Below are 56,525 nucleotides of genomic sequence, written 5' to 3' on the forward strand. Positions count from 1 at the left end.
GCATTGGCACTCGCCACCGCCGTCATATTGATGATCCGCCGCACGGTCGCCGCCGGCGTCAGAATATGCACCGGCTTCGCAGCGCCCAGCAGGTCAAGCGACGAAAGCGTACGAATGGCCTTGGACTTCAGGGTCTGCTACGCAGCTATCAAAAGGTCTGCAAATCTCTTATCGTCTTCGAACGAAACGACTCTCGCCGCCTCCGAAAGCACAGTTGCTGCTCGACCGAATTCATCTGCCGACGCCCCTTGCTCCATAACGACAACTCGATTATGAACAGCTTGCGCCGTAGCTTTTTTCAGATCGGCAAGCTTACCGTAACTTTGATAGATATAGCCCCAATCAACACGTCTATCGTCAGATACGCCAATCGGCTGCACTACGCGTATCCCCCTGTCGTTGGGAAGAACTACGCCAAGGGGAAACTCTATCTGATGCCCACTGACTCCGGTGAGGCGAGGTTTGCTCAGCACAGACCCGGGCGGCAGCTTCTCCCGAAGAGTGCGGGCCACTTGCGCCGCAAATCGTTCGTGCCTTGTCTTGGGAAGCCAATTCACTTCGTTATCGGAAATGGCGACCGCGAGTCGCAAAGCATCCCATAACGCGTACCTAAGGTCTGCTGTTGTACCGGCCGCGGTGATCTCACCATCCTTGCTCAAGGTTGCGAATCTCGCACCGGGGGTCGACGCAACCTTTTCTAGGCGAGCAGGAGATGGTTTAGCGCCATGATCAATCGCATGCAGAATCGTGCTATGGCCATCCGTCAAATAGAAGTGACCCGGCGCATCTTCCATTACATAGAAGCTGGCAAGCTGGCCGTCATTTCCTAGCGATATCGGGGCATGAACATGTAGGGTATTGCACCCCACCGGAGCGCAAACCCAGTTCGTTGCTTCAACTAGATCGGTGCAGTTCATAGTAACGTCCCTGTCTCGCCCTTGAGCGGATGTTCAATATTCCCTTGAAAAATCAGATTGCATTCTACGGCAAATGTATTGAGAAGCTCCACGACATCAGAGAGCGGTGGGTCAACAGGTTCAGCGTACCCATATTCGCCAACCCAAACATGCCGGTGAGTGGGATTTAGAAGTGTCTTACCATAGAAGGGACGCCCGACGCCAACGCGGTTAGGATGGGCCTGGTGCGGATTCGTGTCGAGCGCCGCGACTCGATTGTTTTCGACGAACAGGGCACACGAGAAGCTTTCGGGCAAAGGGGAAGATGCAACGCCCTTTTCAATGAGCTTCGGGCCGCGAAACCTAGCCCGAACTACGACACCCTCTAGAACCTCTGAGCCAGCCTGTACGCCGCTTTCGAACATGCTCGTTTTCGGCACATGGCCATTGACCTCTATCGACCAGATGAACGGTCTGACAACGACTTTCCCCGGCATGGCCAATAATTTTTGTACTTCTTCTTCAGTCACCAGTTCGTCCCTTCGCGCTGGAATTCAATGCTATCGTACTGCCAACCAAATAAAGCAGATGGCACCGTGATACGACGGCCCACGCACTGATTGGTTCATCCTAATAAAACCTGCACGACTGCGCCATCGTCCGTTGCTCCCACAGGTCCCGAGCGAGGGTCGACCTGCGCGCATGACTACTTGGATGGCCGTTGTCGTTTCCAGACTGGGCCGCGATAGGAACTGGGGCAAACGGCCAGCTCATCGTCGCTAGACTGCAGAAAACGGCGACCCATCCCCCGGATCGCCGTCCCTGATTCACCCACCTACCGCTTACTTCCCGTTAGCCAACCCGGCATTGGCACTCGCCACCGCCGTCATATTGATGATCCGCCGCACGGTCGCCGCCGGCGTCAGAATATGCACCGGCTTCGCAGCGCCCAGCAGGAACGGCCCGACCGTCACGCCCTCGCCGCTCACCATCTTGAGCAGGTTGTATGTGATATTCGCCGCTTCCACGTTCGGCATGATCAGCAGATTGGCCTCGCCATTCAGCGTCGTTCCCGGGAAGGCCGCCTTGCGCACGGTCTCCGACAAAGCCGCATCGCCGTGCATTTCACCGTCCACTTCCAGATTCGGCGCGCGTTCCGCCAGCAGCTTGCGCGCTTCCGCCATGCGCTTGCTCGATGCGCTCGGCACGCTGCCGAAGTTCGAGTTCGGCACCAGCGCCACCTTCGGCTGAATGCCGAATCGCTCGATTTCGCGCGCCGCGAGAATCGTCATGTCGGCGAGTTGCTCGGGCGTCGGCGTTTCGTTGACGTACGTATCGCTGATGAACAGATTGCGACCTTGCAGCATCAGCAGATTCATCGCCGCGAAGTTGTTCGCGCCTTCCGCCTTGCCCAGCACCTGCTCGACGAACTTCAGATGATCCTGATACGTGTCGATGAGACCGCAAATCATGCCGTCCGCATCGCCCGTATGGATCAGGATCGCGCCGATCAGCGTGTTGAACTTGCGCAGCGCGGCCTTCGCGCTCTCCGGCGTCACGCCCTCGCGCGCCGCGATCTCGTGATACGCCTGCCAGCTCTTCTGATAACGCGGGTCGTCTTCCGGATTCACGATCTCGAAATCGACGCCCGGCTTCAGCTTCGAACCCATCTTCTGCAGACGCATTTCAACCACCGCCGGCCGGCCGATGATGATCGGCTTCGCGATCTTCTCCAGCAGCACGAACTGCGCGGCGCGCAGCACGCGCTCGTCCTCGCCTTCCGCGAACGCGATGCGCGCCGGAGCCGCCTTCGCCGCCGCGAACACCGGACGCATCACCATGCCCGTGCGATAAACGGTAGCGCCGAGCGTCTCGCGATACGCGTCCATGTCCTTGATCGGACGCGTCGCGACGCCCGAATCCATCGCCGCTTGCGCGACAGCGGGCGCGATCTTGATGATGAGACGCGGATCGAACGGCTTCGGAATCAGATACTCCGGACCGAATTCGAGCGAATGACCTTCGTAGGCTTTCGCGACTTCATCGCCCTGATCGGTTTCCTCGGCGAGTTCGGCAATCGCGCGCACGCACGCGAGCTTCATTTCTTCGGTGATGGTCGTCGCGCCGACATCCAGCGCGCCGCGGAAGATGAACGGGAAGCACAGCACGTTGTTGACCTGGTTCGGATAGTCCGAACGGCCCGTCGCGATGATGCAGTCCGGCCGCACCTTCTTCGCTTCTTCCGGGCGGATTTCCGGCTCCGGATTCGCCAGCGCGAGAATCAGCGGCTTGTCGGCCATGGTCGCGACCATCTCCGGCTTCAGCACGCCCGCGCTCGAACAGCCGAGGAACACGTCGCAGCCGTGCATCGCGTCGCCGAGCGTGCGCGCGTCGGTGCTCGCCTGATAGCGCTCCTTCGACGCGTCCAGGTTGCCGCGTCCTTCGTAGATCACGCCCTTCGAATCGGTCACGAGCGTGTTCGACTTCTTGAGGCCCAGATGCACGAGCAGGTCCAGACACGCAATCGCCGCCGCGCCCGCGCCCGAGCACACGAGCTTCACTTCGTCGAGCTTCTTGCCGACCACTTTCAGGCCGTTGAGAATCGCCGCCGACGCGATGATCGCCGTGCCGTGCTGATCGTCATGGAAAACGGGAATCTTCATGCGCTCGCGCAGCTTCTTTTCGATATAGAAGCATTCCGGCGCCTTGATGTCTTCGAGGTTGATGCCGCCGAGCGTGGGTTCGAGCATCGCGATGGCGTCGACGAGCTTGTCGGGATCGGTTTCATCGAGCTCGATATCGAAGACGTCGATGCCCGCGAACTTCTTGAAGAGACAGCCCTTGCCTTCCATCACCGGCTTGGCCGCGAGCGGACCGATGTTGCCGAGACCCAGCACGGCCGTGCCGTTCGTCACGACGCCGACGAGATTCGCACGCGACGTGTACTTCTGCGCGTCGAGGGGTTCATCGAAGATCGCCATGCACGCGGCGGCGACGCCCGGCGAATACGCGAGCGAGAGATCGAGCTGATTGGATAGCGGCTTGGTCGGCGTGACCGAGATCTTGCCGGGACGGGGATTCTGGTGATACGCGAGAGCGCTTTGCTTCAGTTGTTCGTCCATGATTGACCTGATTATCCAGAGACGTTTGGGAATTTATTGGACAGGGTTCACAGCCTGCGACCGCTCTAACGATGAGTGGACGGTGTGAATCGATGGACCCATGTTGTCAGTCGCCCGGTGCGTCGGATAGACACGGCGTCGCGCGCCGCTGGGATGTAGCGGGCGGACGGAGGCTTGTTATTTTTTAGGACGTTCAGTGTACACCGCGCCTCTGAAATGACGCGCAGCAGCATTGCATTCCGCGAAAGCTGCCGCGCGCCGGAACGCCGCGTGTCAGGGCGTCGCGCGGGCTACCACGCGTAGCGCGCGCCGAGCCGCACGCCGTATTGCGAATAGTCGTGCGCGCCCCATTGCCCCGAGAGATCGCTCCATGCCGACCAGCCTTTCGCGAACGTGGCGTTCAGGCCGAGCCGCAGTTCGTAGCGATCGGTCGGATACATCTGCGGCAACGAGACATCGTTGAATGCGATCGCGAGATTCGACCGGTCGTGCCACCAGTTGAACGCGACATGCGGCATGAAGCGCTTGCCGCTGCCGGCATCGATTTCACGCGACACGCGCACGCCCACGCGCGTGATGACATTGCTCGACGCGCCGTTCGAAATCGCCGTGCCGTTCGGCTCCGTCAAGTCGACGCCGAGCTGACGCAGCCACACGGCCTGTACTTGCGGCTCGAATCGCCACGACGCGCCGAGCGGTAACGCCCAGCCGCCTTCGATCGAAGCCGCCCACGCTTTCGTGTGATACGCGACGTCCGGAAGGTCGTCGCCGCGCACGCCCTTGTCCATCCATCCGAACTGCAGCCACGAATCGACGTACGGGCCCAAGCGCGACCGCGCGTTCGCGAACCACGTCGCGTACATGCCGACGCTGTAGCCATTGACCGTGCCGGTTGCGTGCGCGGTGTTGTCGGCGGCGGAGGCGTCGGTGTGGAAATAGCCGTAGCCGGCCATCGCGCCGATCTGGAAACGATCGTCGTCGGTGAAGAGCCGGCCGCGCGCGAGATCGCCGCCGCCTTGCAGGAGCACGCTGTTCGTTCGCGCGCTGTATTCGTTCTCCGATGCGGCGCTTGCGGTCGTGCGGCCGACGAGACGCAGCCATGCGCCGTTGTCGCGTTCCTGCGCGCCGGACGCGGCATCGGCGGAAAGCGAGTTCATGCGATCGCCGAGGCTGTGCAGGAACAGCAATCGCGGCGCAGCCGCGTTGGCCAGATACGCGGGCACTTCGGGACGGTATTCCGGCGTGGGCGTCGGAGTGGGCGCGGGCGGTGTTGGCGTCGGCGGACTCGGTGGCGTTGGCGGCGTCGGATCCGGCGGCGTCGGATCCGGCGGCGTTGGTGTCGGCGGTTCGGGAGGCGTAGGTGGAGAAGGCGGCGTCGGCGGCAACGGCGGCTTCGGCGGTCGTTGCGAGCGCAAGTACCAGTCGCCGTCGTCAGGATCGGTCACGCTTCCCCGAAACAGACGATATTCATAAGGCCCCGCCACCGCCCGCCCGCTCAGCGTGAACGCCGTCGCCGGCGCGATGCCGCCGTCGATCGCCTCGATCACGCGAATGCCGTTGAACGTCAGCGCGCCTCGTCCACCCGCATTCGCGATGCGCACGCTGGTCACGCCGGTCGCCGCGCCGCCGTCGATCACGAGCCGGTCCGTCGCCGACCGATCCCCGCCGAGCGTCGTGTTGAGCACGAGCGTCGCCGCGTCGCCGTGATACTGCCGCACCGTCAGCGTGTGGAACGCGCCATCCGGCGAGCGCGCAAAACCAACGACGCTGCCCGCGCTCACGAGGCTCGTGAGCGTCGAATCGCCGTTGATCCACCACGCCGAGCCGTTCACGAGCATCGCGCGAAGAATCGCATCCGCCGACGCCGGCCCGCGCGAAAGCGACGCGCCGTAAAGCGTCGCGCCGTTCGCCGTCAGATCGACCTCGCTCGCCCGCGCGATGCTGTCCACGGCGAGCAACGCCGGCCCCGCCGCGCCGCCGCCGGTGAGCGACACGCGCGCCGATCCGTCGATAACGCCGATCGCCGCGCCCTGGCTGCTCGCGAGCGTCGTTGCGTCGAACACCGCCGACATCGGCGCGGACGATGCCCCGCCGTTCACGCTCAACGCGTTCGCCCCGGCGCCCAACGCGCTCACAGCGCCGTTGCGCATCGCGATGCCGCCGCCGTCCAGCAACACGATGCCGTTCGCCAGCGCGCCGCTGGTCGCGACCTGCACGCCGTCGGCGTCGATCTGCGTGCCCGCGCCGCTCGCGACCAGTCCATGCGACGCCACGCCCGATGTCGTCACCGCGCCGCCGTTCATCGTGAGACTGCCCGAACCGGCGGCCAGCGCGCCGATTGCGCCGTCGCCGAGCGTCGTCACCGTCGTGCGGGTCGTGTCGATGATCGCGTCCGCGACCGCCGCATACAGCCCCGGCGACACCGCGCCCTCGGTCCGGACATCGACGCCGCGCAGCACCATCGAGCCGGGCGACGCGACGAACGCGCCCGGCGAGCCCGCGCCCGTCGTGAGCACCGACGTGCGGCCGTCCAATGCATCGACCAGAATGCTCGATCCGCCCGACGTCTGCCCGAGCGCGCCCGAGTTGTCGCCGGCCGTCATCACCGAACTCGGGCCGAACAACTCGAACGAGCCGGTCGCGACGGTCACGCCGCCCGCCTCCCGCCCGTACGAGACGATGGTCGAATCGTGGAGCCGCATCGCGCCGCCATAGTCGATGAACACGGCATGCGACCGCTCGCCGTACGTCGTCAGGCTGACGCGCCCGGTGATGATCTGCCCGTGGAACACGTGGACGCCGTTCGAATGCACGCCTTCTGTCGTGATGCTGGAGTTGGTGTCGCCGAAATCGATGCGGCCGTCGCCGTCGACATACGCGCCCGTCGATTCGTCGCCGCTCGAGAACAGCACGACGGGCGCGGTGACCGTGATCGATCCACCGTTGGTGGCGTGGAAAACGGCGGCATAGCTGGCGGCGCCGGTATTGAACGTGCCGCCGGCGACGGTTCCGTCGCAGCCGTCGGCGAGATAGGAAGTCGCGGACGATGATGGCGGCGCACACGTCGCGGCTTGCGCGGCCGGTACGTGCATTGCCATCGAGAGCAGGAGCAAGAAGAACCTGACGATCCGCGCGCTGGCGTTGTCCGCCTTGTCACGCAACATGCAATTTTCCTTGTAATACGATGATCGTGCTGACCGGCTCGCGCGTTTGCGCGCCCTCGTTTGTGTCCGGTCAGTCTATGAGCCGGCGCGCCCCGCCGCCGCTATGTATCCTTCAATAACCGGGGAGCGGATGCGAAACAACGGATGCGAAACAACGGCGCCCGCTCGCCCCGGCGCGCGGGCTCGGGTAAAATCGCCGGTTAGCCGTGCAGGGGATGAAGGGCGCGTTCCGCGTCGAAAGCCCCGTCGACACGCGCGCCGGGAAACGCGAGACAGTCCATCGGAAGACGGCTCGTTTCGCGTCCAGACCGTGCGCCAAGGGCCTCGCGCCGCCTCCTCGCTTCTCTAAGCGCCACACCAGTCCAAGGATTCGCCCATGACAGGCTTCGATCGCCAGACGATCTCCGACACCACCGCCAAGATGCTGCTCGAAGTTCAGGCGGTGCATTTCAACGCGGAAAAACCGTTCATCTTCACGTCCGGCTGGGCGAGCCCGGTTTATATCGACTGCCGCAAGCTGATCTCGTATCCGCGCGTGCGCCGCGGCCTGATGGAAATGGCGGAAGCCACCATCCTGCGCGATGTCGGCTACGAACAGATCGATGCCGTCGCCGGCGGCGAGACCGCGGGCATCCCGTTCGCCGCGTGGATCGCCGATCGCCTGATGGTGCCGATGCAATACGTGCGCAAAAAGCCGAAGGGATTCGGCCGCAATGCGCAGATCGAAGGTTTGCTGACCGAAGGCCAGCGCGTGCTGCTGGTGGAAGACCTGACCACCGACAGCCGCAGCAAGATCAACTTCATCAACGCGCTGCGCACCGCCGGCGCGAGCGTGAATCACTGCTTCGTACTCTTCCACTACAACATCTTCAAGGAGAGCGTGTCGGTGCTGAAGGACATCGATGTCGAACTGCACGCGCTCGCTACGTGGTGGGACGTGTTGCGCGTGGCGAAGGAACAAGGCTACTTCGAGACGAAGACGCTCGATGAAGTCGAGAAATTCCTGCACGCGCCGGCGGAATGGTCGGCTGCGCATGGCGGCGCGACCGCAGCACCGCAATAAAGCGTTTGCCGTTCAACGAGTGAAAAGAAAAAGCTGCTGATTCACATCAGCGGCTTTTTTCATTTATGCGCCGATTAAACGTTAATGCGCCTTATAGCGAGTTCGGATTGGACGCGGGAGAATCTTCAAGCGAACCGTCACCCGAATACGCGGACAGGTTCATTAACCCGTTACTCTGCGCATACTGAAAAAGCTCGGAATCGCGTTCGATGCCGAGTTTGCGCATCGCCGTGTTTTTCTGCGTGCTGATGGTCTTGATACTGCGACGCAACTGGCCCGCGATTTCCGTGATCGTCATGCCCGACACGAAGAGGCGCACGACTTCCAGTTCGCGCTTCGACAGAATGACGCCGCGCTGCTGCCCGCCCGCGCCGATTCCCATGCTGTCGAGCGCCGCCTTCACCGACGGCCCCAGATATTCCTGCCCGCGCATCACGTGCTGGATGGCCCAGCCGATGTGATTCATGTCGTCCGCCTTGTTGATGATCGACATGACGCCGACTTCGCGCAAACGTTTGAGCAAGGCCGGATTTTCGAGCATCGTCAATACGACAAGGCGCACCTTCGGGAACTGGCGACCGATATAGCCGAGCAGCGGCATGCCGTCGCCATAGGAACCGCCGGGCATGGCGAGGTCCGTGACGAGCACGTCGCACGATGTCTTTTGAAGAAGCTGGACGAGTTCGGTCGATTGCCGCGCCTGGCCGACAACATCGACTTCGGGAAACTTGCTCAGTGCCTGAGTGGCGCCGAACAAGATCACCGGGTGGTCGTCTGCGATGATGACTTGTATTCGCTGGCTCATTTATTCTTCCCCGCATCCGGTTGATTCATTGCCACGCGAATCAATGCCAAATAGCTCATATTTTGCTCAACAGAGTCTGAAATCGTGACCGCCGTAAGAAGCGCCATACAGAACGCCACTGAATTTGCGCTATAGGTTGAGTCCCAAGGATCAAGCTTTTAATGCTTTGTTGCAATGTTAAACTGCATCTTCGTATGAAGCGCATCACTGAGACAAAAAACATCGTTGCAGTCGGTGAAACGCTGCTATATGCACGTTAGCTACTGCCAGGAGTCAGCTATGCGCGTCGCATGCCGGATCATGCGCTCGAAAAATGCTGTGGTCGTTGCCTTCGGTGCAGTCAGTGCAATGACGCTGCTGTGCCATACGCGGGTCGTGGCGGCGCAGTCCGCGTTCAGCGTGTCGAGTCCGGATCTCGCGCCCGGCAAGCCCGTGAGCCGCGAACTGCTTTTCAACGAATCGGAGTGCAAAGGCGGCAACCGCTCGCCGCAGATCGCTTGGCGCGGCGCGCCCGCGCAGACGCGCAGCTTCGCGGTGACCATTTTCGATCCCGATGCGCCGGGACGCGGCTGGTGGCACTGGGCCGTCGCCGGCATTCCGGCGAGCGTCGCGCATCTGCCGGCCAACGCGAGCGCGTCGGGCGCGCTGCACAAGCTGGGCGCGGTGGAAGCGCGCAACGACTGGGGCACCGATGGCTACGGCGGCCCGTGTCCGCCGCCGGGCAAGGCGCATCGCTATGTGGTGACGGTGTATGCGCTCAACGACGAGGATTTGCGGCTGCGTCAGGGCACGCCCGCGCTCATGTTCGAGCATGAAATCCGCACGATGGCCATCGCCAGCGCGCAACTCACCTTCACCGTCGGACGATAGACGATCGATCGCGCCGGGCGACCGTTGCGTTTTTTGCGTGCGCTCGCGCCGGTAAGCCGGAATTTGTTCTTGCTAGACTGGCCGCATCCGTCCGCCGGTCCTGAGCTCCGGCGGTGATCGTGCCATTTGCATGCCATTTGCCTGTCGATGCGCGCCGTTGCTGGCCTAGAGGGAATCATGTCGAACATCATCATCGTTTATCACAGCGGATACGGTCACACGAAGAAAGTCGCGGAAGCCGTGCTCGCGGGCGCGACCGACGCCGCCGCGAACGCCAGGCTGCTGCCGGTCGGCGAAATCGACGACGCCGCCTGGGCCGACCTCGACGCCGCCGACGCCATCGTCTTCGGCGCGCCGACGTACATGGGCGGCCCGTCCGCCGACTTCAAGAAGTTCGCCGACGCCAGTTCGAAACCGTGGTTCGCGCAGAAGTGGAAAGACAAGATCGCCGCGGGCTTCACGAATTCGGCGACGATGAACGGCGACAAGTTCTCGACGATTTCCTACTTCGTCACGCTCGCGATGCAGCACGGCATGATCTGGGCGGGCACCGGCATGATGCCGTCGAACACGAAGGCCGCGACGCGCAACGACCTGAACTTCGTCGGCGGTTTCACGGGGCTGCTCGCGCAATCGCCCGCGGATGCATCGCCGGACGAAGCGCCGCCCGTCGGCGATATCGAAACGGCGAAGGCGTTCGGCGCGCGCATCGCCGCAGTCACGGCGCGCTGGACCGGCCGGTAAGCCCTACGCCATTGCGCGCGCCGCGTGCAATCTGCTGCGCGGCGCGACATCAACGGGTCTCGGAAACGCCTTAGAATGACGTTTTTTGCGGCAGGCGCGCGCGTCGTCGCCCGAACCAGTGAGAGCGAGATGACCACGAAAGTATTTGTCGACGGACAGGAAGGCACCACCGGCCTGAAAATCTTTGAATATTTGTCGCAGCGGCGTGACATCGAAGTGTTGCGTATCGACGAAGCGAAGCGCAAGGACGTCGAAGAGCGCCGCCGGCTCATCAATGCGTCGGACGTGACGTTCCTGTGTCTGCCGGATGTGGCGTCGCGGGAATCGGTTTCGCTCGTCGATCCCGGCAACGCGAACACCTGCGTGATCGACGCCAGCACCGCCTTCCGCACGCACGACGACTGGGCCTACGGCCTGCCCGAACTGTCGCGCGCCCAGCGCGAGCGCCTGCGCACGGCGAAGCGCATCGCGGTGCCGGGCTGCCACGCGTCGGCGTTCGTGCTGTCGGTGCAGCCGCTCGTCGCGGGCGGTCTCATTCCGGCCGACTTCGCCGCGCACGCCTATTCGATCACCGGCTACAGCGGCGGCGGCAAGAAGATGATCGCCGAGTACGAAGCCGGCGGCGATGCGCGCCTCATGAGCCCGCGCGCCTACGCGCTCGGCCTGACGCACAAGCATTTGCCGGAAATGTCCGTGCGCACCGGTTTGTCGCGTGCGCCGATTTTCACGCCGATCGTCGGCCCGTTCCTGAAGGGTCTCGCGGTCACGACGTATTTCTCGCCCGACCAGCTCGCGCGCACGGCCAAGCCGCAGGACGTGCGCGAGATGCTCGCCGAGTACTACGCGAACGAGCCGTTCGTGCGCGTGATGCCGTTCGACGCGGAAAGCAATCTGGATAACGGTTTCTTCGACGTCCAGGCCTGCAACGACACGAATCGCGTCGATCTCTTCGTGTTCGGCAACGACGAGCGCTTCGTCACGGTCGCGCGTCTCGATAATCTCGGCAAGGGCGCATCGGGTGCGGCGATCCAGTGCATGAATCTGGCGATCGGCGCCGACGAGAGCACGGGGCTCGCACGCTGAAGACGCATCGCGCAGAACGCAAAAGCCGACCTCCGGGTCGGCTTTTTTCTTGCACCGCAGCATCGGCTTCAATCGAAACGTACGGGCGAAAAAAAGCCCGCCTAGGTTGGCGGGCTGAATCCATATCAGTGGAGACATGGAGGAGACAGGAACCACTATAACAAGGAATTTGGTGCAACGCAACATGTCGTCTCACGGCTGCGTCATCGACAAGACGAACTGCAGTTGATCCGCCGAAATCGGCTTGACGAGATGGATGTCGAAGCCCGCTTCCTGCGTCATCTCCCGATGCTGCGGCTGTCCCCACCCGGTCAGCGCGACGAGCAGCATCGCCGCGCCGTTCGGCGTCTCGCGCAAGGCGCGCGCGGCGGCGAGGCCATCGACGATCGGCATGCCGAGATCGAGGATCACCACTTCGGGCGCGAACTGCGCCGCCACTTCCACCGCCTGCGCGCCGTTCGCCGCAAGCGCCACTTCGTGTCCCATGCCGTTGAGCAGATGCGCGAGACCGGTCAGGGCGTCGTCGTCGTCATCGGCTATCAGGATGCGCTTGGTCATGACTGCCTCACCGGGTTGCGTAGATTTCGAGTTTCAGCTTGTTCGCGCCCGCCTGCGCCGCCGTGACTTCGGTGCGCGATCCGCGCGGCCCGATGCTGAAATGCTGCCGCGCGGGCGAGTTCTGGTCGTGGACGGCGTCGGGCAGACAGGCGGCGATGTCCGCGGCCACGCCTTGCAGCGCGTCCGCGCTGGAGCCGCCGTGCGGCGTCCACGTGCATCGGTAATTGGTCTGCGATGCCGCGCATTGCGCGTCGTCGCCATAGGAGAGCGCGATCGGACGGCCGTCCATCGCGGTGAGCGACGAGAATTTCGGCGATGCCGCCACGATGCGCTTCAGGGCATCGCAAGGGCTCGGGGTATCGTCGGCGCGGGCGGCCGTCGTGGACAGAACGCCGCAACACAGCGCGGCAAGCACGACGCTTCGGCTCTTCGGGTGCATGGGCGTCTCCTTTCGTTCGAAGCCGGGATGCGTGCCCGCGCTCCGTCCCATGCAACGTGTCGCGGCGGCTCGGACGCCGCGCAACAGTTGCGTTCTGGCTCTTATCGTCGCCGCGAGTCGCGGGCTTTTGTCGATCGCTACTATCCGCCCGCCCGATCGCGCCTGTATGTTCGAAAGCGAATGAAGCGCCGCAACCGCAGCAAGGTGCGCACCCGTTTTTGCAGACCTTAGCGATCCCGAACGATCAATGCCGCAGCAGCGCCATCATCGCGCCGAAGCCGATGAACACGCCGCCCGTCAGCCGGTTGAACGCCTGCGCGACGGCCGCGCTCTTCAGCGTATCGCCGATGCGCGCGCCGACGCCCGCATAGACCGCGTAGCAGCCGAGTTCGACGACGACGAACGTCGCCACGAGCACGATGAATTGGGGGAACACGGGCCGCGCGGCATCGATGGATTGCGGCAGCAGCGCGGCGGCGAAGAAGATCGATTTGGGATTGCTGCTCGCGACGATAAAGCCGCTGCGAAAGAGCGTCGGCGCATGGGCGTGCGCGCCGCCGGTCGCGTCGCGCGCTTCAACCGGGCCTTGCTTCGCGCGCCAGCTCTTCACGCCGAGCCATACGAGATATGCCGCCCCGGCGATGCGCAGCGCATCGAAAAGGCGCGGCCACGCTTCGAGAAACACGCCGAGTCCCGCCGCCGAGACGGACAGCATCAACACGAGCGCGCAAAGGCTGCCCGCCATCGTCGCGGATGCGCGGCGCATGCCGTGGCGCGCGCCGTGCGTCATGACGAGCAACATGCTGGGACCGGGAATCGCGGATACGACGAAGACAGTGGCGACGAACAGCCACCAGACATGCAGGCTCATTGCGGCATCGAAAGGAGAAAGGGAGAGGATTATGCCGCGCGCCTCTCCCTGCGAAGCCGCGCTGTCTCGTTATCTCGTTATCGGCCCGCGCGACGCGCCGCCACCTGGCCGAGCACCGCGAAGTCCTTCTCGCCGTCGCCGTGGGCGAGCGCATCGACGAGGTTGTCGCGCACCACGCTCGCGACCGGCAGCGGCACGTTGACCGCATCGCCGGCGGCGATGGCGAGCCGCACATCCTTCAGTCCGAGCCGCGCCTTGAAGAGCGCGGGCTCATAGCGGCGCTCGGCGATCATCTTCCCGTAGCCCGCATACACCGGCCCCGGAAACAGCGAATTCGTGATGACGTCGAGGAACGCCTGCGCCTCGATGCCGTGTCCGGTCACGAGCGCCGCCGCTTCGCCGACGGTTTCGATCGCCGAGGCCAGCATGAAATTCGCGGCGAGCTTCAGCACGTTCGCATGCTGCGGCTCTCGCCCGACGCGCCACGTTTTCTGGCCGAGCGCATCGAGCACGGGCTGCACGCGGTCGATGTCCGCGTCCGCGCCCGCCGCGAGAATGTTGAGCTTGCCCGCCGCCGCGACATCCGGCCGCCCGAGCACCGGCGCCGCGACGTAAGCCACGCCGTGCTGCGCGTGCAGTTCCGCGAGTTCGACGGCGAGCGCCGCCGAGATCGTCGCCATGTTGACGTGCACGAGGCCCTTCGGCGCGTGCTTGAGCAAGCCGCCGTCGACGAGCACCGAGCGCAGCGCGTGATCGTCCGCGAGCATGGAGAACGCGGCGTCGCCGGCGAACGCCTGCTCGGGCGTATCGACCACGGATGCGCCCTGATCCGCGAGCGAACGCGTCTTGTCGCGCGAGCGGTTCCACACGCGCACCGAATGCCCCGCCTTCAGCGCGTTGACCGCCATCGCGCCGCCCATTTCACCCAGTCCGATGAATCCGATATCCATGTCGTGCTCCACGAAGTGTTCGATGATCCGTATGCGTTCGCCCGCCAGTAAAGCACATCGCCTGGAAGCACGCAGCGGCGCCCAATGCCATACTGCTGCATGGTCACGGCGCGCTTTCATTTCCATCACGAACTGAACGATTTCCTCGCCCGGTCGCAGCGGGGATGCACGTTCGAGTGCGCGTGCCCGAAGGCGTCGTCGACCAAGCACATGATCGAGGCGCTCGGCGTGCCGCATACGGAAGTCGATCTGGTCGTGCGCAATGGCCGTCCCGCGGGTTTCGACGTGCAGATCGAAGAAGACGACCTGATCGAGGCTTATCCGCCGCATCGCGCGCCGCCCGACATGGCCGATGGCGCGCTGCTGCTGCGTCCGCCGATGAAGGCATCGGATCTTCACTTCATCGCCGATGCGCATCTCGGCGGTCTCGCCCAATTGCTGCGGCTCGGCGGCTTCGACACGCATTACGACAACAACTTCGCGGACGATGAAATCGAGCGCCTCGCGCTGGAGGAATCGCGCATCGTGCTGACGCGCGACCGCGAACTGCTCAAGCGCCGCACCGTGCTGCGCGGCTGCTACGTGCGCGCGTTGCAGCCGGACGAGCAATGGCGCGAAATCGCCGAACGGCTCGATCTCGCGCCGCACGTGCGCGCGTTCCGCCTGTGCCTGATGTGCAACGCGCCGCTGCGTCGCGCGACGCCCGACGAAATCGACGATCGCGTGCCGGACGGCGTGCGCCAGCGCCATACGCGCTTCGTCACGTGCGATGTGTGCCGTCGCGTGTTCTGGGAAGGCTCGCACTGGAAACGGATGCGCGCGCGCATCGACGCGCTGGCGGAAGCGAGCCAGGCGTAGGCGCGCGGCCACGTACAATACGGCACACTCAAAAACCGCCGCACTGGAGCATCGCGTGAACAAATTTCAACTGGAACAAAACAAGGCATTCAAGCTCGCCAACGACCTGAAGCAAGGCGGGCGGGCGAACATCGGCGGGACGGCTGCGCCGAAGACGGATCGGCGCGAGCAGCGCAAGCTGGATCAGGCGAAGGGTCTCGTGCCGTTCGCATGCAAGCTCGACGAAAAGCTCGTCAGCCAACTGAAGGAACGCGCCGAATCGCACGAAGGCGGCATGACGGAAGTGCTGGCCGAACTGCTCGTCGCAGCGGGCCTGCAACGCTGATCGTCGAACGCCTTTAAACGCTGCCTTCTTTTTCGATCACCAGAATGCGCGCCGCGCCCACCGGCTCGGCGTAATGCTCGTCGCCGGCCTGGGCGTGGAAGATGTCGCCGGCGTTGAGCGTGACGGTGCGCTCGCCGTCGGCATCGCGCACATGCATGCGGACCACGCCGTCCATCACGGCGAACACTTCCTCACCGTCGTTCACGTGCCATTTGTAGGGCGTGTCCGTCCAGTGCAGCCGGCACGACGTGCCGTTCATCACGCAGATATCGAGCGCGCCCCACGCGCGCTCGGCCGTGAACTTCCCGCTTTCGATCACTTTCATACGATTGCCGCCTAGCGAACGAGGTTGCGCGCTTCGTCGACGTCGGCGTGGCGCGCGGCCGGAATGCACGCGACCGCGACCAGCGAAATCACGAGACCGGCCATCACGTAGAAGGTCGGCGCGAGCGGCGAACCGGTGATGCGGATGAGCCACGTCACGATGAACTGCCCGAAGCCGCCGAAGATCATCACCGCGATGTTATACGCGAGCGACAAGCCGGTGGATCGCACGTTCGCGGGGAACAGTTCCGCGAGCAGCGCGCCGAACGGGCCGTAGTAACCGGCGAGCGTGATCGACAACACGCTCTGCACGATGACGAGCCGCATCACGCTCGGCTCCGCCGCGAGCCACGCGAAGAGCGGATAAATCGCGACGAGCGTGATGCCGAGCGACCACAGCGTGAGTCCCTTGCGCCCGATGCGATCCGACCACGCCCCCGCCACCGGGCACAGCACCGTCAGCAATAGATTGCCGACGATCAGCGCCGTGAACGACTGTCCGAACGGCAGCTTGAGTTGCTTGACGGCGAACGTCGGCAGATAGGCGATCAGCACGTACACCGTGACCGTCAGCGCGACGACCGAGCCGAGCCCGCACAGGATCTCGCGGCTATGCGCGCGGAACACTTCGCCGAGCGTCGCGCGGCGCGCGGTCTTTTGCGCGTGCAGAAAGGCTTCCGTGTCGGTCATGTTGCGCCGGATGTACAGGCCGACCGGCCCGATCACGAGCCCGAGAATGAACGGCACGCGCCAGCCCCACGATTCAAGCGCCTCGGGCGACAAGCCGCGCGAAATCGCCGCACCGACGACCGCGCCCAGCAGCAGCGCCGCCGCCTGGCTCGCCATCTGGAAGCTGCCGTAGAAGCCGCGCTTCGAGAACGGCGCGGCTTCGATCAGAAGCGCCGTCGAACTGCCGAACTCGCCGCCCGCCGAGAAGCCCTGCAACAGCCGCGCCGCCACGATCAGGAGCGGCCCGCCGATGCCGATCGCCGAATACGGCGGCGCAATGGCGAGCAGCAGAATGCCGAGCGTCATCAATCCGATGACGAGCATGAGCGCCGCCTTGCGCCCCGCGCGATCCGCATACAGCCCGAGCACGATGCCGCCGACCGGCCGCATCACGAAGGCGACGCCGAAGGTCGCGGTGGTCAGGAGGATGGACGAGTAATCGCTTTCGCTCGGGAAAAAGAGCCGCGCGATCACCACGGTCATGAAGCCGAACACGGTGAAGTCGTACCACTCCAGCGCATTGCCGATCACGGCGGCTGCTATGGCGCGCGCGTTCAATGGTCTGCCTGCCATGCGAATCCCTCAGTGGTGGATATGCCTCGGACTCATGCCCGATGATGTCACGCGCCGCGCCGCAGTCATGGCCGATACCTCTCGCGCGCTATTTTTAGTCCTGGCGAGTGTAAAGACCGCACGTTGGGTTATCAAGCGATGAGGAAAAGCGATACGCATCGCGCAAAGAAAAAGCGCGCCGGGCTTCGCAGCCGGGCGCGCTTTTCAGTGATACGTCCGCTTCGCGTCAGGCCTTCTTCGCGTAGGCGCTGCACCAGCCCTTCGAGGCGACGAGCTTGTTCGCGAACATCGGGCACGGCGCGAACGCGTCGGCGGCTTTGCCCTGATAGAACTGGCAGTTGCCGCAATCCTGGCCGGCTGCGTATTTCGGGAACTTGGCCTTGTCGACCTTGCTGGCGTCGAGCTTGTAGCCGAGCGCTTGCGCGGTCGGATCGCTTTCCTCGACTTTCGGCGCGTCGGCGAAAGCGGCGCGCGAACCGAGCGCGAACGTCGATGCAACGCCCACGCTGGTGATCAGAAACGTGCGACGGGAAGTCTTCATGGTGACTCGCTCCATGTTGTATTGGGGGAATTCGCCGTTCTGACGACGACGATGCCCGAGCATAACAACACCGAAGCGAATGGATGACGACGAATGCCGAAAATAAGCGCTTCAGCGCGCCATGTCCGCCACGCGTTCGCCGATGGCCAGCGACGCCGTCAGCCCCGGCGATTCCATGCCGAACAGGTTCACGAGTCCCGGCACGCCGTGCGCGGATTTGCCCTGGATCATGAAATCGGCAGCGGCCTGGCCGGGGCCGGAGAGCTTCGGCCGGATGCCCGCGTAGGCCGGCTGCAACGCGTCGTCGGGGAGACCGGGCCAGTACGCGCGGATCGCGGCGTAGAAGGAATCGGCGCGGCGCGGATCGACGTCGTAGTTCAGCGACGTCACCCATTCCACGTCGGGGCCGAATTTCGCCTGACCGCCCATGTCGATCGTCAGATGCACGCCGAGACCGGCTTCGTTCGGCATCGGATAGATGAGACGCTCGAACGGCGCGCGCCCGCTCACGCTGAAGTAATTGCCCTTCGCGAAGTAGAGCGGCGGCACGTGGCGGTCGTCGAGGCCGCGAATGCGCCGCGCGATGTCGTTCGCGTGCAGCCCCGCGCTGTTGATCAGGTACGACGCCCGAAAGCGCGCGGGCGCGTCGCCGCCGGTTTCGACGATAAAGCAGCCTTCGCGCGCATCGATGCCGACGACCGGCGTATGGAACACGACGCCCGCGCCGTGATTTTCGGCATCGCCCTGATACGCGAGCATCAGCTGATGGCTATCCACGATGCCCGTGCGCGGCGAATACACCGCCTCGACGCATTGCAGTTGCGGCTCCATCTCCTGGGCCTGCGCCCCGCTGACGCGCACGAGTCCTTCGACGCGATTTTCGATGCCCTTCTGCTCCAGCGCCGCGAGTTGCGGAATCTGGTTGCGCGCCGTCGCGACGAGCAGCTTCCCGCATTGCCGATGCGGCACGCCATGCGCCGCGCAATAGTCGTAGAGCATCTCGCGTCCGCGCACGCAGAGTTCGGCCTTGAGCGAGCCGCGCGGGTAGTAGATGCCGGCGTGAATCACTTCGCTGTTGCGCGAACTCGTGCCGACGCCGATGGCTTCGCCCGCCTCCAGCACGACGACTTCGCGCCCGCGCATCGCCAACGCCCGCGCGATGGCGAGCCCGACGACGCCCGCCCCGATGACCACGCATTCGATCCGATCCATGTCCTTTTCCGCGCCGACCCGATGCTAACTATTCTACGTGGGCGACTATTGCGCGTTGCACAACAAACGCACACGAGACACATCGTTTTCCGGTGCAATTCGGAAAAAGCCAAGAATCTGGCCGCCAGATGACGAAAAAGAGCGGTTTTCGGGCCGTTTATGGCAGTTTTGCCATTTTCGGGGCGTCAGAATCCCATCGATTTCCGGCGCGACTGGCGATCGAGCTGGATATCGCGCGCCTCGACGTGATGCCTTCCGTCCATGCGCGCATTGCCGAACGCGTTGAGCATCGCGCGCCGCATGCCGCGCGGCGACGCCTGCGTGAGCGCATCGAGCGGCGCATCGCCGAGCGTTTCGGGAAAGCGCACGCCCCACGCGTGCGCTTCTCGAATCTCCGCGTAAATCGCCTGCGCGATGCGCCGCGCGCCGTCGCGGTCCGGCGCGGGAATCTCGTACACGTTCATGCGGTTCAGAAGCGGCTCGGGAATCGCGCGCGCGTCGTTGGCCGTCGCGATCCACACGATGTTGCCCGCGTTGATCGGCACTTCGGCGAATTCGTCGATGAACGCTTTCGCCGTGTCGTGTTCGAGCAGCGCGTAGAGCGCGCCGAGCGGATCGTATTGCGCGTCGCCGGTGGCCTTGTCGATTTCATCGACGGTGATGACGGGGTTCGCGTAGCTGCCGTTCACGAGCGCGTCGAAGACCTTGCCGGGCTTCGCGTTGCGCCATTGCGATGACGCCCCCGACAGAATCCAGCCCGCCGTGAGCGAACTCATCGCGACGTAATGCGAGGACGTGCCGAGCAGCCGCGCGAGCTGCTTCGCGAAATGCGTCTTGCCGATGCCCGGCTCGCCGAGCAGCAGCATCGGCATGAGTTCGAGGCGATCGTCGGTTTCGAGACACAGCGCGATCTGCTTGCGGATGTCGTCGAGCGGTTCGTCGAAATTGGGCAGCGAAGCCACGAGATCGTCGATGGACGGCATGCGGTTCGGCTTTACGCAGAAGCGCAGATTGCCGACCTTCAGCATCTTTTCGTAGGTGGCGCGCAGCGCGTCGCTCGCGCCATCGGAGAGTTCGTTGAGCGCGGTTTCCACGTCGTCGAGACTGTAGACCTTGCTGAACGATGCCACCGCCAGTTCCTGTTTCACCACGGCCGTCGTCATGTCGCACCTCGTCTTTTGATTGATCGACGATTCAGTGTATCGATGACAAAACCGCACGCAAGCGAGCAGTCGCGCGCGTCTGCTGCCAATCGAAGCTGTTGATCGATGCGGCCGAGCCTAAGACGCCGCGCGCTAGTATCATCGTCGGGATCGAAGCGGCGGGCGGGTTCGGAACGTGCTCCCGGACATGACTGACCCGCGCGCCGGAGAAGCTTTCAATGACGAAAACAAACCGCACCGCATTTCTGTATCCGATCCGATCCGCGCTTCTGTTGAGCGCCTGCCTCGCCGCGAGTCACGGCGTTTTCGCGCAAAGCGCGCCGCAGCCCGTCAACTGGGAACTGCAGGTCGTGCGCGACGGCCAGCAGATCGACTCGTTTTCCGCGACGACGAACGTCGGCCAGGCGCGCACGGATACGCATCACGATGTCGTGCAGAATCGCGTCGGCTGCGCCGACAAGCCCGCGGGCGACATCGACCTGCAACGCACCGTCACCGTGTCGCCGACGCACGCGAGCGCCGACGACATCACGCTCGCCATCGATGCGCAAGAGACGATCGAAGAAGATGCGTCGCGCACGTCGCCGTCCGGCTGCAAGGTGCCGCCGACGCCGCGTCAGGTGAGCGGCTCGCATCCCGGTCTCGTAGTGAAGCCGGGTGAATGGGCGCAATGGCAGATCATCGACAGCAATCCGTCGCTGGCGTACCGGGTGCGCGCCAGCCTCGCTCCATCCGCGCCGGCCGAGTGACCGGGCGTCGGCGCGTACAACACAACGAACGCATGCGAAACCCAGAACATCTTCCGCCAGCACCGTCCGCGAAGGCGGTCACGCCGGATTTCACGGCGGTGAGCTGGAATCTGCACAAGGGCCGCTCGCCGCTCGGCCTGCGCGCGTGGAGCGCGATGCAGCGGTGGGTTCAGACCACCAACGCGGACGTCTATTTTCTCCAGGAAGCCATGGCGCGGCGGCTGCCGCAGCCGGTGCTCGCAAGCGGTTTCGGCAAGCCGCTTGCCGGTCCGCTCGACGATGTCTGGCATTGCCAGGCCACCGAAATCGCCACCGCGCTCGAGTTGCAGATCGCGCTCGGGCCGAACGTGTTCAAGCCGTCGTGGCGGCACGGCAACGCGATTCTCTCGCCGCATCCGCTGGATCTTTCCGGACGATGGGACATTTCCGCGCATCGCTTCGAAAAGCGCGGGCTGCTCGTCGCGCGCGCGACGTTCGCGGGTCAGGCGGTCACGCTGCTGTGCGCGCATCTCGCGCTGACGCGTGCCGCGCGGCTGCGTCAGATGAACTGGATCGCGCACTGGATCGCGAAGGAAGCGCCGGACGGCCCACTCGTGCTCGCCGGCGATTTCAACGACTGGCGCAACGACTCCGTGCCGCTCTTCGGCGAACTCGGCATGAACGAAGTGGCGACGATGCTCGGCGAATCCGGCCGCACGTTCCCCGCGTTTTCGCCGGCGCTCGCGCTCGACAAGATGTTCGTGCGCGGTCTTAGACCCGTCGAATGGCTCGTGCCGACGCAGGACACCGCGTGGCTCTCCGATCACCTGCCGTACATGGCGCGGCTGCGGGTCGAGTGAGGGAAACGAGGGAAATGAAGGAAACGCGGGAAGTCAGGCGCGGGCGAGCAGCGCCTCGATCTCGTCGATGGAAACGGGCTTCGTGAGGTGATGATCGAAGCCCGCATCGAGCGCGGTCTGACGGTCGGCGGCGCTGCCGTAGCCGGTGAGCGCGAGCAGCAGCGCGTGGCGGGTCGCGTCGCGCTTGCGCATCTCGCGCGCCACGTCGAAGCCGCTCATTCCCGGCAAGCCGATATCCAGCACCACCACGTCGGGCCGGAATTCGTCGATCGAGGCGAGCGCGCGCACGCCGTCGTGCTCGGTGCGCACTTCGTGGCCGAGCGCTTCGAGCAGCATCGACATGGCGAGCGCGGCGTCGGCGCTATCGTCGACGAGCAGAATGCGGCGGCTTCCCGTGCCGCCTTGCGCTTCGGCGCTGGTGGTCATGCGTCCCCGCGATTTTTGAGATGGTCCGGCCGACTGTAGCACACGCTGCAAAGAAGCGATGAGACCGCAACGCCGCGACGCGACGGCTCTGCTATCGTGAATATTTCGGCCGCATCGACGCGCTTCGCCATGTTCGATCTATTCGACGACATCCCCAAGCCCGACATTGCGTGGCATCCGGACTGGATCGCCGCGGACGCCGGTTCCGACCTGATGGGCGCGCTGATCGAGGAAGTGCGCTGGCAGCAGGACTTCATGAACACGCCGGGCGGACGCGTGCCGCTGCCGCGCCTGACCGCGTGGCAAGGCGACCCCGACGCCGTTTATGTCTACTCGGGCATCCGCAACGTGCCGCAGCCGTGGACGCCCGCCGTCGCGCAACTTCGCGATGCCGCGCAGCAAGCGGCCGGCGCGCGCTTCAACAGCGTGCTGCTCAACCGGTATCGCGGCGGCCTCGACAGCATGGGCTGGCACGCGGACAAGGAACGCGAACTCGGTCCGGAACCGGTGATCGCATCGGTGAGTCTGGGTGCGGCGCGCAGCTTCGAGTTCCGGCACGTCCGCACGCACGCGACGCACACGCTGTCGCTCACGCACGGCAGCCTGCTCGTGATGCGCGGACGCACGCAGCTCGAATGGGTGCATCGCGTGCCGAAGGAGCCGGGCGCGCGCGGCGAGCGCATCAATCTCACGTTCCGCTGGGTGGACGCGTCGAAGGCGCGCCGCTGAATCAGGGCCGTTTCGCGACGAAATCGATCTCCACGAGCGCATCGCGCGCAAGCCCCGTCACGCCGATGCACGTGCGCGCCGGCAGCGGCTTCGGCGAGAAATACGAGCGATAGACGGCGTTCATCGCGTCGTAATCGCGCTTGAATTCGGTCAGGTAGATGCGCACGGACACGACGTTGTCGAGCGTGAGGCCGAGTCCCGTCAGCACGAGAATCAGGTTGTCCATCACGCGCCGCGTTTGAGCCGCGATGCCGTCGGGCAGCGGCGCGCTGTTGTCGTCGGGATGCGTCGGCATCTGGCCGGTCAGAAAGACCCAGCCGTCGGCTTCCGCCGCGTGCGAGAACGGGCCGACGGGCGTCGGCGCGGCGTCGATCATCGAGAATTTGGGCTGCGTGGTCACGTGGTTTGTCCTTGAGGCTCGCGCTGACGACGTCGGTCAAGCGCCCTGCACGTTAGCGCGACAAAATTCGCGCCGCGCGGACAACTGTCGTTTGCACCGCTTCGATGCGAAGATGACAGCCTTACAGTCGCACGACGCACACCCACAAGAACCCCGACCACGGAGCCACTCGATGCTGCCCTACCCCGTCTTCACCGATGCCGTCCTGCGCATGCTGTGCGCGGTGCTGGTGGGCTGCATCATCGGCATCGACCGCGATCTGCACGGCAAGCCGACCGGCATGAAAACGCTCGGGCTGGTGTCGCTCGGCGCGTGCATCGCCACGATGTGCGCCATGGGCTTTTCCACGCGCACGCTGTCCGACGACGCCGACGTCTCGCGCGTCGTGCAGGGCATCGTGACGGGCATCGGCTTTCTGGGCGCGGGCGTGATCATCCAGAATCAGACGGAAAACCGGATTCGCGGCCTCACGACGGCTGCCTCCATCTGGGTCACGGCGGCGGTCGGCATTCTGTGCGGGCTCGGCGTGTGGAGTCTCGCGCTCGCCGCGACGGTCCTGCTGATCGCGCTCTTGATCGTGGGGCGCATCATCGAGAAAAGTCTGCATCGGCGATGGATGCGCAAGCCGCCCGACGAACGCGCCGCGCACGCTCCGGTGGAAGAGGACTGAGCGCCGCGCGGCTCACGCCGCTGCGTTCTCCACCGGGCCATTCACGCGATTGCGTCCCGCGAGCTTGGCCGCGTAGAGCAGCGCATCGGCGCGCGCCATCAGCGAGGCCAGCGATTCGCGCCCGTCCCACGCCGCGATGCCCGCGCTGAACGTGTAGCGCACCGCGCCGCCCGCCACGCGGCAAGGCGTCGCCGCGACCGTCGCGCGCAGGCGTTCGACGAGCGCGGTCACATCGCCGATATTCGCCGCCGTGCAGAAAAGACAGAACTCCTCGCCGCCAATGCGCCCGAACGCATCGCCGTCACGAACGCGCGCGCTCACGATCGACGCGAAATGGCGCAGCACGTCGTCGCCGCCTGCGTGGCCGTAGCGGTCGTTCACGCTCTTGAAGTGGTCCAGGTCGATGACCGCGACGAACTCGCGCCGCCCGTCCTGCGTCGCGCGCGCGAGCCGCGCGGCGGCGGCTTCGAGCAGCGCCTTGCGCGACAGCGCGCCGGTGAGATCGTCGAAGCGCGCGACGCGTTCGAGGCGCATCGCGAGGCGGTCGTGCGCCATGATCACGAGGCCGATGGACAGCGACGGCAGCACGAGAATGCCGAGCGCGAGAAACGTGATCTGCATCGGCCCGGGCTGAAGCAGCGCGGTCTGCGAAGGCGGCGCGACCGCGTAGATCGCGCCGCGCACCGTGTGCCCGAACGCGCCGAGCAACGCGGCCCCGGCGACGAACAGATAGTTGTAGCGCGGACGATCGGGCGGGCGCGACATCAGCACGCGGCCCGCGATCGCGAGCACGCACGCCGCGTGAAACGCCGACACGATCACCACGCGCACGTGCACGTTCGGCGCGACATACGTGAAATACGCGATGCCCGCCATCACGCCGAGCCACATGATCCAGCCGGTCGCGCGCGCGGTCGTGCCGAGGCGCACGCCGAAAAAATCGTTGCAGCCTTCGTAGATGAGCAGCACGGTCGCGGCGAGAAGCTGATTCGCGGCGACGACGCCGAGCCACGCGGGCGCCACGTTCTGCACCGCGAACATCGCAAGCGATGCGATGGCGATCACGTTCGCCCAGATCCAGCGCGGCACGCCATCGATGGCATGCGAGCGCAGCGAGGTCAGCACGAGTATCGAGAGCACGCTCGACAACGCGGTGACGACGAGGATGCTGACGGGACTGAACATCGCGGGCGGTGGAAGGAGATGGGTGAGGCGACACTATCCACGCAATAACGGCGCATGCGCGCGCACCTTGAGCCGATGAGCCGCGACACGCTGACTCACGTCCACACGCCGCGCCATGAAAAAACGCGGCGGACCAGGTGGCCCGCCGCGTCTTTCCAAACCGGATTCGTTTCTGCTCACCAACCGTGGCGGTCGTGCCAGCGCTCTTCGCGATGCATCTCGTGCCGCCAGTGACGTTCGCGCCGCTCGCGCCATTCGTGCTCGCGCCAGCCTTCATCGCGATAGCCGTATCCGTAGCCATACGCGACCGGAGCCGGCTGGACGTACACCGGTTGCGCCGCGTAATAAGCCGGCACGCCCACGCCCACCGCCACATCGACATGCGCAGACGCCGATGCCGACATCGCAAGCGCCGCCATCCCCGCCACCCCGATCACCGTACCAAGCAGTTTCTTCTTCATTTCGCTGTCCCCCTGCACCGAGTGCCGTGTGAGTGAGTGCAGTCTAGAAGGCGAGGCCGGACACAGGTGCAACGGCGCTGCGAGAAAAGTAACGTGACGTAACGGCCGCGGCGCGTTCAGCGCACGCGCTTGCCGCTTTCGTCGATGACCGCTTCGCCGTCTTCCTTCGTGAACGGTCCTTGTTGCGGCGAAGGCAGGATATCGATCACGAGTTCCGACGGCCGGCACAGCCGCGCGCCGATCGGCGTATCGACGAACGGGCGGTTGATGAGAATCGGATGCGCGAGCATGGCGTCGATGAGCTGATCGTCGGTGAGCGCGGTGTCGCCCAGGCCGAGTTCCGCATACGGCGTGCCTTTCTCGCGCAGCGCGTCGCGCACGGAGATGCCCGCGCGCGCGATGAGCGCGGTGAGCGTCTCGCGGCTCGGCGGATGCGTCAGATACTCGACGACAGTCGGCTCGATGCCCGCGTTGCGGATCAGCGCGAGCGTGTTGCGCGAGGTGCCGCACTTCGGGTTGTGATAGATGGTGACGGTCATCGCGTTCTCCTTCGGTTCGTAAGCGTCGCACACGACTTGCATTCTATTGCCGACACATGATCAACACACACGCCGGCGATGTCATCCGCGCCCGCGTCGCGTCATGTGCGCGACTGAATCGGCGGCGTATAAGCGTATTTCCTGTTCATTGCGAAACGCGCCGCCTATAACGGAAATGCCGCAAGCGCGCGTCACGCGAAGCGGCGTGATGCACGAACGTCCGCACTGCGCGCTTTCGACGGCTGATGCACAGCATATCGAACAGCGAACGGATGCGCGGCAAATCGCGCGGCGCATCAATCAAGGAGTCGACGACATGAAATCCAGTCTGGTCATGACGGCGCTTGCCGTCTCGTTACTCGCTGCTGCGGGCGTCGCATCCGCGCAGCAAACCTACTATCGGACCGCGCAAGTGCCAGGGCAAGCCACGCCGGATACGTGGACGCAGCCCGGCACGATGCAGCAAGGCGCGAACATGCAAGGTACGGGCGATGCATCGTATGGCGGCGTGCCGTCGACGCAAAGCAGCGCCGGATCGATGAGCATGGGCGGCAGCCCCATCTCCAAGCCGTGCGTGCGCGGCCCGCAGTGCGATATCTTCTTCGGGAACTGATGCGTGAGCATCGGTGCATCGGGACGCGTCTCCCGCCATGGCGGACGCGCCCTTTTCCATTTCATCCGGATTCCCCATGCACCGCGACGCGTTCCTCGCCCTTCTTCCCGCCGAAGGCTTTCACGAAGTCGTCACCGTCACGCGCGAGCCGAACGGTTCGCTCGGCGCGCACACGCATCCGTTCGAAGCGAAAGCGCTGATCGTCGAAGGCGAACTGACCATCCGCATCGGCGATGACGCGCGGCTGTATCGCGTGGGCGACGTCTTTCATCTGCCCGCGAACGTCGAACATGCGGAGCAGTACGGACCGCACGGCGTGAGCTATCTCGTCGGGCGAAAATAGCGCGGCGCACGCGCGGTCTTCCTGTTCGCTACACTCTTCCCGGGTTCGGACAGGAGACGCCTCATGGCAACCAGGAAGAAGACCGAAAAGACCGAGAAGAGCGGGAGCGCGGGACGCATTCTCATCGGTGTCGGCGGATGGAACTTCGAGCCGTGGCGCGGCACGTTCTATCCCGACGATCTCGCGCAAAAGGGGGAGCTGGAATACGCGAGCCGCGCGCTCACGAGCATCGAGGTGAACGGCACGTTCTACGGCTCGCAAAAGCCCGCGACGTTCGCCAAATGGCACGACGAAACGCCCGACGACTTCGTGTTCTCGCTGAAGGCATCGCGCTATTCGACGCATCGCCGGGTGCTCGCCGAAGCGGGCGAATCCATCGAACGTTTCTTCGCGAGCGGCGTGCTCGAACTCAAGGACAAGCTCGGTCCGATCAACTGGCAATTCGCGCCGACCAAGCAGTTCGATCCCGAAGACTTCGAAAACTTCCTCAAGCTCCTGCCGCAGGAAATAAAGGGACGCGCCATTCGCCATGCCGTCGAAGTGCGGCACGAGAGTTTCGCCGATCCGGCGTTCGTCGCGCTATTGCGCAAATACGGCGTGGCCGTGGTCGCGGCGGGCGATTCGAAGTATCCGCAAATCGCGGATGTGACCGCGCCGTTCGTCTATGCCCGCATCATGGGCACGACCGAAAAGCCCGCGAAAGGCTACACGAAGGCCGCGCTCGACCGCTGGATCGCCCGCGCGCAGGAATGGGCGGCGGGCGGCGCACCCGGCGACTTGCAGACGGTCGGCGAACCGCCCGCGAAGGCATCGGCGCGCGACGTGTATCTGTACGTCATCAGCGGCCACAAGGCCGTCAATCCGCTCGCCGCGATGGCGCTCATCGAACGATTGAAGCGCGAGTCCTAGTCACGCCTTCAGCGCACGAGGCACGGCCGCTTGTTGTCGAACTTCCAGTTGGGCACGAGAAATTGCATGGCGATGCCGTCGTCGCGCGCGCCGAGGCCGTGCTCCAGATACAGCGCGTGCGCCTTCTCGATCTCGTCCATGTCGAGTTCGACGCCCAGACCCGGCGTCTCCGGCACCTTCACCTTGCCGCCGACGATCCGCAGCGGATCGCGCGTCAGGCGCTGGCCGTCCTGCCAGATCCAGTGCGTGTCGATCGCGGTGATCTTGCCGGGCGCGGCGGCGGCGACGTGCGTGAACATCGCGAGCGATACGTCGAAGTGATTGTTCGAATGCGATCCCCACGTGAGGCCCCAGTCGTTGCACATCTGCGCGACGCGCACGGAGCCTTGCATCGTCCAGAAATGCGGATCGGCGAGCGGAATATCGACCGATTGCAACTGGATGGCGTGGCCCATCTGACGCCAGTCCGTCGCGATCATGTTCGTCGCGGTCGGCAGGCCCGTCGCGCGGCGGAATTCGGCCATCACTTCGCGGCCTGAATAGCCGTTCTCCGCGCCGCACGGATCTTCCGCGTAGGCGAGCACGTCGTGCTTGTCGCGGCACAGGCGGATGGCTTCCGCGAGCGACCACGCGCCGTTCGGATCGAGCGTCACGCGCGCCTCGGGGAAACGCTCCGCGAGCGCGGTCGCCGCTTCCATTTCGGCGTCGCCCGACAGCACGCCGCCTTTCAGCTTGAAGTCGTTGAAGCCGTAACGCGCCTTCGCCGCTTCGGCCAGGCGCACGACGGCCTCGGGCGTCAGCGCTTCTTCGGTGCGCAGGCGCTCCCAGTCGTCGCGGCCATCGGCGCCGCTTGCGTACGGCAGGTCCGTCTTGTTGCGATCGCCGATGTAGAACAGATAGCCGAGCATTTCCACTTCGTCGCGCTGCTGCCCTTCGCCGAGCAGCGCCGCGACCGGCACGCCGAGATGCTGGCCGAGCAGATCGAGCAGCGCGGCTTCGAGCGCGGTGACCGCGTGGATGGTCGTGCGCAGATCGAAGGTCTGGAGGCCGCGGCCGCCGGCATCGCGATCCGCGAACTGCGTGCGCACGCGATTCAGCACCGCCTGCATGTTGCCGATGGATTGCCCGACGACGAACGCGCGCGCATCGTCGATAGTCTTGCGGATGTTCTCGCCGCCCGGCACTTCACCGACGCCCGTGTTGCCCGCGCTGTCTTTCAGAATGACGATGTTGCGCGTGAAGAACGGGGCGTGCGCGCCGGAGAGGTTCATCAGCATGCTGTCGCGGCCCGCGACGGGCACGACGCGCAGTTCGGTGACTTTCGGAGTGGCGTTCGGTTGCATTGCGTTAGTCGACATGTGAGTGATCCCGAAGTTGAGTGTCTGGCCGCGTTTAGTTGCGCTCAGTGCGCGTTGCGGTGCGCCGCGTGTCCGACGGGCGTCCCGTCCGGCCGGCGACGATTGCGCGTGAGGAAAGCCGCCGCCGCCGCGATCAGCGACGCCACGCCGAGCCCATAAAGCCCGCCCGACACCGAGCCCGTATGTTGTTGAAGATAGCCGAAGGTCGCGGGCGCGAAGAAGCCGCCCAGATTGCCGACCGAGTTGATGAGCGCGATCACGCCGGCCGCGACGCGCGCATCGAGATAGCCTTGCGGGATCGGCCAGAACAGCGACGCCGCCGCCTTGAAGCCGATCGCCGAGAAGCAGATCGCGACGAACGACAGCACCGCGTTGCCCGTCGTCGATGCGAACAGCCCGCACGCCGCGATCACGAGCGCCGCCGCGAGCCACGCCTGCTGGAAGCGCCAGCGCGCGGAGAGCAGCGCGAAGCAGTACATCGCGACCATCGCGATCATCCACGGAATGGCATTGAAGAGGCCGACCTGGAAATCGGTGAGTCCGCCCATCTTGCGGATGATCGTCGGCAGCCAGAACGTCGCGGCGTAGATGGTGAGCTGGATCGCGAAATAGAGCAGGCAGAACAGCACGATCTGCGGGTCTTTCAGAAGCTGGAGCGTGGGAACGTGACGGCCGCCCGCGGCTTCGCGCTCGGCCTGCTCGCCCGCGATGGTCTTTTCGAGCACGGTGCGTTCGTCGGCGGTGAGCCAGTGTGCATCCGCGATGCGCGACTTCAGCAGCATCCAGCTAACGCCGCACAGCAGCATGGAGAAGCCGCCTTCGACGAGGAACATCCACTGCCAGCCGTGCAGGCCGAGGCCGCGAATCGACAGCAGACTGCCGGTGATCGGGCCCGACAGCACGGACGCGAACGCGGAGCCGCCGAGGAAGATCGCGATTGCCTTGCCGCGCTCCTTTTGCGGCAGCCATTGCGTGAAATAGAACACGACGCCCGGGAAGAAGCCCGCCTCCGCCACGCCGAGCAGGAAGCGCAGCACGTAGAACGACGTGTCGTTCCAGACGAACGCCATTGCCGCCGCGACGATGCCCCACGTTCCCATGATCCGCGTGAGCCACGCGCGCGCGCCGTACTTCTGCATCAGCACGTTGGACGGCACTTCGAACAGCGCATAGCCGATGAAGAACAGCCCGCTGCCGAGCCCGTAAGCCGCCGCGCCGATGCCGAGATCCGTCTGCATGTGCGCGTTCACGAAGCCGACGTTCACGCGATCGATGTAATTCGCGATGAACATGATGAGAAACAGCGGCAGGACGTGACGCTTGACCTTGGAACTGGCCGATTCGAGCAAATCGTCGGCGCGCAGGGCGGGGGCGGATCGCAAGGCTGTCTCCTGATGGTATAGGTTGTCTGACGACATCTTATGGTCATCGGACGACTTGCACATCGCGTGTTTACCCTTTACAGCGTTGACTCGCGGCTTTTTCGGGCGCCTACGGTCACGCAGAGAGTAGACGTCTGACGACTGTTCAAAACAAAAAGCCGGCTTTGCGCCGGCTCCGAGCTGTTTACTTCTCGCGCGAAACTTATTTCGCGTCCTGCCCGATCTCGTGATTGGCCAGAAACTCCAGCGCGCGAACCATGCCTGAGTGATCCCACGCCTTGCCGCCGTGCGCGGTGCACGCGTTGAAGAGCGCCTGACACGTCGCCGTGTTCGGCAGCGACACGCCGAGCGATTGCGCCGTCGAGAGCGCCAGATTCAAATCCTTCTGATGCAGTTCGATCCGGAAGCCGGGATTGAACGTGCGCTTGGTCATCCGCTCGCCGTGGACTTCGAGAATGCGCGACGAAGCGAAGCCGCCCATCAGCGCGGTGCGAACCTTCTCGGCGTCGACGCCCGCCTTCGATGCGAGCAGCAGCGCTTCGCCGACCGCCTCGATCGTGGCCGCGACGATCACCTGATTCGCGACCTTGCAGACCTGGCCCGCGCCGACTTCGCCGATCAGCGAGATGTTCTTGCCCATCATCTCGAAGAGCGGCTTGACCTTGTCGAAGGTCGCCTGCGCGCCGCCGACCATGATCGTGAGCGATGCCGCCTTCGCGCCGACTTCGCCGCCGGAGACGGGCGCATCGAGGTAATCGGCGCCGCGCTCGCGCACTTTCGCGGCGAACTCGCGCGTCGCGATGGGCGAAATCGAACTCATATCGACGACGATCTGCCCCGCGCGCAGCGAATTCGCGACGCCGTTCTCGCCGAACAGCACGCGCTCGACGTCGGGCGTATCCGGCACCATCAGGAAGACGATGTCCGCTTTCCCGGCGACGGCCGCGGGGCTGTCGCATGCCGTGGCGCCCGCCTGCGTCAGTTCGTCGGGCACGCCGCTGCGCGTGAACGCCGCCAGTTCCACGCCGTTCTTGACCAGGTTCGCGGCCATGGGAAGCCCCATGATACCCAGTCCGATGAAGCCTGCTTTTGTCGTCATGTATCGCTCCTTGTGTGCTTTGTGTTCGTGTGTCGATGCGCGGTCTTCGCAGCTTACTCTTCGATGAAGTGTTTCTTCACGGCTTGCGCCGCGTTCCGCAGCAGCCCGAGATCGGCGCAGACGGCGACGAGCGTGCAGCCCATCGACAGATAGCGGTCCGCGTCCTGCTGCACCGGCGCGAGGATGCCGCTCGGCTTGCCCGCCGCGTGCGCGCGCTCGAACACGTGCGCAATGGCCGCCTGCACGTCCGGATGATTCGGGTTGCCTAAGTGACCGTAAGCGGCGGCGAGATCGGACGGGCCGACGAACAGCGCATCGACGCCATCGACGGCGGCGATTTCGTCGATGGCATCGACGGCTGCGCGGCTTTCGATCTGCACCGCGACGCTGATATTGTCGTTCGCGATATTGAAGTAGTCCGCGACCGTCCCGTACCGGTTCCCGCGATGCCCCACCGACACGCCCCGGATGCCGTGCGGCGGATAACGCGTCGCGGCGACGGCGCGGCGGGCGTCGGCGGCGCTATCGACGAACGGAATCAGGAAATTCACGAAACCGCCGTCGAGCAGCCGCTTGATCGCGACGGGCTCGTTCGCCGGCGGCCGCACGACGGGCGCGCTCACGCTGTCCTTCAGCGACATCAGTTGCGGGATGAGCGTGAGCGCGTCGTTGGGCGCGTGCTCGGCGTCGAGCAGGATCCAATCGAAGCCGACGACGCCCAGCAACTCGGTGACGATCGGGCTCGCCAGCGACGACCAGCAGCCAATCAGCTTCTTTCTTTCGCGCAGCGACGCCCGGAACGCGTTGGGCAACGGTTGATACGGTGTCGAAGACGGCATGGTGCCTCCCTGTGGCGGCTGGATCGGTGGATTTCGTTCTTGCGGTTAAGTCATAGGATGTCTTAACAGAAGGTATCGCGATTTTGGCTGTCGGGAACAGGAGCGTTAACCCTTAACGCGCCCTTTCCACGCCTCTCGGTACGTGATTGGCGAGCACTTTCCTAGTTATACGATGTCTTATATATCAGCTTGCTGCCGAATTGACGAGCCGTTTGCCGAACTTCATGATGGTTCATCAGACATCGTTGTCAAAGCACGTATACGTGGACGTGGAAGTCGTCCGACCTCAACTTTCCTGAATTGCAGAACCAAAAATGGCCAGCCTCACCGATAAAGTCGTCGCCGCCCTCATCGAAGAGATCGAGCGCGGCGTGCTCCGTCCCGGCGACAAGATTCCGACCGAAGTCGCGTTGATGAAGCAAATGTCGGTGAGCCGGTCGGTGGTGCGCGAGGCGGTGTCGCGGTTGCAGGCGGCGAATGTCGTCGAGACGCGGCATGGCATCGGCACGTTCATCCGCGCGATGGCGGATCGCGAATCGGTGCGGCTCAAGGACGCCGATTTGTCGAACTTGCTGGATGTGATGGCGATCATCGAATTCCGGATCGATCTGGAAGGCGCGGCGGCCGCGCTCGCGGCGGGGCGTCGGACCGAGCAGCATCTGAAGCAGATTGCCGGCGCGCTCGATCGTTACGAAGAGCAGGTCGCCAATGGCAGCACCGATGTGCTCGAGCATGACGTCGAATTTCACTTGCAGATCGCGCGGGCGAGCGGCAATCGGTATTTCTACGACGTGCTCAGCCAGATGGGACGCGCCGTGAGTCCGCGCACGCGGCTTGGCAAGGCGGAGATTGCGGAGCTGGATCAGATCGAACGGTTACGCAACGTGCTCAACGAACACAAGGCGATCTATCAGGCGATCGTTCGTCAGGATGCCGACGATGCCCGCGCCGCGATGCGCATGCATTTGAGCAACAGCCGTGAAAGGCTGCGTCAGGCGCATGAGACTGCGGTGAACTGAACTGCTCCGGTTTTGAGCGACGCTGCCTGCGTCTTTAAGTAAACAAAAGGATTCGTATGTATACGTGGTAGTAGTTAACAAGCCTGCCGCTTTTCAGTGGATAACCCGATTCGCGCGTTTCGCGTCAATGACTTGCGAAGTAAACAACTTCGGTATGGATCGGCGGATTGCGGACGGAAGCGAGGACAACTTTCGGGACTTTTTCCGAATCGCCGAGTTATGCAGAAAGCGCGAACAGTTTACGCGGCGGGGTTTGTACAGGGTTGTCCACAGGTAAACGCGGGGCGTGGAATCGATGGGCAAATAAAAAGCGCCTCCGAAGAGGCGCTTGTCTGATAGCGACTTCGAAGGAGGTCCGCGCGCCGTCGCGACGTTAGTACGGTTGCTGGCGAAAATGCTTTCGAATCAAGGCATTGTCAACTTCGTCGCTGAGGAAAGGCCCGCGCGCTTGGTCGCTAACAGGACAAAATCCTCGCCCCCTCCACCGTCTGAATTTTTTCGAATGAAGTCCGCGAGCCCCGTCCTGCGGGCCTCGGACGACAACGCCCACCCACATGTAACAGCGGACGTCATGGTGTCGACCAAGTTTGGGTAAGCGGCGCTGTAAGGTTATCTAGGCGAGCACACCGTAGTTATCACATGGTAGTCCGCAGCCTTGCGAACACTGCCCAGCAACTCGCCCAGCCGTGGAACCTTCTGTTTGGCCCGCCGGACGCTCTCCAACGTCCGCTTGTCGACAAAAGTCTCAGTGGCGTATGGAGCGAGGCAGAGCAGAGAAAGGTCATTGACGTCACTTCCCTTCCGTTCGGGCTGGTCATGTGCATGCAAGCGCATAGCCTCTTGGATGACGGCGGACGGAACACGGTCCGGCGTGACTACCGCCTTGACTTGTTGCCAGGGCAAATTGTCTGCGTCTGAAGCCATCTTCAAGCGTCGTCTGAACATGCCGAGGCTCATCGCTTCACGAAACGTCGCGTTTAGGTCAATGTCCGCAGGTTCGAGACCTGCCCACAGCAACATGCCAATAAGTGATACCAATGCTGAATCTTCCGAGTTTCCGTGTTGCACATTGGCTAACAAGTCGGACATGAATGCGGTAGCCATTTCGCGCGGATTTTCGATGCGTCGGTCTCCGCGTTCCGCTATCTCCTTCTCGAGTGAGCGGCGAATGCGTACGACTGTCGCATCAATAGACTGCGCGTCTCGAAGGGGCCTGTTGACTAAGTCTGCGAGACGAGCGTTGTCAATGTCAGTCGCACGCCAAGGGGAAATTGCGGCAATCTTCCGCGCGTCCTCCTGATACTCGCCGAGAGCGGGGCGAAGCAATCGCCAATCGCTCCTCAATTCCAGTAATGCCTCCGTGCCCGTACCGAAGGACAGCAACTCACTGCGCGCAGCGTCTCGTACACCTAGCAAGTCGAGGTTCGGGTGAGCGTACGCCGCGCGGACCTCCGCCTTAAAGACATCGAACGCTGAGCCGGGAATAACGTGCGACTTGTCCCCGGTCACCCACGCCGACATCGGCCAGCTTTGTAGGTAGCGCAGACGCTTGTCGACAAGGCTTTCATCTCGATGTTGCAACAGCTCCGCTATTTGATGCCAAGACAGAAGCGGTAGCCACCCGCGGTCAAGGAGGTGCGGAACGAAGTGTCGAGCTGAGTGACGATGCTCGGGGTCGCGCGAAGTCCAATCGGTCGCGAGACGTGCCAGATGAGAGGTATCTAACACGACTAGGGCAATGTTGTAGGGCATGTCAGTCTAGAGCGAAGTGCTTGTTCGGCTCCTTCTCTGCTTACTTCTATTTCGTCAATGAAACGATGGACGCGACGATAAAGGTGCCCAGAATCCAACCTGCAAGTTTATGAATGTAGAGGTAGAACCTAATAGGACCAGAAAAATCAACATCTTTGTAATGACGGTCCCTGAGTTTTATGAGGGGGAGGAACATATCGAAGCTGTAAGCCCACCTTAAAGGAATGAAATCTTTTGATATACGCCTATTCGTTGGCACCGCGTTTGGCGGGCTATCGAATGTCAACGCAAAGTCGTACATTGGCTTTTCTTGAAAACGAAACACAAACCCACCGAAAATCACAAAGACCATTGAAGCGATAACAGCCACGTATAACTTCCGCCCGTAACCTACAAAGGAAGCTGCCCACAAATAGGCGCAATTTCCGAAGCTGGTAAAGTTGGCAGTCAGGCAGACGTGGTCGCGCTCTTGGTCCTTGCTTGCAATATAAATCTTGTCATAGCCGGTACTATTGCCGGTTTTCTGAAAAAATCCTAGAACCTGCTGGAACGGAGCCGGGTCAAATCCGTTGCGTTGGGTCAATTCTAACCATCTTTCAAACCATTCGATGTCTTTTTCATTAGAAGCTGCACGAATAGCTGCTGGGGGCGGGGCCCCCGGAACTGCCTTCTCAGTGAGAAATCCATCGATTTGAGCGTTTTGAGCGCGTACGTACTTCGGCCATAGGTTGACATCGGTTATCTGCACTTGAGAGATGTGTGCCCCGGTCAAATCCAACGATGAAGGATTAGCCCAAATCTGACGTCTCCTACAAGCTGTTTCGACGCCGTCAGTATCGTCGTCTAGAAGTTCAACGTCTCGCTTTTGGAATTCTAGTATTCCACTTATGGTCGTACCTCTTGCGGACATTTCTCCCACACAGGACATCTGCCCGACAAACGAGCCGCCTATTCTTGAAAACTCCAATCTCAAAGGCAGAAGCAAGCTTCTCTCTAGGTTTAGAATAAACGAGCCCGCGATTACGCTGTTTTGAACGAGAAGCGCCGCCGCGCTGTTTGCAGAAAACTCAATGCCTCCGTCAACCCGTGTTGAGGCAACTTGAACGACGTGTGCTCGGATTGTTCGGAACTTTAGACTTCCTTCGACGTGACTATCGTTGAGGACTATAGAACGATAGGAGCCTCCTTCAAACCTTATATCGCCTTTTGCTGAGACGTTTTGAAGTTCAATGTCTTCGCCCTTTACGCATTTGAACTCAATATCGCCCGGGATTATTCCGCCCTTTAGATGGATGCTGCCTATAATCGTAGTCCCACTAAGTTGAAACCCTGTTTCCTGTAACCGCTTCGAATAGCGCGGGTCCTCCAAAATATCTATTAAGAAATAAGCTGGAAGAGTTTTAGTGTAATGACACTTCGATTCCTGATTATCATCGCCATATTTTCCAGAAAGGCAAATTAGCCGCCAGACCTCCTTCAACGGCGCATCCCAGTCACCCTGCGAGCATTCGGCGAGTAGCGCAGCGTTAGTGTCTAAAGGCTGCTTCGTAGATTTGCCGAAGGCGATGGTCGCAGTAAAACACAAGACAATAGCCAACACGTAACGAAAAATCGCGGGCATAGGCCATTTCTCGCAGGAATGGAAGCTGGTCGTTTCTTCGCTACTAGCGAACCAGCAAAAATTTTAATTGATTATGTATAGGATGATGAGTTCTGAGAAGGCAAGAAAAATTTGAAGCGCACATTCTTCTTTCGACAAAAGCGAAGGTTAATAGGTCTGGAGATTTAGCGTTGTACGGAACGCGTTTGTTCGACGTCTTTCTCCATTGAACCTAGGCACCCACGTCTCGTGACATCGAGCACAAGGTTCTCCCAACCATCGACCCTTGTGCTCCAGTAAAGCAAGCAGTCATTGGAAGCGGTTCTGGTCGACGTTCGCGGCTGCTGACGATGAAACCTTGCGACCAATCGTCAACGCCCCTCCAACCGGGTTCTCCGGGTCCAACTCGAAATCGTCGTCGGGGTCACCCTTGAAGGCATAGGCGTCACTCAATGCCTGCAGCAAGTCGAGCGACTCCCACTCGCTTTCTAGCCACCTCGCAGCCGGAAGGCCAGCGGCGGAGCGAATCGTTGCCGCCAGGTTCCAAGCCTTGTAGCCAAGGTGCCCGCAGAGCTTCTTCATCTTGTGGAAAGTGAGGAGCAAATCACTGACGTTGGTCGACCAGCAATCAACGATGGCCAGCTCATGAGCGTCCGACTCACGGGCCAATTCCCGCATCTCGGCCGTGACCGACCTTGGTAACACTCGCCAGTCGACAGACTCCAGGAAGATGAAGTGAGGCATTCGAACCCGACTCATCGCGAGTGGATTATTTGTACGACCGAACTCTCCGCGAGCGTCTGCCTCGTCGTTTATCGTGCGTACGCAGGAGCGTGCGAACGCCTCCAATGACTCGGCTGCAGCCAATGCCGACACATGCGCTTCACGCGCACGATGGCGTTGGTCTCGCATCAAAAAGAACCCGCCTACTGCGACAGTGCCGATGACCGAGCCCGCCATTGTGGACAACGCTACAACCTTCCTGTGACCACCGAAATTCGATGCCATGTTGCCTCCGTAATGAATGGTAGCGCTGCTGCCCGGGGGAGCGGCAGCGCGTTGTCGCCAGATATCCGTTTCGACAACTACCGTCGATTGGCGTAAGCGCTTCGAATCGCCTGCCGCCCCCCGCTCCTAGCCGCGGCAATCTGGGGTGCAAGGGCCGCGAGGATGCCGGCCAACCTGTCAGCAAAATCGTCAACATCGCTGACGGCGACGGCTTCACGGACGGAGCTCGTCGATGCGTAGCTGACATTCCGTGAGGAGACGTTCACCTTTCGGAGAATGGCTTGCGACTGTTCGTCATCGATATCGAGTTCAGCGTTGAGCTCGTCTATGAAGCGGTCGTAACGCTCCGTCAGGTGATACTCGTCGAGCTGGTCATCCCACTCAGTCGGAAATGGAGGGTCCAAAGAGCGAAGCTCCTTCAATTCATTCCACCCCGCGTATCCATACATTCGGCAAAGCAAGTTGGCTGCACGCCAGAACCCGATTTTCTTGGCACCAATGACCTGACGCAGTTCGCGCGCCTTGTCTTTGGTCCAGTCAAAACCGGGCGGGCTGAAGATTGAGTCCATGATTGACTCCATGGTGAAAAAGCCCGCCGCGAACGGCGAGCGATATAGGGTGTAGACGCCCGCTCACCGGCGGGCGCACTGCCAATCATTGAGCCGGTCGATGAGAACCAGCACCTGGATTCGTCCGGCGCGCTTCCTCGGCTGCAAGGAACTTCGCGTAGTCCTCGTCCATCCCTTCCACCTCGTCGCGCTGATTGACGACAATCGGACCAGAGCCGGATTTGTCGGTCGGTTTGATTCCCTTCGCCTTCAGGTAGTCTTCACCGCGCTTGGCGTCGCGCTTCTTCTTGGCGTTGGCCCGCGCCGCTTTGACGTTTTCGCCACCAAGTCCGCCGAGGTCGCTCTGGGCGGCGTTCCGAGCGGCATCCGTGATATTCACGTGTTGGCCCGTGGTCAGCCACGCCTGACTGCGGCCGCTCGCCTCAGCTAGTTCAGCAGCCTGTTCTGCTTCGCCCAGCGCAATCAACTCGACTTCCTTCCAGGATGCGTCACCAACGCGGCGTGCGTCTTCATCGACCATATCGAGGATGCCTTCTTCGCCATTGGGGAGGAGCCAAAGCAGCTTCTTCGCCTTCCCGTCCAGACGCTTGACCTTCACCCACAGCTTCCGGTCTTCTTTGAGCGGTCTTTCTGCGTACTGGTTGTGCAGCACGACAAGAGCACTCGAGGTGAAGCGATATCCCTTGAAGTAGATGAGGCCATCACGGCTCAGACGGGGCTCCCACGGGACAAAGCGAGTCAGCGCTTCGCGATACGTGAGTTGGGGTATTCCGGCAGCAATTCGCTCGTTTTGGAGATAGGTACAAATCTCCGCCGGCGTGATGCCAATACCGAGTTCCTCCATCCTCTTCGTACGCAGGTGACGGACATCCGCATGCAAGTTATGGTGCTGCATGCACAGCACGATGAGCTGCTCGAAGCGGGTAACGGAGACGGGCGGATTCTTTCGTTTGAGGCGACGCAGCCGCTTCGACAGTGGGTCGGTCGCCCGCGTGTAGGCCGTTTCCTCGGTGAGCGTCAGCAGAATCATGGTGCCGTTGAAGCTCTCGACCGGACTCTTCTTGTCGCCTCGGCCAGGCTCAGGCAGCATGCGCCAAAGATTCATCTCGTCACAGGCAACTGCGAGGACCTCCTCAGCAGCGCCGCTTCCGTTGTCGACCATGACGCCGTCGATAGTTCCGTGCAGCAGCCCCTCGGTCGAAATCAGGCCGAGCTCTTTCGCACGAGGAGCCTTATCCATATAGATGGATGCGATGCACCGGCGAAAAGACTCAGCGTTCTCTCCCGTCAGAGCGATTTCGTAACCGAGCACGCAGTGGGAGTTTCTGCACACAGCGAACAGCACAACAACGGGAATGGCAATCAGCTTGCCGTTGACCAGCGCTGCGACCAGCATCTTTGCAGACCAGCCATCGACATCGGCGATGCCGATAACACCTTGCGTCAAGTCGGTGGCTTGCCCGATGCGAGCAAGGTCGAACTGGTGAGCAATGGTGGCGCCGTTACGCAAGCTCCGTAGTTGATACCTCGCGATAAGGCTCTCGCGAGCGTGGTAATAAAAGGCGTTGAGGCTGGGCCTGAGATGAGCCTCGGTGTCGGCGTAACGCTCATCGAGCATCAGGTGGTACGCATCCTTGAGGGTGCGATGCGCGAGGGCCCAATGAGTTGTCAGCGCGGACACAAAATTCCGAAGGTCATCGGCCGTGACCGCCACTTCCCTGTACTGGGTGCGAGCTCGTCCTCTCGCGACGGCAACATAGTGCGCCATGCGCGCCCGACGCGAGGGTGGCCCGGGCTTTCTCGAGTAGCTGCCACCCTTGGCAATCTCCTTGCGACCCATCCGACAAGTCAGGTCGGCAAGCGCGCAGTCGCCGCCGCCGAAATGCAGCCACCGATGCACAATCCGTCCGGCCTGCGTGCGGAAGTTCTTCGGCTTCTTGGCCGCGTCGACGACATACGCGAGTGCCTTCAGCCGTTCCGTGTCGTTCATAACCACGAAGTCGTTAAAGATGAAGTCGTGCGGGTTGCCCTGGCCTTTCTTATCAAGGTAGCAGAAGGCATGGACGACCTTCATCCGCTCACCAACGAATTTCTGCACCTCCAAGGGCAAAGCGGTCAGGGCGCCTCTCATCATCTGCGGTGCAACGCTCTCATCGCACAGCATGATGTCACTGAAGGGCTGGTCCGCCGAATCGCCCCTCCATTTGACGAGCTTCACCTGGGTCTCGGGACATTTGTTCGAGTGAATCGCGAGCACGTAGAGGTCGTTTTCGAACCTGTCGAAGCAGACCGCGCGGTAGCGCATGTCATCCCCATCCCGAGTACGCTTAAAGAGGGAGAAGCGCTTCAACTTACGGGGCCACACGGCCTCCTGAAGCCGGAGCAGCTGGTTCAGCAACTCCGGCTCAGCGATGCGGGGTTTCATGTCGGCTTCAATCGAGATAGCAGTCATTCTTTTCTCCTATAAGTTATCCTTAACGGAATCGTTCAGGAAATACTCCCTGCGTAACGACATCTCCTTACCGAATCAAGAACAGCGGTTCGTCAGTGCGCAGGGGTGCGCGATGGTCAAGTGTGAGAAAACCGTACGCGACGGCGGTAGCGAAGAGCTTGTTCGCGCGGCTCATGGGAATTGCCAGCTGAGTCGAGGCACGGCCGACAACGTCGAGCAGGCAGCCGCGGTCGCTCACCGTCAGTAAAGTCAACGCAAAACGACGCGAAGCCTTATATAGCGTCGGGAGGTCTGCTCCCTGCACCAGCGAAAAGAGCACGCCATAGTTGCTGTACTCAGTGGCGCCCACCTCATTGCCCAGCAGTAACTCCCATGTCCAGCCTGCCTGGTGCATCGATTCTCTTTCCCTCTCCTCACGCGCAAGCGCCTCCTCGTCCGGCACATAGCCCTCGGGCTTGATGGAGATTCCGTGGTTCTTCAGCCGCCCCGTCTCTGGGCACACAAGCGTAGCGATGAGGTCTATGGTCATGACTTGCGACCTCAGCATCTTTTTTCCCTGTGTAGTCGCGCGGTTGTATGCGTCCATGCTGAAGCGGCCATATTGCTCGCGAAGGTCCACCACGTAGGGGCTGAACATCAATGCGAGTTGGATACGGAGTTCATTGAGCGAGAGCGCTTCGAAGCGGCGCTTTATCTTGACCCCTGGCGTGGTTGTCCGAGTTGCCTTTGATGGCGTCCTTGCTCTCAAGAGCGCCTCATATCGCTTGCCGTGCTTGAACCCTTCGCAATCGCGTGGAGGCAAGACAATGCCTGCGGGCGTCACGAACGGGCGCTTGAGTTCGAGGACTCGCAACTCGCTGGGGTCCTTCTGCACGACGACGGGTGGCGCGACGTAGCCGTCTTGCCATTGGTCGAAGCTCGAAAAGGACTCGGGCTTGAAACGGTTGAACGAGCGGCGAGTCGTTCGATGATTGGCTATCTCTGTCAAAGTACCTGTCCTCTCGATGTCGAATTACCGTAGATATTGAGCAGACGCGGCCGACGCGACCCGTCTGCGCTCATAGAGGAAGCAAGTCCATCAGCGCGCGCGTTGTGCACGCGGGGGATGGCATGAGTCAAGGCAATCCATCAGCACAGAGCAGCTGAGCGGGAGGTCGTAGTGCAGCTGAAACCACCAGTCCGCCATCCAATGACCCGCCGTCAGGTCTGACTCGCTAATGCTGTTCAGCGACCTCTCAGCCGTCACTTGGCGGAAGGGCTCGCGGATGTGGCCGGCGAGTTGCTCATCCATGTACGCGAACTCTTCCTCGGTCAGCTCGATGACAACATGCTTGGTCGTTCCGTCGTCACGGCAGAGCCATGCAACGAACGGGGGCCGCCTGCTGGCACCGCCAACCCAATATTGAAGTGGCACCAGCTTCCTGAGATTCGGGCGAGACGGAAGGTTGGGAGTCAGCGCCTGAGTGAGCGTCTTGTCCCACTCCTTGCGACCCTTCGCATCTTTCGAGTGCCGTCGGGAAGAGCGAGACTTATTCGAAGCCTGAGCCCATGCTTCCACACGCAAGCGGCGGTCTTCGTCCACGTCGAAAGCCGCCGACGCTTGGGCAACTGTATTCGTCGTGACGCGGATGTGGGTGTGGTCGAAATCGGAGAAATCGAAGAGCGGGTACTGCACCGTGGTGTCAACAATCAACTGCGTCCACGGAGCGACTGGTGCGGCGTCGTTCGAAGGGATGTTGTTGGGGTCAGTGTTCTGCATCTGCGTTTTCCTTGAGCGTGAATGAGCCCCGCGAGCACAGAAAGGCGCTCACATGAAGGCGGACTGTGAGAAACGTTGCGCCAGGTCTCGCGGTCAGCCGCGACCGGACCGGCGGTTACGGTCTGTTACATACCGGCGTGCTAAAGCATTAACTGGCGGATACGGACGAGTTCTTTGTGGAATTTGAGCTCTTGCGGACCTGCGCCGCGCTCAGCTGCGTCCCGCATCTCCCAGTACTGAGCGGAGAGCTGCTCGCGCGCCACGATTCGCATATCCCAGTGAGCCCAGGCCTCGGCGGCCTGCGAGCGGTTAGACTGGTCAACGGTATTCATGCGAGTCTCCTAAATGTGTCGGTCGTGAGGTGATGGGTGCGTTGGTGGTCTTGACCACGTCGCATCCCAGCGGTCAGCGTTGGCACCGCTCGGATACACGGGCGGTCGGCCTACGGCGAGCGGCTTTGAAATAGCCGGGTTTGCCACTAAATTCGAGAAACGAGTCGACAGATGGAGCCGGCGGAGCATCAGCATTGCGCCGCGCAAGCTTCGGTTGTTTTCGGTGTCTGGTTGACTGAGCGTGTTGAGACCGCCGTGATTCAAACACCGCTCGGCGTATCGCTCGCTCGAGGAAGCGCTCTGGGCGTTGATGCGCCCAGTGGTCCTGCCAGGTCTTTCTGTAGCGGTCGAAGATTTGGTGCATCAGCTCCTCCTCAGTTGGTCGCAGTGGGTGCCGCCTATAGGCGTTGCCCGCGTTGAATGTTCCGTAGCCTGAACTCAGTGGACGTGTCGGGTGCGCCCCATGCGCTCCTTGAAGGCGGCCTTGGTCTCTTCGCAGTACGCCAGCGCGGCGCGGGTTTCAATCAAGTGGGGCAAAATCTCCGGGTTGGCGTAGATGCTGGCCATTCGATGTCCTGTCACCAGGAAGGTCTTGGTCCCACGACGCTTGCAGTTCGTCTTCTCGATATGCCGCTTTCGCCCCTTCACGTGGAGGCTGAGAGATTTGTCCAGCTTTTTGTAGTACTGAACGGGGTCTCGAAAATCAGGAACCGGATAACCTCTGGCCTTCAGTGACTCTTCGGTCAAGTACAGTGCGGCGCCGTGAGGTAGGAGCCTCATGAGCTGCATATGGTTTTTCTCCGGATGCAACTTATGCTCCGTCTCGTACTTCTGTGCGTAGTACTTGAACCAGCGTTCTCCGTTCCGGCTCATCCAGTTGATTCGCGCTTGACGTGCTTCGGCGCGCACCTCCGGCGGACGGAAGACGAGCGGTGTCCTCGGAACTTCGGGAATCGCGTCGGCGGCACGGCGCTCGACGTCCGCCCAGTCCGGGAACATGGCTCCGGCGAGGGCAACAAGTCCAAGCGGGCTACGGACCACCTTGGTTCCCTTGAAAAGCTTCGCGGCGCTATCGCTGCGCTCGACCACAATCCCTGTGCGTTCGATGAGAGGACGGAAGCGACTGTCGTTCACAACTTTGATGGCCGTCTCCGCACGAAAGAAGTTGCCGTCAACAATCCCTAGCTCCTGCGAACGTGCGCCAATCAGCCGCCCGATGCCTTCGTGATTCAGATGCGGCAGGTAGCTTGCGTCCAAGAGGCGCGTGACGATTTGGGACATCTCAATCTCCAGTGCTGCGAAATGGGCTGGCAATGCTTCTGCGCCAGGAATGGGCTTCAGTCCGCACCCACAATGGAAGCCGGCATGTCGCGTGTAGGCAGGAAACGCCTCAAAATCGAGGCATCGTTCACAGGGAACGTGGAGCGGCATCTTGTGCCGACCACAGAATCGGATGCCTGCCAGCAGGTGCTCTCGCCGGAAAAAAGGGAGACCATCGCCGGCCAGGTCCTCTTTGATACAGACTGGGCACCGGGCGAGTAAGGACTTCGCCCAGCCGGTGCGCGGGCCGCTCATTCCCAGAAGCGCCATCAGGCCCAGCTGAGTCGCATTCTCAAAGTGACCGACAACAGCTTCCATGCGCTCATTGGGTAGACACCGAGTGATTGCTGGCAGCCAGGTGCAGTTGCGTTTCACATAGTCGAGCGAGCCAACGAGTTCCGGAATCGACTCGAGCACGTGGCGCATGCCGCTCGGCCATTGCCAAAAGCGCGGCATGAGCGAGTGCGGGCTGTAGTAGAGCAGCCGCGCCAGATACGTGAAGATGTACTCGCCCGGCATGATGGTGCTTGCGAACAGCGGGAGGAGAAGCGACTCCGTTGATGTCATCGGTAAGGTCCTTTAGCGGCGATAGTCGTATTCAGCGACGGTTTCGGGGCGAAGCTTGGCGGCACGAGCCACAACGGCGAGCGCCGATGTGCTGCGGTGACCCAAATCAACGTGAGCACGGTCAACGCGGCGGGTGACGAACACCTGTTTGCGGCCGGGAAGCTGCGCCGAGGAGCCGAATCCCAGCTCGCGCGACGTGCGCTCGAAGACGTGCTCGGTCAAGCCGAGTCCCAGGCGAAGCTGGTAGCTCGAGGGCAGCGGCTCGCGGCCCTCGTCCGAGTAGCGGAAATCAACGGTGCTCGTGCGAATCGCATCCAAAAACGGAGCCGGCAGCTCAGCCGGCTTGCGACCACCCAAAGGCTTCGCCTTCTTGACTTGATGCCTCTCCAGCCATTCGCGGTCATGCCGGTAAAGCCACGTCCAAGCCCCGGGCAACGCCAGGCGCATCTCCTTGCGGGTGAGGTCCGGGGTTGCCGCCAGATGGGCTTGCCATTGACCGCGATAGCTCTGAATGAGCTCGACGTCAGTCGACGGCGAGTAGTCCGGTTCGAGCCGCAGCGGAAGCTGAGGCGAGAGGCTGTCGACCTCGCGGGCGAAGATGTGCATCAGGATGAGCAAGACCGCATGCACCGGGCGCCCTCGACTCGTAGAGCGAACGAACATTGCGGGGACGCTACGGGTCTGAGTGAGCCAGGTAAGCCGCGCATCTCCGAGCCCCCCGGAGTAGAAAGCGCTGAAGCTGCGGTCAAGAGCTGCGAGTCGAAAATGCCCTTCGGGCGTGACAAACCCTTTTGCGCGCAGCTCGCTCATGATTGATTCCCTGAGCGGCCTTTGCGGACTGCTTTGCAGGAAGGTGCTGACAGCGGACGCGTAGCGCATGGCATTGACGCGCGCCTGCGGATTGGAGTCGATAAGGCACGCCTCGAGCCGGCTCCAAGCGCCGTCTGAAATCAACTGGCACCCGTGCGACGCGCATAGCGCCACATAATCAAAGACGTGCTCGCGCAGCGCGGGACGAAATCCGAAGTCCGCGAACGCCTTGTCAGCACATTGCGGGCAACGCAGGTCGGAGCGGTTCCCGCAAGTGACGCCCGTCGGCAACCGCGGGCAATCCAGACGTCCGCGATTGCCGGAGGCGAGTTTGCTCACGACGCGCGCTGCCTTCTCAGGCGAGGCGTCTTGTGTGAGCAAGGAAATCGGCGAGTGCGCGAGCACCAAAGACACGCCGTCGCCAAAAGCGCCCGCGAAAAGGTCGGCGACGCTGAGGCCGCCGCAGGGCATGCTGTTCGAGCATAGCGGACCCTTTCTCATGGTCTTGTGATATGCGAGACGCGCAGGCCCATCGCCCGTCAGCTTGGCAAAGGTCTGGACCATACTGAGGATGGTTTGACCGGCGACAGGCGCGAAGACGGTCTCCGAAGTCATGCGTCGACCTCTTTCGGGTTCGTCCCACGGTTCGAAGAGCCAGCTGCCTCGTCCTCTCCCTCGCTTTCCGGGGGAGTAATGACATCCGCGAACTCGTCCTCGGCGATGGTCGCTTGGATGTTCCAAGCCAAGGGCAGAAAGTCTGCGTGGCGTCTCGCCGCAGAGGGACTGCAGCTGTTGCTTTCCAAAGCACGGAGCGCCCGCAAATACGGTGCGTCTGCGAGCAGTGCGACTTTCGATTGCTTTCTGAAGGCGGCTTCGGTCAGCGTCAGGCCTTTCTTGGTCGGAACGCGTGCTGCCATCACAGTGCAGACCGTCGTGCGCAGCTCGTCCAAGCCGCATGTCGCTTCCCACATGCGTTGTGAGAACCACCCAGGCATCTCCGCGCCATAAGGACGTGCGAGGTAACGCTCCCATGCGGTCAAACAGCATTGCCGCCAATATTCCGAATTCGCAGACTCTCGTTGGACCTCGTAAACGCCGAGTTGGGTCAGCCATTTGATATCCGCGTGGCGCTTCGTAAGCTCCGCAAATGCCCCGGTGCTGCATATGAACAGGATGGCAACACCTGTCGACTTTGCGAGCGTCGCCATCATCTTGATGAAATGCCTGGCGTTACCTGCTCGTGCGTCATCGGCGGTAATGCCTGTGACCAAGATGCAGGTGACACTTCCGGCAATCACCAGGGAACGTAGTGAACGACCATTTTTTGCGAAGGGCTGCGCGTTGGTGACCCCAAGCGTGTGAGCAGTATTGACGGTGTTGAACGCGGCGCTGAACTCTTGTAGCGCGGTCATCTCGAACTCTGATGGGTCGAGGTTGGCTGGGCAGGTCACATGCAGACATGTGAGCATGGGTACCACCCTGATGCTGCCCTCCGCGTTTTTCACGTAGAACTTTTTCCCTTCTGTATCGAACAGCTTCTTTACCGAGTTACAAAGTCCCTGCTCCTCCATACCCGTCTGCGAACAGATAAACATCGTGCGGGCGACCTGCGCCGGCAGCGATATTGTGGCCGGCGCTTTCGGACGGAACCCGTGCTCGTTTCGCTGCTCGTTCAGTATCTCAAGGCTCGCGTTCAGGTATTTATGAAAGGCGGGATTGGTGACGTCACGAGCTCGTGCGCTGTCGACCATCGCTTGGATGAATCGCATCACCGCCACAGCGTGCAGATGCTTCGGTTTGAAGTCGAGGCCGTCACTTGGCGCGTTTGGGTCAGTACCGTCGTGACGCAAGGCCATCTCGCTAGTCAGCTCGAAAATCGAATTGAATACAGGAATCAGGTCTAGCGCCGGATTAGACGTGCTCACGGTGACAAACGTCTCGGGGGCGCCTGCCTCCACGCGAGCGACAGCACCGAAGGATTGCTCAACCGTTCTTGTGCTCACGCGCGGCCCTCCTCGAAATCACCTCGCGGACTCAAGGCGTGGAGTGCCTCGAAAACGTTGGACCCATACCCTGGTGAAGCTCGCACCGCAGAAAGTGCCAGCGCGTCCGAGCAAGACGCCGGGAGTGTGTCCGGGGATGAGTTGAAGCGGGCTTGGTTCGTGAGGGAGCTCATGCCGCCTCCCACGCCTTGGTAATTGCTCGCGAACAATTAGGCAGATGACGCTCCAGCTCTGCGGAGCGTTCGCGCATCGTGCGCCGATGCTCCGCGCTCAATTCGGCGATGGTCACGCGACGAGTCGACTTTGCCTTGAGAGGTTGCGGGTCAGTCACCCAGCGACCAGGCCGATGCACCGATGCTTGATGGTCGAGTGTGCTCATACCGCCCTCCGAAGCGTCTGGGCGCGGTGGACAGCGGGCCGGCCGAAGGACGGGGTCGAGTCCGCGCGCCCGTGCGGGCTTTGCGGGCGAAATCGGCCGGGGGCGAGCGCTTCGCGACTCACGCGGGCAGGGAGCTGGGTGGGACCAGCACCTCCAATGCGGACGGAATGCACAAAGTTGGTGCGCTTGGCTGGGCCGAATTGGGCGGCACGAATGGCAGCCCGGATTTCTACGTCATTGATTACAATCACGTTTTTCTCCACAGGTTGGTTTTGCGAGCGCGTGTCTTCCCGCCGGCTGCTCAAAAGCAGACGCGCGCGTTGACAAGCCGGGCGACCTGTGTGAGTATTCGCGATGTTGAGGCGCGTTTCTCATACGGGAAGCACGGCTGGAAACGGGACGGCTCCAACCGTCCCGTTTTCCGTTTACGGGCTCGTAATCTACAGTCGGGGACGACCCCGGCTGTTCGCTACTGACTTCCGTTACATAGGTTCTCCAGTTGTTCTGATGCCGCATCTCTGCGGCCCTTGCTCAGTTCTCTACACCCCCACTCTCGATTTCGCGCCCCACTCACCAGATGTGCGGCGGCGCTCGAACGCGACGCAAATCACACCTCGCCGTGCTCGCTCCACCTATGCCTGCGAACAAGTCAACGATAGAGCCGAGGTGACTTGCATGAACCACTGCGACTTCGTTGCGACCGACGAACCGCTTGATGCCTCGGCCAGCGTCATGCTGCCACCGCACCCAGCGCGTCCATACAACCGACCTCAATTTAAAGCGGTTCCTGGCACACGTTTGATTTGGGTCATCAAAAAGGGTGAGTGCGCAGACTAACTGGCAATCAAAAACCTCGCAAGCACAGAGCGTCAACTCGCATCGATTTTGCCGCTCCTAAAGGCCATTAAACCAGGACTAACTGCTTATCTGAAAAGGAAAAAGAACGTTTTAGAAAAATTTTTATACCCGAGTGGCGCTAAAATTTAACACCACGAATTCGATTTCGATACATTTCGCTCGCTTTCAATCCATTTGGCATCCGAACTTCTGATACCCAGCTCTTAATTAGATTAAACCATAGGACTCCTTTGTGTTCATGCAACGCGAGTGGGAGCGGCCGCTGGATTTTGGCCCAGTCATGGCCTAGGCTTCCTAGTCGGCTCTATGCCGTTACGCGCTAGAGGATGCGGTGGCGGGTCTAGTCGTGAAAGGGCTTGGATGATACGGCGTACGCACCTGCAACCTCGCCTTCGAAGGTCTCAATCCTGATGCGCATCCGCTACGACATCACTCTCTCGTCCACACCTCCAACGATAAAAAGAATGTACCTGTGCCCGCTTTTCTTGCCGGCTGCATAAATAGTGAGGAGGCGATTCTGCTTCAGCGATTTCGTTATCGAGAGCGGCAAGCGAACGCATTCGACGCATTCGCTTTAGGGGAGCTGCCATAACTAGCTGTGAATGAGTAACCAGAAAATAGAAGAAAAATTTAAGCTTTAGGTTCGGAAGTTGGTGCAGAATCACGCTTTAGAGATATCTCTTTCGCGCAAACAAATGACGACCGCTCACTATTGAGCGATGTGCTTTGATATGGATTTGTGTATCGATGAGAGGCGGCGTTCTGGAAAGCGGCCTTAAATTTAAAGCGAGCTAAAAGTCTCTGTTCCCATCTTAGAACATCCGGCGAGCCGGTCAAGGACAACTCAACCGTGGTCGACAAATGGCACCAAGCTGCAGGGCAGATAGTGAAAGACGTCCTGTCCCACAAGAGGTTGAATCAAGAGGTCTTCGCGAAGCATCTTCACGAGGTCGCAGGGGGAAAGGAAGGTATGGATGGGAAGGACTCCTTTCGCAACGTCCTTCGACGAGGGACGGTCACGCTCACCATGTTCCTTCATGCTTTGAACCAAACCGGGACCAAGCTGCCACCAAATTGGCAAAAGACGCGGTCGCGTTCCGCAGACAGGTTGTCGCCGATATATGCCGTTGTGAACGGGATGGCAACTCGTGACTCTCTGGACGAAAGCCTTTTATCCGACCCGGATGCGGCGCACCTGCTGAACCAGATTGAGGCCTTGCCTGCTTCAGATAAGTTCGAAAGAGGACTAGAGCTGATACGTCGCAGCGAGTACTGCTACCGAACGAACGCATCAGACATTGCGTTCTACGAGATGAGCCGCACCAACGACGACTTTGCGGAGCTTACGAAGAAGATTGAGAAGTCAACGGGGCGCCGAATCAGCTCGAGGACCTTGAGACGAGCGTTCGAATCAGGCGACTTTCAGCTCGCTATGTTCCTCGAATGCCTGTATGCGCTGCGTTCCGAAAGTCTGGAACGCTACATCGACATGAAAGACCTTGAAGCAGCCGCAACTGAAAGCCTAACCCAACGACGGCGTTCACAACAAACATCAGACGAGTAAAAATCTTGGGTTTCGCGCGATAACGTCCTATGCTGAAACCGAGCGAAACAGCTCGCTTTCAGCAACCTCAATTTTCGTTCGATGCGGCCCTGTCGCACCTCACCGTCAGCATGCTCTGCTTGGCGTCAAGCACTCCTAAAAGTCACAATATTTCGTCCCTCAATGGTTGAAGGAGGCGGCCGTGACCGCGTCATTCGGGTTTCCGTTTTGCTCTGAAGGCCGGCTGGAGTGGGCCACATTTGGTTTGAGCGAGTGGCGCCTCATAAAGTGCGGCGATGCGCGTCTGCGAGTCGTCGGTACTAATGTCGCGACTGGCGAGCAGCGCGTGACCGCGGCTCTTGAATATATTGACCTCGCCTGCCGCGCTGTCCACACCCGTGACGAGCGAGCGTTATTGCTCGCCCCATATTCGCCCAGTTCGGACCGTCTTGATATGTCCTCGGTCGGTGGAATCGACAGGCGATGGCGGGAATGGGCTGTCCAGCATGACCTGCTGCCGTACTTGGACGTTACGCCCGTTCTTCTTGAGGACGTCGACCAGGTCTGCGTGTACGGTCAGTCCTCTGTGATGCCAGACAAGTCGAATCCGATGGACGACATGCGCTTCTTCTTGACGACCGTTGTCGAGGCCGAGGCCCCCATCCATTGGGACCTGGTCAGAACCGCCGCGTTGCAACTTCTGTACAGCCTGCATCCATCTAAGGGCACTGTCATCCGGCCCGTGTCGCGGACGCTATCAACTGACGCGCTTTCGCCATGATTTCGACCGAGTGAACATCGGAACACCCCTCGTACAGCGCACATGCATCGAAGTGCCGGACATTACTGGCATTGGCTTTTGCAGCTTCAACATCTTCGTCGCACGGAGGTTCACGTGAGTAAGCGAAATAGACACCGCTCGGGTCTGAATGCGGCGGACTCGTTCATAAGGGACGCTGCACTCACCAACGTGTCAGAGGGTACGCAACTTCGCTGCACCTTCAACGCGAGCTACCTTAGCTTGGTCGAGGTTGCACTTGAGATTAAGGCGATTGCTAAAGAGCCAAGGATACCAGACGTACAGCGCCTCACGAGCGCGTTTGATGCCATCAACGCATCGAAAGACGACCAGCTCATGACGCTACGGATTCAGCAATGGCTCGACGCGTTTGACCCTGCTGCTCCTATGCCCTGTTCGCGTCCTGACGCTATCGAACTCGCGAAGCGCACGGTCCTCGGTGCACGGCATTTCCTGAAACTGCAGAAACCACAAACCGACGCAGGACTTATACGAGACCGAGGTTAACGCACCCTCTTGCAACATCGGAACGCGCCAACCGCGCTCGTCATGTTCGATTGCCTACCGGAGGTTGCCTACCATGCATCCGAAGCCACACGACTTCCCGCGTTACAGCTTCGTCGACCGTAGTCTTCCGAGGACCGAATCGATGTCGTCCAGCGCACCTTCTCGAGAAATCTACTTAGTCCCATCAAGCGAGGACCAAGCGGAGCGATGGGAGCTTTGCGAGGACCTTGCGCGCCAGCTTTGTCAGGTTTCGATTCGAGATGCATATCGTAGCTCGCACGATGAAGCGCTTAGTCGAATCCGGACATCGTTGCGTCGCCGCTCCTGGGTCACCGGCGCCGAGCTGGACTGGGTCATGAGCCGGATGCGATGCCTCCTTGGCTGGTGAGAGGGCCTCGAGATGAACGACAGCGACGCTGACTTTCTCGTCCAGGCTCGAAGCCTTATCGCCGACTTCTACCGTTGCGATGCCGGACGACAGGACTTGTCAATACGTGCCCGACTGCGGGCGGCGTTCGATTCCATATACCTGCTGCTCATCGTCATTGCCGCCAGGAGCGGGTACCGGTCAGCTGTCGACGTCGACGTGATTCTGATTAGCGACGTGCTTCACGTGCTTCGAGCGACGGCCCAAGATGTCGACGCGCTGATTAGCCTCGCACAGTGGCTAACGCAGGATGAGTCGCATGAATTGCCCCCTCTCTCGATAGCCGACGCGCTCGCCGTTGTTGACCGTCTCCGATTGTTCGCCGCATACCATCTGAGGAGCGCCTGATGCCTGCTGTCCCTTCAGATTTCCCGCGCACCGCCGGCGGTGTTGTGTCCGGTTCCCGGCTCAAGCTGTGCCTAATTCGTTGCTCGGATGGGTTGTACCGCGAGAGCTCATCTGACGAGATTTGCGAAGAGCGCCACGAGTTTTGCGAAGACCTCGCGCAACAGCTCTGTGATGTGGCTCTCAAGGACGCTGCACACCATTCACACGAGGAAGTCCTCGAGCGTGTGAGGGTCGCGGTTCAAGAGAAGGCGTGGACTATACCGTCTGAGACCGCCTGGCTAATTCGGCGACTGCAGACTCTCTTGGGGTGGTGACGGAGTCGTCATGAGGCTGCAGATTGCAAGCGACCTGCATTTTGAGCGACTGGCGCCTGAAGCGCAGAGTGCCGCCATGCTGCTGCCGACCGCATGCGCCGACATTCTCATCCTTGCGGGCGATGTCTCCCGGTCAACGGACGCAGTGAGACGCTTCGCGAGTTGGCCGAGGCCAGTCCTACTGGTTCACGGCAATCACGAAGCGCGCAGCGGGCACCTCATCGACCTGAGCCGCTCAATGACGATGCAAGCTGTTGGAACCAGCGTCATTTATCTAGAGCAGACGACCTACGAATGTGGCGGCGTTCGTTTCCTGGGCTGCTGCCTATGGAGCAGCTTCGATTTGTATGGTGCACCTGCTGCTGCCATGAAGGCGGCCGAGGCACATATGCCGGAGTACGGCTTGTACAGGGTCGGACGCCGGGGCGCATTCTCGCCAAAGTACTCGCACTTGATACACCGCAAATCAAGGTCATGGCTGGAGACAGAGATAGCGAAGCCCTTCGCGGGACGTACGGTAGTGGTAACGCATCATGCACCGCATCCGCGCTCGATTGCCCCGCAGTACGCCGGGGGCCCGCTGAATCCGGCATTCGCCAGCGACTTGTCGGAGCTGATGACGAGCGTCGACCTGTGGGTCCACGGGCATCTTCACACGTCATCGGACTATCTCGTCGGCCGCTGTCGAGTCGTGTGCAATCCGCGAGGCTATCCGTTGCCGAGACGGGACGGAGGTCTCGAGTTTGAGAACAGAGAGTTCAATCCGCAGCTCGTAGTCTCAATCTGAACGCCGACCGTAGGAGGAATGATGAGCACAAGCGAATACAGACGTGAAGCGCTTTTCCATCAGGTAACCCGCGAGGCCATAGAGCTCGGCTCTCTGGTGTCCATCCGGGAGATGGGCGAGCGCCTGAACGTTCCATGCGCAATCGTCTACCGCATGTTGGACGAGGGCGACCTCTTCGCGTTTGAGGACGACGACGACCAATTCATCCCCACCCTGCTCGCGCCGGAACCTTCGCTTCGGCCTCGGCTATGGTCAATCTGCAAAATTCTTTACCCCGCTCCGGCAAGCAGCCGATTGGCGTTCCTGATTGGAAACTCGGACGCCTGCCGTAGCGATGCGATGGTCGATTTGCTGGCCACCGATGCCGGTTACGAGTACGTACGGCGCTGCGCGACCCAGTGGGCTGCCGAATGGTCGCGCAGCGAAGTATCAATTTTCAACGGCGCATGCCAGCACTTTCCTCGTACCGAGCCCTTGTATCAAGCGGTCGTAGAGGTGGACCCGCGCGTGCCGGCGTGGACAAGAGCGCTGATGGCCATGAGCGACGGCGAGGAACGTGGCCGGGAGGAGCAGCCTGCGGCGAAGATGACCTTGTTCCTGTGCACGATTGCGCCACCGAACGTGCGCACAATTGAGCACCGTCTCAACCTGACAATCGCCGACCAAGGCGCGTCGCTCGCCGTTCAGGTGGACGACGACAAGTCCTACTTCCTACCGCTTCCAACCGCTTTTGACATCAGGCGTGCTGCCTCGGTTGCATGGCACGTGACCTACCATATGGAGCGCGGTGGTCGCGATGCCGGCCTCAGCCATGAGGATGCGGCGCAAATCCTCTCAGTCGAAACGAATTCCGTACTCGAACTTGTACGAGCCCACTCGCTCGCTCAGGTAGCTTCCTGGCACTGCGGCAATGGCGCAATCACGTTGACGTCACTTCGCGACTACCAAGTGGCGGCATATGCGAGAACTCGAAACGAAGCGGCCCGGCTCAGTCACATGATTTAACTCCTTGGTCCTCCTCGCCGCGCTGGCTGTAGATGACGAGCGGGGCCTTGCGCGCCGAGCGCTTTTTTAACCTCCGTGAGGCTGCCATGCTCAGAGTAACGATACTGCGGTGCCCGGATGAGAGCTTGACGTTTGATGTCCTCGGCTATGCCGACATCCGTGTGCGTGCCTATAACCACAGCTGCAGGTCTTACGTCATCAACGTATTTGACGAGGCTGGCGAGCTGGCGGCGACCGCACAACTGGATGACGCTCCCTGCCGGTCGGAAGTGTGGGAACTCGTTGCACGAGGGCTCCTCAGCGCAACAGTGGGTATCGAGATGATTCCCTGTCGAGCTGCGTGAACTAGCAGCCTTGCACGAGCATGTTGCATCTATTTACCATCGGCCCAAACTTTGACGCACCTATTCCGAGTCACATGGGTGGGAACGTCGTCTACGCGGATTTCGATGGGATGGTCCACCCAGCCTACGTGTTTTGGATTCGCGGCGTCGGTCCCTGTCTGATGAACACGCCTGGTCATTTGCTATTCGAAAACTGCTCACTTCTCGAGCGAGAGTTTGAGCCCTATTCCGACCTTCGCGTCGTTCTGTCGACGTCGTGGGCTGTGCATTACCGAGGAAGCGTTCGGCGGTTGGCAGCCCGATTGGGACCAGCACTCGGCCGCCGAGTGGTTGGTGCGACTTTTCATTCTCGAATGGACGCCGCCGAATTTCAAAGCACACCACGGGGTCTTCAAGTGTGGTCAGACGTGTGTCGGCGAAGGCCAAAAAGCTGGTTTGCATTAGACGACGACGGCGATGGATGGCCGTCGTGGTGTAGGAGTCGACTTGTGCTAACCGACCCGGTGCTCGGAATCTCGGACGCTCGCGCGCGTGCAGAGCTTCGATTCCGCCTGCAAGAGATGTACAGCTCACCCTGAATTCCGCAATCGACACGATGACGGAGGTTCCGATGCTTTTGATAACAGTGGAACTGCTGCCGCTAGGCAGCGGATGTGGCCGAAAGACGCTCGGCGAGATGCGAATTATCAATGTGGGCGGCAACGCCGCGTACGGAAACTACCTCATCGAGGTGAATGACCTAGACGCTCCGAGGTGGACTGGTCAGCTCACGGACTACCCCAGACACGCGGGAAGTGTCTGGGACCTGGTTGCGAGAGGAATTGTAGTGGCGATGGCTGGTCGAGAGGAGCTGCCCCCGCGCCCCGTTCACGCCTGGCGGCAAGAAGGCTCTGAGGACTAAGGCGATGCTGAACCTCGTTTCGAACACTGGTGCTTCGATATGAAAGTCCGCCAACTCGTGCGTCGACTCGAGCGCATGCCGGAGGATGCGAATGTCCTCATGTCATCAAACAGAAGCGGCAACGCGAGTGCAGCTGAGGAACTTAAGTACGTCCGGCTATCCCGTTCGAAGCGGTTCGTGTATCTGCTCGCAGACAAGCAGAACGGGCATCGTTTGCTGTCAGATACAACGCGCGCGCCGGTCGGGGCCAGCCGACTGTCGATGGATGCTGTCAGGGCTCAAGCGCTCAAG

56 protein-coding genes (1 of these 56 running past the window's edge) are annotated in these 56,525 nt (G+C 61.7%); 21 read left to right on the forward strand and 35 right to left on the reverse strand.

Annotation, left to right across the window (positions count from 1 at the left end; translation table 11 throughout):
• Nucleotides 1–137: 137 nt before the first annotated feature.
• The 4 genes from NCR39_RS12640 to NCR39_RS12655 all read right to left on the reverse strand — a co-directional run bounded on the left by NCR39_RS12640 (nt 138) and on the right by NCR39_RS12655 (nt 7,182).
• A complete protein-coding gene (locus NCR39_RS12640; protein WP_250452469.1) occupies nt 138–917 on the reverse strand; it encodes a DUF1828 domain-containing protein in 780 nt (259 codons plus the stop codon).
• Nucleotides 914–1,426, reverse strand: coding sequence for a hypothetical protein (locus NCR39_RS12645; RefSeq protein ID WP_250452470.1), 513 nt, complete (start codon nt 1,424–1,426; stop codon nt 914–916). Before NCR39_RS12645 ends, NCR39_RS12640 begins: the two co-directional genes overlap by 4 nt.
• A 312-nt stretch (nt 1,427–1,738) precedes the next feature.
• Nucleotides 1,739–4,018, reverse strand: coding sequence for an NADP-dependent malic enzyme (locus NCR39_RS12650; protein WP_250452471.1), 2,280 nt, complete (start codon nt 4,016–4,018; stop codon nt 1,739–1,741).
• Nucleotides 4,019–4,308: 290 nt separating this feature from the next.
• Complete coding sequence (locus NCR39_RS12655; RefSeq protein WP_250452472.1) at nt 4,309–7,182, reverse strand: autotransporter family protein; 2,874 nt, start codon at nt 7,180–7,182, stop codon at nt 4,309–4,311.
• A gap of 376 nt (nt 7,183–7,558) precedes the next feature.
• On the opposite strand from NCR39_RS12655, the gene NCR39_RS12660 reads away from it, so the two are divergent.
• On the forward strand, nt 7,559–8,245 hold the full coding sequence (locus NCR39_RS12660; RefSeq protein WP_250452473.1) for an orotate phosphoribosyltransferase: 687 nt from the start codon (nt 7,559–7,561) through the stop codon (nt 8,243–8,245).
• 91 nt (nt 8,246–8,336) lie between these two features.
• On the opposite strand, the gene NCR39_RS12665 is transcribed toward NCR39_RS12660, so the two are convergent.
• Nucleotides 8,337–9,050, reverse strand: coding sequence for a response regulator (locus NCR39_RS12665; protein ID WP_040051286.1), 714 nt, complete (start codon nt 9,048–9,050; stop codon nt 8,337–8,339).
• 279 nt (nt 9,051–9,329) lie between these two features.
• Here NCR39_RS12665 and NCR39_RS12670 point away from each other — a divergent pair, with 279 nt between their 5' ends.
• The 3 genes from NCR39_RS12670 (at nt 9,330) to argC (ending at nt 11,747) form a co-directional block, all read left to right on the forward strand.
• A complete protein-coding gene (locus NCR39_RS12670) occupies nt 9,330–9,920 on the forward strand; it encodes a YbhB/YbcL family Raf kinase inhibitor-like protein (protein ID WP_502800209.1) in 591 nt (196 codons plus the stop codon).
• Nucleotides 9,921–10,097: 177 nt separating this feature from the next.
• On the forward strand, nt 10,098–10,664 hold the full coding sequence (locus NCR39_RS12675; protein ID WP_250452475.1) for a flavodoxin family protein: 567 nt from the start codon (nt 10,098–10,100) through the stop codon (nt 10,662–10,664).
• Nucleotides 10,665–10,793: 129 nt separating this feature from the next.
• Nucleotides 10,794–11,747, forward strand: coding sequence for an N-acetyl-gamma-glutamyl-phosphate reductase (gene argC / locus NCR39_RS12680; RefSeq protein WP_250452476.1), 954 nt, complete (start codon nt 10,794–10,796; stop codon nt 11,745–11,747).
• A 192-nt stretch (nt 11,748–11,939) separates the two neighbouring features.
• On the opposite strand, the gene NCR39_RS12685 is transcribed toward argC, so the two are convergent.
• From NCR39_RS12685 to NCR39_RS12700, 4 genes are all read right to left on the reverse strand, one after another.
• Complete coding sequence (locus NCR39_RS12685) at nt 11,940–12,305, reverse strand: response regulator (protein ID WP_250452477.1); 366 nt, start codon at nt 12,303–12,305, stop codon at nt 11,940–11,942.
• Between the two features lie 7 nt (nt 12,306–12,312).
• Nucleotides 12,313–12,744, reverse strand: a complete 432-nt coding sequence (locus NCR39_RS12690; protein WP_250452478.1) for a hypothetical protein — start codon at nt 12,742–12,744, stop codon at nt 12,313–12,315.
• A 244-nt stretch (nt 12,745–12,988) separates the two neighbouring features.
• A complete protein-coding gene (locus NCR39_RS12695) occupies nt 12,989–13,615 on the reverse strand; it encodes a LysE family translocator (RefSeq protein ID WP_250452479.1) in 627 nt (208 codons plus the stop codon).
• 77 nt (nt 13,616–13,692) lie between these two features.
• Nucleotides 13,693–14,565, reverse strand: coding sequence for an NAD(P)-dependent oxidoreductase (locus NCR39_RS12700; protein ID WP_250452480.1), 873 nt, complete (start codon nt 14,563–14,565; stop codon nt 13,693–13,695).
• Between the two features lie 99 nt (nt 14,566–14,664).
• Here NCR39_RS12700 and NCR39_RS12705 point away from each other — a divergent pair, with 99 nt between their 5' ends.
• Both NCR39_RS12705 and NCR39_RS12710 read left to right on the forward strand, forming a co-directional pair.
• Nucleotides 14,665–15,423 carry a Mut7-C RNAse domain-containing protein gene (locus NCR39_RS12705; protein WP_250452776.1) on the forward strand — a complete coding sequence of 253 codons (759 nt, stop codon included), beginning with the start codon at nt 14,665–14,667 and terminating at the stop codon, nt 15,421–15,423.
• A 55-nt stretch (nt 15,424–15,478) separates the two neighbouring features.
• The gene (locus tag NCR39_RS12710; protein ID WP_040051279.1) at nt 15,479–15,748 is read left to right on the forward strand and encodes a hypothetical protein; all 270 of its coding nucleotides are present in this window, start codon (nt 15,479–15,481) and stop codon (nt 15,746–15,748) included.
• A 13-nt stretch (nt 15,749–15,761) separates the two neighbouring features.
• On the opposite strand, the gene NCR39_RS12715 is transcribed toward NCR39_RS12710, so the two are convergent.
• From NCR39_RS12715 to NCR39_RS12735, 5 genes are all read right to left on the reverse strand, one after another.
• The gene (locus NCR39_RS12715; RefSeq protein WP_250452481.1) at nt 15,762–16,073 is read right to left on the reverse strand and encodes a cupin domain-containing protein; all 312 of its coding nucleotides are present in this window, start codon (nt 16,071–16,073) and stop codon (nt 15,762–15,764) included.
• A gap of 11 nt (nt 16,074–16,084) precedes the next feature.
• The gene (locus NCR39_RS12720) at nt 16,085–17,374 is read right to left on the reverse strand and encodes an MFS transporter (RefSeq protein ID WP_250452482.1); all 1,290 of its coding nucleotides are present in this window, start codon (nt 17,372–17,374) and stop codon (nt 16,085–16,087) included.
• A 226-nt stretch (nt 17,375–17,600) separates the two neighbouring features.
• Nucleotides 17,601–17,915 (reverse strand): high-potential iron-sulfur protein, encoded by a 315-nt coding sequence (locus tag NCR39_RS12725; protein ID WP_040051308.1) that lies wholly within the window; start codon nt 17,913–17,915, stop codon nt 17,601–17,603.
• A gap of 111 nt (nt 17,916–18,026) precedes the next feature.
• A complete protein-coding gene (locus NCR39_RS12730; protein ID WP_250452483.1) occupies nt 18,027–19,127 on the reverse strand; it encodes an NAD(P)/FAD-dependent oxidoreductase in 1,101 nt (366 codons plus the stop codon).
• A 185-nt stretch (nt 19,128–19,312) separates the two neighbouring features.
• On the reverse strand, nt 19,313–20,290 hold the full coding sequence (locus NCR39_RS12735) for an AAA family ATPase (protein WP_250452484.1): 978 nt from the start codon (nt 20,288–20,290) through the stop codon (nt 19,313–19,315).
• A gap of 218 nt (nt 20,291–20,508) precedes the next feature.
• On the opposite strand from NCR39_RS12735, the gene NCR39_RS12740 reads away from it, so the two are divergent.
• Nucleotides 20,509–21,039, forward strand: a complete 531-nt coding sequence (locus tag NCR39_RS12740; protein ID WP_250452485.1) for a hypothetical protein — start codon at nt 20,509–20,511, stop codon at nt 21,037–21,039.
• Nucleotides 21,040–21,071: 32 nt separating this feature from the next.
• Complete coding sequence (locus NCR39_RS12745) at nt 21,072–21,878, forward strand: endonuclease/exonuclease/phosphatase family protein (protein ID WP_250452486.1); 807 nt, start codon at nt 21,072–21,074, stop codon at nt 21,876–21,878.
• A 33-nt stretch (nt 21,879–21,911) separates the two neighbouring features.
• On the opposite strand, the gene NCR39_RS12750 is transcribed toward NCR39_RS12745, so the two are convergent.
• Nucleotides 21,912–22,304 carry a response regulator gene (locus NCR39_RS12750; RefSeq protein ID WP_250452487.1) on the reverse strand — a complete coding sequence of 131 codons (393 nt, stop codon included), beginning with the start codon at nt 22,302–22,304 and terminating at the stop codon, nt 21,912–21,914.
• 129 nt (nt 22,305–22,433) lie between these two features.
• Here NCR39_RS12750 and NCR39_RS12755 point away from each other — a divergent pair, with 129 nt between their 5' ends.
• Nucleotides 22,434–23,033, forward strand: a complete 600-nt coding sequence (locus NCR39_RS12755) for an alpha-ketoglutarate-dependent dioxygenase AlkB family protein (RefSeq protein ID WP_250452777.1) — start codon at nt 22,434–22,436, stop codon at nt 23,031–23,033.
• Nucleotide 23,034: 1 nt separating this feature from the next.
• Here the strand turns inward: NCR39_RS12755 and NCR39_RS12760 are convergent, their stop codons facing one another.
• Nucleotides 23,035–23,409 carry a RidA family protein gene (locus NCR39_RS12760; RefSeq protein WP_284507217.1) on the reverse strand — a complete coding sequence of 125 codons (375 nt, stop codon included), beginning with the start codon at nt 23,407–23,409 and terminating at the stop codon, nt 23,035–23,037.
• A gap of 196 nt (nt 23,410–23,605) precedes the next feature.
• On the opposite strand from NCR39_RS12760, the gene NCR39_RS12765 reads away from it, so the two are divergent.
• Complete coding sequence (locus tag NCR39_RS12765) at nt 23,606–24,103, forward strand: MgtC/SapB family protein (protein WP_250452489.1); 498 nt, start codon at nt 23,606–23,608, stop codon at nt 24,101–24,103.
• A gap of 12 nt (nt 24,104–24,115) precedes the next feature.
• Here the strand turns inward: NCR39_RS12765 and NCR39_RS12770 are convergent, their stop codons facing one another.
• The 3 genes from NCR39_RS12770 to arsC form a co-directional block, all read right to left on the reverse strand.
• Nucleotides 24,116–25,288: a GGDEF domain-containing protein gene (locus NCR39_RS12770; protein ID WP_250452490.1), complete on the reverse strand. Its 1,173-nt coding sequence runs from the start codon at nt 25,286–25,288 to the stop codon at nt 24,116–24,118.
• A 176-nt stretch (nt 25,289–25,464) separates the two neighbouring features.
• Complete coding sequence (locus NCR39_RS12775) at nt 25,465–25,749, reverse strand: hypothetical protein (RefSeq protein WP_250452491.1); 285 nt, start codon at nt 25,747–25,749, stop codon at nt 25,465–25,467.
• A gap of 116 nt (nt 25,750–25,865) precedes the next feature.
• Nucleotides 25,866–26,288 carry an arsenate reductase (glutaredoxin) gene (gene arsC / locus NCR39_RS12780; RefSeq protein WP_250452492.1) on the reverse strand — a complete coding sequence of 141 codons (423 nt, stop codon included), beginning with the start codon at nt 26,286–26,288 and terminating at the stop codon, nt 25,866–25,868.
• A gap of 316 nt (nt 26,289–26,604) precedes the next feature.
• On the opposite strand from arsC, the gene NCR39_RS12785 reads away from it, so the two are divergent.
• From NCR39_RS12785 to NCR39_RS12795, 3 genes are all read left to right on the forward strand, one after another.
• The gene (locus NCR39_RS12785; protein WP_250452493.1) at nt 26,605–26,901 is read left to right on the forward strand and encodes a hypothetical protein; all 297 of its coding nucleotides are present in this window, start codon (nt 26,605–26,607) and stop codon (nt 26,899–26,901) included.
• A 76-nt stretch (nt 26,902–26,977) separates the two neighbouring features.
• Entirely contained in the window at nt 26,978–27,244 is a 267-nt protein-coding gene (locus NCR39_RS12790; RefSeq protein ID WP_250452494.1) for a cupin domain-containing protein, read from the forward strand.
• Between the two features lie 63 nt (nt 27,245–27,307).
• Nucleotides 27,308–28,153: a DUF72 domain-containing protein gene (locus NCR39_RS12795; RefSeq protein ID WP_250452495.1), complete on the forward strand. Its 846-nt coding sequence runs from the start codon at nt 27,308–27,310 to the stop codon at nt 28,151–28,153.
• Between the two features lie 8 nt (nt 28,154–28,161).
• On the opposite strand, the gene gudD is transcribed toward NCR39_RS12795, so the two are convergent.
• The 4 genes from gudD to garL form a co-directional block, all read right to left on the reverse strand.
• Nucleotides 28,162–29,511, reverse strand: coding sequence for a glucarate dehydratase (gene gudD, locus NCR39_RS12800; protein WP_250452496.1), 1,350 nt, complete (start codon nt 29,509–29,511; stop codon nt 28,162–28,164).
• A gap of 44 nt (nt 29,512–29,555) precedes the next feature.
• Entirely contained in the window at nt 29,556–30,803 is a 1,248-nt protein-coding gene (locus NCR39_RS12805; protein ID WP_250452778.1) for an MFS transporter, read from the reverse strand.
• A gap of 292 nt (nt 30,804–31,095) precedes the next feature.
• A complete protein-coding gene (locus NCR39_RS12810) occupies nt 31,096–32,130 on the reverse strand; it encodes a 2-hydroxy-3-oxopropionate reductase (protein WP_350029675.1) in 1,035 nt (344 codons plus the stop codon).
• Nucleotides 32,046–32,831, reverse strand: coding sequence for a 2-dehydro-3-deoxyglucarate aldolase (gene garL / locus NCR39_RS12815; protein WP_250452498.1), 786 nt, complete (start codon nt 32,829–32,831; stop codon nt 32,046–32,048). The genes NCR39_RS12810 and garL overlap by 85 nt, the downstream gene beginning before the upstream one ends.
• Before the next feature lie 314 nt (nt 32,832–33,145).
• On the opposite strand from garL, the gene NCR39_RS12820 reads away from it, so the two are divergent.
• On the forward strand, nt 33,146–33,850 hold the full coding sequence (locus tag NCR39_RS12820) for a FadR/GntR family transcriptional regulator (RefSeq protein WP_040051260.1): 705 nt from the start codon (nt 33,146–33,148) through the stop codon (nt 33,848–33,850).
• Nucleotides 33,851–34,459: 609 nt separating this feature from the next.
• Here NCR39_RS12820 and NCR39_RS12825 read toward each other — a convergent pair.
• The 12 genes from NCR39_RS12825 to NCR39_RS12880 all read right to left on the reverse strand — a co-directional run bounded on the left by NCR39_RS12825 (nt 34,460) and on the right by NCR39_RS12880 (nt 48,401).
• On the reverse strand, nt 34,460–35,602 hold the full coding sequence (locus tag NCR39_RS12825; RefSeq protein ID WP_250452499.1) for a hypothetical protein: 1,143 nt from the start codon (nt 35,600–35,602) through the stop codon (nt 34,460–34,462).
• Nucleotides 35,603–35,648: 46 nt separating this feature from the next.
• Nucleotides 35,649–37,223, reverse strand: coding sequence for a DUF4097 family beta strand repeat-containing protein (locus NCR39_RS12830; protein ID WP_250452500.1), 1,575 nt, complete (start codon nt 37,221–37,223; stop codon nt 35,649–35,651).
• Nucleotides 37,224–37,511: 288 nt separating this feature from the next.
• Complete coding sequence (locus NCR39_RS12835; protein WP_250452501.1) at nt 37,512–38,210, reverse strand: hypothetical protein; 699 nt, start codon at nt 38,208–38,210, stop codon at nt 37,512–37,514.
• A 77-nt stretch (nt 38,211–38,287) separates the two neighbouring features.
• Nucleotides 38,288–38,779, reverse strand: coding sequence for a hypothetical protein (locus NCR39_RS12840; RefSeq protein WP_250452502.1), 492 nt, complete (start codon nt 38,777–38,779; stop codon nt 38,288–38,290).
• 85 nt (nt 38,780–38,864) lie between these two features.
• Entirely contained in the window at nt 38,865–41,231 is a 2,367-nt protein-coding gene (locus NCR39_RS12845; RefSeq protein ID WP_250452503.1) for a TnsB C-terminal domain-containing protein, read from the reverse strand.
• A 67-nt stretch (nt 41,232–41,298) separates the two neighbouring features.
• Complete coding sequence (locus tag NCR39_RS12850) at nt 41,299–42,219, reverse strand: PDDEXK family nuclease (RefSeq protein ID WP_250452504.1); 921 nt, start codon at nt 42,217–42,219, stop codon at nt 41,299–41,301.
• A gap of 90 nt (nt 42,220–42,309) precedes the next feature.
• Nucleotides 42,310–42,990: a hypothetical protein gene (locus NCR39_RS12855; RefSeq protein ID WP_250452505.1), complete on the reverse strand. Its 681-nt coding sequence runs from the start codon at nt 42,988–42,990 to the stop codon at nt 42,310–42,312.
• Between the two features lie 140 nt (nt 42,991–43,130).
• The gene (locus NCR39_RS12860) at nt 43,131–43,322 is read right to left on the reverse strand and encodes a hypothetical protein (RefSeq protein ID WP_250452506.1); all 192 of its coding nucleotides are present in this window, start codon (nt 43,320–43,322) and stop codon (nt 43,131–43,133) included.
• Between the two features lie 438 nt (nt 43,323–43,760).
• Nucleotides 43,761–45,209 (reverse strand): TniQ family protein, encoded by a 1,449-nt coding sequence (locus NCR39_RS12865; RefSeq protein ID WP_250452507.1) that lies wholly within the window; start codon nt 45,207–45,209, stop codon nt 43,761–43,763.
• A gap of 12 nt (nt 45,210–45,221) precedes the next feature.
• The gene (locus NCR39_RS12870; protein ID WP_250452508.1) at nt 45,222–46,634 is read right to left on the reverse strand and encodes a hypothetical protein; all 1,413 of its coding nucleotides are present in this window, start codon (nt 46,632–46,634) and stop codon (nt 45,222–45,224) included.
• Nucleotides 46,631–48,022 (reverse strand): hypothetical protein, encoded by a 1,392-nt coding sequence (locus NCR39_RS12875; RefSeq protein WP_250452509.1) that lies wholly within the window; start codon nt 48,020–48,022, stop codon nt 46,631–46,633. The genes NCR39_RS12870 and NCR39_RS12875 overlap by 4 nt, the downstream gene beginning before the upstream one ends.
• 169 nt (nt 48,023–48,191) lie before the next feature.
• Nucleotides 48,192–48,401 (reverse strand): hypothetical protein, encoded by a 210-nt coding sequence (locus NCR39_RS12880; protein ID WP_250452510.1) that lies wholly within the window; start codon nt 48,399–48,401, stop codon nt 48,192–48,194.
• 1,708 nt (nt 48,402–50,109) lie between these two features.
• Between NCR39_RS12880 and NCR39_RS29775 the strand changes: the two genes are divergently transcribed.
• The 7 genes from NCR39_RS29775 to NCR39_RS12910 all read left to right on the forward strand — a co-directional run.
• A complete protein-coding gene (locus NCR39_RS29775) occupies nt 50,110–50,823 on the forward strand; it encodes a DUF6471 domain-containing protein (RefSeq protein ID WP_250452511.1) in 714 nt (237 codons plus the stop codon).
• Nucleotides 50,824–51,004: 181 nt separating this feature from the next.
• Nucleotides 51,005–51,583 carry a hypothetical protein gene (locus NCR39_RS12890; RefSeq protein ID WP_250452512.1) on the forward strand — a complete coding sequence of 193 codons (579 nt, stop codon included), beginning with the start codon at nt 51,005–51,007 and terminating at the stop codon, nt 51,581–51,583.
• A 925-nt stretch (nt 51,584–52,508) separates the two neighbouring features.
• Complete coding sequence (locus NCR39_RS12895) at nt 52,509–52,883, forward strand: hypothetical protein (RefSeq protein WP_250452513.1); 375 nt, start codon at nt 52,509–52,511, stop codon at nt 52,881–52,883.
• Nucleotides 52,884–53,207: 324 nt separating this feature from the next.
• The gene (locus NCR39_RS12900) at nt 53,208–53,984 is read left to right on the forward strand and encodes a metallophosphoesterase (protein ID WP_250452514.1); all 777 of its coding nucleotides are present in this window, start codon (nt 53,208–53,210) and stop codon (nt 53,982–53,984) included.
• A gap of 21 nt (nt 53,985–54,005) precedes the next feature.
• A complete protein-coding gene (locus NCR39_RS12905) occupies nt 54,006–54,989 on the forward strand; it encodes a hypothetical protein (RefSeq protein WP_250452515.1) in 984 nt (327 codons plus the stop codon).
• Nucleotides 54,990–55,407: 418 nt separating this feature from the next.
• A complete protein-coding gene (locus NCR39_RS29780) occupies nt 55,408–55,911 on the forward strand; it encodes an HAD domain-containing protein (RefSeq protein ID WP_350029676.1) in 504 nt (167 codons plus the stop codon).
• Nucleotides 55,912–56,273: 362 nt separating this feature from the next.
• Nucleotides 56,274–56,525: the 5' end (the start) of a hypothetical protein gene (locus NCR39_RS12910; RefSeq protein WP_250452516.1), read on the forward strand. It continues 741 nt past the right edge of the window; 252 of the gene's 993 nt are visible here — the first part of the coding sequence; it begins with the start codon at nt 56,274–56,276; the stop codon falls past the right edge of the window.

Source organism: Caballeronia sp. ATUFL_M2_KS44 (genome assembly GCF_023630965.1).
Lineage (GTDB): Bacteria > Pseudomonadota > Gammaproteobacteria > Burkholderiales > Burkholderiaceae > Caballeronia > Caballeronia concitans.

Bases quoted from the DNA above. Each gene is read 5' to 3' on its own strand.
- NCR39_RS12770 (WP_250452490.1), bottom strand. From the start codon at position 25,288: ATGTTCAGTCCCGTCAGCATCCTCGTCGTCACCGCGTTGTCGAGCGTG.
- NCR39_RS12750 (WP_250452487.1), bottom strand. From the start codon at position 22,304: ATGACCACCAGCGCCGAAGCGCAAGGCGGCACGGGAAGCCGCCGCATT.
- NCR39_RS12725 (WP_040051308.1), bottom strand. From the start codon at position 17,915: ATGAAGACTTCCCGTCGCACGTTTCTGATCACCAGCGTGGGCGTTGCA.
- NCR39_RS12825 (WP_250452499.1), bottom strand. From the start codon at position 35,602: ATGCCCTACAACATTGCCCTAGTCGTGTTAGATACCTCTCATCTGGCA.
- NCR39_RS12715 (WP_250452481.1), bottom strand. From the start codon at position 16,073: ATGAAAGTGATCGAAAGCGGGAAGTTCACGGCCGAGCGCGCGTGGGGC.
- NCR39_RS12835 (WP_250452501.1), bottom strand. From the start codon at position 38,210: ATGGCATCGAATTTCGGTGGTCACAGGAAGGTTGTAGCGTTGTCCACA.
- NCR39_RS12695 (WP_250452479.1), bottom strand. From the start codon at position 13,615: ATGAGCCTGCATGTCTGGTGGCTGTTCGTCGCCACTGTCTTCGTCGTA.
- NCR39_RS12830 (WP_250452500.1), bottom strand. From the start codon at position 37,223: ATGCCCGCGATTTTTCGTTACGTGTTGGCTATTGTCTTGTGTTTTACT.
- NCR39_RS12880 (WP_250452510.1), bottom strand. From the start codon at position 48,401: ATGAGCACACTCGACCATCAAGCATCGGTGCATCGGCCTGGTCGCTGG.
- NCR39_RS12845 (WP_250452503.1), bottom strand. From the start codon at position 41,231: ATGACTGCTATCTCGATTGAAGCCGACATGAAACCCCGCATCGCTGAG.
- NCR39_RS12670 (WP_502800209.1), top strand. From the start codon at position 9,330: ATGCGCGTCGCATGCCGGATCATGCGCTCGAAAAATGCTGTGGTCGTT.
- NCR39_RS12675 (WP_250452475.1), top strand. From the start codon at position 10,098: ATGTCGAACATCATCATCGTTTATCACAGCGGATACGGTCACACGAAG.
- gudD (WP_250452496.1), bottom strand. From the start codon at position 29,511: ATGTCGACTAACGCAATGCAACCGAACGCCACTCCGAAAGTCACCGAA.
- NCR39_RS12895 (WP_250452513.1), top strand. From the start codon at position 52,509: ATGAACGACAGCGACGCTGACTTTCTCGTCCAGGCTCGAAGCCTTATC.
- NCR39_RS12840 (WP_250452502.1), bottom strand. From the start codon at position 38,779: ATGGACTCAATCTTCAGCCCGCCCGGTTTTGACTGGACCAAAGACAAG.
- argC (WP_250452476.1), top strand. From the start codon at position 10,794: ATGACCACGAAAGTATTTGTCGACGGACAGGAAGGCACCACCGGCCTG.
- NCR39_RS12795 (WP_250452495.1), top strand. From the start codon at position 27,308: ATGGCAACCAGGAAGAAGACCGAAAAGACCGAGAAGAGCGGGAGCGCG.
- NCR39_RS12755 (WP_250452777.1), top strand. From the start codon at position 22,434: ATGTTCGATCTATTCGACGACATCCCCAAGCCCGACATTGCGTGGCAT.
- NCR39_RS12760 (WP_284507217.1), bottom strand. From the start codon at position 23,409: ATGATCGACGCCGCGCCGACGCCCGTCGGCCCGTTCTCGCACGCGGCG.
- NCR39_RS12775 (WP_250452491.1), bottom strand. From the start codon at position 25,749: ATGAAGAAGAAACTGCTTGGTACGGTGATCGGGGTGGCGGGGATGGCG.
- NCR39_RS12900 (WP_250452514.1), top strand. From the start codon at position 53,208: ATGAGGCTGCAGATTGCAAGCGACCTGCATTTTGAGCGACTGGCGCCT.
- garL (WP_250452498.1), bottom strand. From the start codon at position 32,831: ATGCCGTCTTCGACACCGTATCAACCGTTGCCCAACGCGTTCCGGGCG.
- NCR39_RS12740 (WP_250452485.1), top strand. From the start codon at position 20,509: ATGACGAAAACAAACCGCACCGCATTTCTGTATCCGATCCGATCCGCG.
- NCR39_RS12785 (WP_250452493.1), top strand. From the start codon at position 26,605: ATGAAATCCAGTCTGGTCATGACGGCGCTTGCCGTCTCGTTACTCGCT.
- NCR39_RS12790 (WP_250452494.1), top strand. From the start codon at position 26,978: ATGCACCGCGACGCGTTCCTCGCCCTTCTTCCCGCCGAAGGCTTTCAC.
- NCR39_RS12660 (WP_250452473.1), top strand. From the start codon at position 7,559: ATGACAGGCTTCGATCGCCAGACGATCTCCGACACCACCGCCAAGATG.
- NCR39_RS12820 (WP_040051260.1), top strand. From the start codon at position 33,146: ATGGCCAGCCTCACCGATAAAGTCGTCGCCGCCCTCATCGAAGAGATC.
- NCR39_RS12860 (WP_250452506.1), bottom strand. From the start codon at position 43,322: ATGAATACCGTTGACCAGTCTAACCGCTCGCAGGCCGCCGAGGCCTGG.
- NCR39_RS12870 (WP_250452508.1), bottom strand. From the start codon at position 46,634: ATGACTTCGGAGACCGTCTTCGCGCCTGTCGCCGGTCAAACCATCCTC.
- NCR39_RS12735 (WP_250452484.1), bottom strand. From the start codon at position 20,290: ATGACGACGGCCGTGGTGAAACAGGAACTGGCGGTGGCATCGTTCAGC.
- NCR39_RS12865 (WP_250452507.1), bottom strand. From the start codon at position 45,209: ATGACATCAACGGAGTCGCTTCTCCTCCCGCTGTTCGCAAGCACCATC.
- NCR39_RS12805 (WP_250452778.1), bottom strand. From the start codon at position 30,803: ATGTTCATCGCGAATTACATCGATCGCGTGAACGTCGGCTTCGTGAAC.
- NCR39_RS12690 (WP_250452478.1), bottom strand. From the start codon at position 12,744: ATGCACCCGAAGAGCCGAAGCGTCGTGCTTGCCGCGCTGTGTTGCGGC.
- NCR39_RS12730 (WP_250452483.1), bottom strand. From the start codon at position 19,127: ATGGATCGGATCGAATGCGTGGTCATCGGGGCGGGCGTCGTCGGGCTC.
- NCR39_RS12745 (WP_250452486.1), top strand. From the start codon at position 21,072: ATGCGAAACCCAGAACATCTTCCGCCAGCACCGTCCGCGAAGGCGGTC.
- NCR39_RS29780 (WP_350029676.1), top strand. From the start codon at position 55,408: ATGGGTGGGAACGTCGTCTACGCGGATTTCGATGGGATGGTCCACCCA.
- NCR39_RS12700 (WP_250452480.1), bottom strand. From the start codon at position 14,565: ATGGATATCGGATTCATCGGACTGGGTGAAATGGGCGGCGCGATGGCG.
- NCR39_RS12665 (WP_040051286.1), bottom strand. From the start codon at position 9,050: ATGAGCCAGCGAATACAAGTCATCATCGCAGACGACCACCCGGTGATC.
- NCR39_RS12855 (WP_250452505.1), bottom strand. From the start codon at position 42,990: ATGCAGAACACTGACCCCAACAACATCCCTTCGAACGACGCCGCACCA.
- NCR39_RS12685 (WP_250452477.1), bottom strand. From the start codon at position 12,305: ATGACCAAGCGCATCCTGATAGCCGATGACGACGACGACGCCCTGACC.
- arsC (WP_250452492.1), bottom strand. From the start codon at position 26,288: ATGACCGTCACCATCTATCACAACCCGAAGTGCGGCACCTCGCGCAAC.
- NCR39_RS12905 (WP_250452515.1), top strand. From the start codon at position 54,006: ATGAGCACAAGCGAATACAGACGTGAAGCGCTTTTCCATCAGGTAACC.
- NCR39_RS12640 (WP_250452469.1), bottom strand. From the start codon at position 917: ATGAACTGCACCGATCTAGTTGAAGCAACGAACTGGGTTTGCGCTCCG.
- NCR39_RS12650 (WP_250452471.1), bottom strand. From the start codon at position 4,018: ATGGACGAACAACTGAAGCAAAGCGCTCTCGCGTATCACCAGAATCCC.
- NCR39_RS12705 (WP_250452776.1), top strand. From the start codon at position 14,665: ATGGTCACGGCGCGCTTTCATTTCCATCACGAACTGAACGATTTCCTC.
- NCR39_RS12765 (WP_250452489.1), top strand. From the start codon at position 23,606: ATGCTGCCCTACCCCGTCTTCACCGATGCCGTCCTGCGCATGCTGTGC.
- NCR39_RS12720 (WP_250452482.1), bottom strand. From the start codon at position 17,374: ATGGCAGGCAGACCATTGAACGCGCGCGCCATAGCAGCCGCCGTGATC.
- NCR39_RS12655 (WP_250452472.1), bottom strand. From the start codon at position 7,182: ATGTTGCGTGACAAGGCGGACAACGCCAGCGCGCGGATCGTCAGGTTC.